Genomic DNA, 57,671 nt, shown 5'->3' with positions numbered 1-57,671 from the left:
AAAATCTGAACTTCTCAGCCGACTCCTGAAGGAAATCAATATTCCCCATGAGTTACTCAACGCTAGACCGGAAAATGTGGAACGGGAAGCGGAAATTGTCGCCCAAGCAGGACGCAGAGGTGCTGTAACGATCGCCACCAACATGGCGGGACGGGGTACAGATATCATTCTGGGTGGTAACTCTGAGTATATGGCGCGGTTGAAGCTGCGGGAATATTTTATGCCCCGTATCGTCAGCCCAGAGGATGAAGATGTTTTTAGTATGCAAAGGGCTTCTGGGCTACCTATGGGTGGTAGCGGAGGTGGCCAAGGCTTTGTTCCTGGTAAAAAGGTGAAGACTTGGCGGGCTTCTCCAGAAATTTTCCCCACCCAGCTATCGAAGGAAACAGAACAGCTGTTAAAAGATGCGGTGGAGGTAGCAGTAAAAGCTTATGGCGATCGCAGTTTACCAGAATTGGAAGCAGAAGATAAGGTAGCTGTAGCCGCGGAAAAAGCACCTACGGACGACCCTGTAATTCAAAAATTGCGGGAAGCTTACCAACGTATTAAGCATGAGTATGAAGAATTCACCAGCACTGAACATGATGATGTGGTCAGTAGAGGTGGACTGCACGTAATTGGTACAGAACGCCATGAATCGCGCCGGATTGATAACCAGTTACGCGGACGGGCGGGAAGACAAGGCGACCCAGGAACGACAAGATTCTTCCTCAGTTTAGAGGATAACCTATTGCGGATCTTTGGGGGCGATCGCGTTGCTGGTTTGATGAATGCGTTCCAAGTAGAAGAAGATATGCCTATTGAGTCGGGTATGTTAACCCGCAGTTTGGAAGGCGCACAGAAAAAGGTTGAGACTTATTACTACGACATCCGTAAACAGGTGTTTGAGTATGACGAAGTAATGAACAACCAACGTCGTGCTATCTATGCGGAACGTCGCCGGGTGTTGGAAGGTCAAGACTTGAAGGAACAGGTAATTAAATACGCAGAAAAAACGATGGATGACATCGTTGATTATTACATCAACCCTGATTTACCTTCGGAAGAATGGGAATTAGAAAAGTTGGTGGAAAAGGTGAAGGAGTTTGTTTACCTGTTGGCTGATATGCAAGCCAGTCAGTTGGAGGATATGGGAGTACCGGAAATTAAGGCTTTCCTCCATGAACAAGCGCGTATTGCCTATGATATGAAAGAGGCGCAAATTGACCAAATTCAACCGGGTTTGATGCGTCAAGCGGAACGGTTTTTTATTCTCCAACGCATAGATACTTTGTGGCGGGAACATCTGCAACAAATGGATGCGTTGCGTGAGTCTGTTGGTTTGCGTGGTTATGGTCAAAAAGACCCTCTGATTGAGTATAAGAGTGAGGGTTATGAGTTGTTCTTGGATATGATGGTGAATATCCGCCGTGATGTGGTTTATTCGCTGTTTATGTTCCAGCCTCAGCCACAACAAGCTGTGCAGACTTCAGAAATGGTTTAGGTTTTTTTCACGCAGAGACAAGGGAGGCGCAGAGAGTTTTTTCTGCGTCTTTTGTTTTTTGGGGAATGAACCGCGTTCGCGTAGCGTCCCGAAGGGATAGGCGCGAAGGACGCGAAGGAAGAGTTTTGATGGCCTTAGTGTAAACTATAAATTTAAGGCAAGAGAATTTTATATCTGATAATGTTAGCTTTTGCATTGCTAGATAAAAATATCAAATATGGACTATACTAAACTACATAGGTTATTAACTCAATCATCCTGGAAAGAAGCAGATATTGAAACTAGAAAAATAATGCTGCAAATTACTGGAGCTAATAACCGAAAAGAACTGCTAATAACTGCAAGTGATATTCAAAAATTTCCTTGTTCAGAATTAAAAATTCTAGATCAGCTTTGGACTGAATCTAGTAATATGCGTTTTGGATTTAGTATCATTGCTAATATCCATGCAGCCGTAAATCAAGACTATTTTCTACTAGCTGAACAGGTTGGTTGGTGTCGTGAAGACAATTGGATAAATTATGAACAAATCAATTTTACTAATGATGCTCCTGTTGGCCATTTACCTATAACTTGGCTTGTTCCTAGTACATTTTCTATGTACTGGTCTGCTCGTTTCGCTAGTGCTGGATGGCGGTTACTTCTAAATAGAGTAAGAGAGTGTGGTTGATGAATGATTTAAGTGCAAGAGGTGAGATAAGTTAGGATAGGAGGAAAGGGGGTATTTTATGATTTATCTTTCTGCTAGTGAGGTAAAACGGAATTTTGCAGAGTTTTTAGATCAAGCTCAAAAAGAACCTGTTACTATTCAGGGTCAAGATGAAGATTTGGTGGTTGTGCTTTCTGTTGTTGAGTATCAAAGACTTAAAGGTTTGTTGAAAAGGGAGTTTCAGGAGTTTTGTGATCAGGTGGGAAAAGAGGCTGAAGCTAAAGGAATGACTGAAGAAAAGTTGTCATTATTCAGCGAACATTTCAGCTAATATATCCAGCACTGCTTTTTGTTCTTCTTCACTAATTTGACCCAAAAGTTTAACTAATCGAGTTTTATCTATTGTGCGAATTTGATCAAGTACAATTTGTCCTTCTTTTCCTTGAAATTTACAGGTTACTCTTGTGGGGTATGGTTGCCCTTTGGTTGTCATTGGTGCAACAATTACGGTGGAAATATGGTGGTTGATTTCGTTGGGTGAAATTATTAAACAAGGGCGTGTTTTTTTAATTTCACTGCCAATGGCAGGGTCAAAATTAACTAGTAATACATCAAATCTGTTGACTACCATTGCCATTCATTGTCATCCCATTCTGTTGTGTTGATATCATCTAATAGAACATCATTTTGTTTTTCTGCCATTTCTATAAATGCTTTTTCCCAACCCATTCTTGCTTGTTCAACTGGGCGAATAATGAGATGATTTCCTTGAACTTCTATTTCTACTTCTGAGTTAATTCCGCTTTGTTCTAATAGGGTTTTGGGGATACGCAGTCCTTGGGAATTGCCGATTTTGACTATTCGAGTTTTGATTGCTGTACCCATTTTTTGTAATTGAGGATAGAATAGTATTTACATTGTAATTACAAGGATAGGAATAGTCAACTAGAAAGCTGGAAGCAAGGGTGTAAACTTCGGGGATGGGTTAAGATGTTTTTTTCACGCAGAGACGCGTAGGCGCTGATAGGTATTTTCTGACTCTTTGTTTTATGATGAGAAGGAAAGAAATTAACTTTGTTAATTTATTTGTAGGGATGCTGTATGCTCCAATCTCTTGTAAACTAATGAAAAAGGATTAGGTCAGGTTTCTATGCTGAAGTCTTTTCAAATACGTAACTTCAGACTTTTTGATCAAATAGAGGTTAAAAAATTAAGTAATATTAACCTTATTGTCGGTATGAATAATGCTGGTAAGAGTACATTTCTCGAAGCAGTAGAACTCTATGCCAGTAATGCTTCCCCTATGACTATACTTGAGCTTGTCGAATCAAGGCAAGGATCTTGGATTAGTGAAGCACAACAACATCCTCCAAATTTTCTTAGTAATCCCATACGGCATCTATTTTTTAGTCATAAATTACCCGACATAGGAGAACAAGGTATCATTGTTGGAGAAATTTCTTCAACCTCGAAAATTAACATCGGCGTTGCTGTATATCAGATTAAATCTGATGATGAAGGGACAATGAAAAGAATTCGCATTTCTGCGGAGCAACTATATGAAGACTTATCAAATATTGAAGTTATTCTCGTAGCAGAAGAAGGCGAAAAAACTCGAAGAATCTTGAGATTAGATAAGGATTTTAGAGAAATTAGACGTGGTTCTAGAGTTGTTTATGAACGACAAGATTCTGAATTAAAATACAAATGGCAATTTGTCTCAACAGAGAATATGCCTAACCGAAAATTAGCTGCTCTATGGGATTTGACAAGTTTAACCAGTTTGGAATCAGAGGTGATTTCTGCTCTTAAACTGATTGAACCTAAGATATCAGGAGTCGCTTTTGTAGAAGATATTAGTAAAGGCCGTAGTAGTGACAATCGTATTCCTCTAGTAAAAGTTGAAGGTATAGATGAACCATTACCTCTTAAAAGTATGGGTGATGGTTTAAATCGTTTATTTCATATCATGGTAGCTCTCGTGAATGCGAAAGATGGAATTTTGTTAATTGATGAATTTGAAAATGGCTTGCATTGGACAGTACAACCTAAAGTTTGGGAGATTCTTTTTCATTTTTCCGAAAAGCTCAATGTTCAAGTATTTGCAACCACACATAGTCGTGATTGTGTAAATGGTTTTGATAGTGCATGGAATAAGTATCCGTTACTTGGTGCTTTCTTTAGACTAGAAGTTAAAAATAATCTGATTAAAGTAAAAGAATATTCTTCGGAAACATTGGCAGATTCTATTGAAATGGAAGTTGAAACAAGATAAAGAGAAATAGTATGAAAGATATCTGTAAACAAGATACCGATAAAGTATTACTTTTGGAAGGTAAAAATGATTGTCATGTTGTTATGGCTTTGTGTAAAGCTCACCAAGTTCCTCAAACTTTTGGCATATATGAATGCGGTTCAGATAAAGAAGTCTTAAAGCGTTTAAATGCTTTGATATCCCGTCCTAATGCTCCTCAAGTCATCGGAGTAATGCTTGATGCTGATAGCCCTTCTCTAGAAGGAAGATGGGCAAGTATTAAAGGCAAATTAACTCATTATAGCTATAACTTACCTAAGATTCCTGATCAGCATGGAACAATAATTAAGGGTATTGAAGATGAACCTAAACTTGGATTTTGGTTGATGCCAAATAATCAAGATTCTGGTAAATTAGAGGATTTTTGTGCAGAATTAGCAGAACCTAAATCTTTAGAATTTGCGAAAGAATGTGTTACGAAAGCACAAATTAATAAATTAACAACTTTTCAATCATTGCATCTTAGTAAAGCAATTATTCACACATATCTAGCTTGGCAAGATGAACCAGGATATCCTATGGGACAGGCAATTACTAAACAAACTCTTCGTCCTCATACAAATATTGCTATAAAGTTTACTGACTGGTTAACACGGTTATTTAATTAAAAATTTTTCCTCATGTTCCTGAACAAGAGTATATGGTATTGCTACACCTAAGCAAGACATTGACTTAATTCTAGCAAGACTTGAAAGAGCAAAACAGCATTATAAACAAGTTTATCAGTAAGAGAAAAGGAAATAAACATGACAGAAAAGATTGAAATAACAAGCAGTAGCGGTAACGTATTTGCTGATTTAGATTTACCCAACCCAGATGAAATGCTTGCAAAAGCAGAACTAGCACGAAAAATCAGTAACGCTATCACCGCACGTCATATTACCCAAGCTGAAGCGGCTGAATTATTAGGAATTGACCAGCCAAAAGTTTCTGCTTTAATGAGAGGAAGACTTACAGGTTTTTCTCTGGAAAGAATGTTTAGATTTCTGAATACGTTGGGAATTGATGTGGAAATTACAGTCAAACCTAAATCTAGAGATGATGCACGGATAACTGTCGTTTAATTTGCGCTTCTGAAAATTCACAATACTAGGAATAAATATTATGAATGTATCTATTTCTGACCAAATTATTGAACAATTAAAAATAATGCCTCAAGACTTGCAATATCAAGTCCTGGAATTTGCCCGCAATTTGACAAATTCAAAAATCAAAGGTGTTCCCGGTAAAGAATTATTAAAATTTGCTGGTTCAATACCCAAAGAAGATTTACAGCTAATGAGTGAAGCAATAAAACAAGATTGTTAATATATTGACATCAAGTATTATTTTACAGCTTATGACTTCCATTAATTTACAATTATCATCTAATTTAATTAACGAAGGTGAGCAAGCCATTCGTCAAGAATTGGCTTGACAATTGTATGCTCAAAATATCTTTACTTTTGGTCAAGCGCGACGTTTAGCTAATTTGTCTGTTTGGGAATTTCAGCAGCTTTTAGGAAACAGAAAAATTCAACGTCATTATACTGAAGTTGATTTACTGGAAGATGTCAAAACTATTACTGAACCCTAACACATTAATCTAGCATTTCCTAGTTGGTAAAGTAAAAAATCATCTGCGTTTATCTGCGTCCATCTGCGTTTAATTATTACAGGTTGTACCTTATATGATGGTAATTGCTATATAAATGAAAAAACTATTATTCCTCTGTAGCCAAAATAGGCTTCGTAGTCCCACCGCTGAAGCTGTATTTTCAGAATATCCAGGACTGGAAGTAGACTCCGCAGGTTTAGACAGAACCGCTCAAAACCCAGTTTCCACAGAATCTATTACCTGGGCTGATATTATTTTTGTGATGGAAAAATCCCATAAAAGTAAGCTATCTAAGAACTTTCAACCCTTTCTCAAAGATAAAAAAGTCATCTGTTTAGATATCCCGGATGAATATGAATATATGCAAGCAGATTTAATAGAGTTGTTAAAACGTAAAGTTTTACCATTATTGGGAACATAATTAGGTATTTTTCCGGTTGTGACCACTAATTCCTTGACTATACTAACCCCCGGCTTTATGAGATCAATTTTAAAATCCAAAATCCTTGGAAGACTTTCTAAAGCTTGGGTTTGGGCTGATTTAGTTAAATTTCAAAAATTAAACATATATTAAGTATATTTTCCACAACTTTTGCACAATGTTTGTCTAAATTAAAACTATAAGGTTGCTTGGGATGCAAACCCTCCCAACTATTCATACACAAAGACTATCGTGTAGCATCTCTAGGAGAAAACAGCATTACTTTCTGTCTTCTTGCACTTAGAAGCATATCAATTACTTAGAAACACATAAAATAACTTAAAACCTATGAAATCTATTCACCCCCTGCAAGAATTAAAAATCTGTACACAATCAAGATACAACGGTCAGTTAAGTATTAAAAATGCCGAAGGAAAACAATGGGCTTTCTATTACCATCAAGGACAACTAGTATGGGCAACAGGAGGAACTCATCCATCTCGAAGATTGCGGAGAAATTTAATTAAAAATTGTCCTTCTGTTGATATTAATCAATTACTGTTAAACACTGAAGAAGATACATCTATAGAGTATTGGGATTATCGCTGTCTAGAAAAATTATGTCAAAGTGATAAAATTCAAGCTGAACAAATGAATAACATTGTGGAAAGCACAATTTCTGAACTTTTATTTGATTTAGCACAAAATGTAAATTCTGCATCTTTGATGTACGAACGTCAGCAAAATATCATCTTAGAAGCATCAGTTAATTCCACCACAAGCAACTTATTTTTTCAAAACATCCAGGACTTCTGGAATAATTGGACAAAAGCTGGATTAGCTGGTTTTTCTCCTGATTTAGCACCACTACTAATCAAACCAGAAGCACTAAGAAAGCAAGTAAGTCCAGGTGTTTACAAAAATTTTGAAGTATTAATTAACGGTAAAAATACTCTGTGGGATTTAGCTGTCAAAATGAAACAGAATGTTTTATCAATCACCCGTTCATTACTTCCTTATATTCATCAAGGCATAACTGCACTGATAGAAATACCTGACTTACCTTTACCATTTAAAAACGTCAAAAACTACGAGCTAATTAAAACAGCAACTTCTAACGTGAATGCTCCACTGATAGCTTGTGTAGATGACAGTCCTCAAGTATGTCAACTCCTGGAAAAAATCATTATTGCCAATGGGATGAGATTTCTCAAAATAGAAGATTCTCTACAAGCTTTACCAATTTTGATTGAAAATAAACCAGACTTGATTTTCTTAGACTTAATTATGCCCGGTCTCAATGGTTACGAACTTTGCTCGAATTTACGACGTACTTCTGCTTTTGCCAATACACCGCTAGCTATTTTAACAGCAAGTAATGGTGTTTTTGATAGAGCTAGAGCTAAAGCCTTTGGTGCCACAGATTTTATTACCAAGCCTGTATCTAGCAATAAAGTTTGGGGCGTAATAGATAAATATTTAAGAACAGCACCAAAAAATGTAAATTTATCTAATTCCTGTGTACTGCCTCTTCTCAACGAGCAAGAATTGTGTTCGTCTCATAAAGAGTAATGTTAGGACTCACTCTGATAATAACGAGGTAAGGATAAAGTAAATGTTGTGCCTAAGTTTTCTTGACTCTCCAGTGAAATATCTCCTTGATGAACTTCAACACATTTTTTCACAATCGCTAGTCCCAAACCTGTCCCCTTAATGTCACCCACATTATTGCAGCGATAAAAAGCTTCAAACAAATGTAATTGATTTTCTAACGGAATTCCCATTCCTTGATCACGTATTTGGAATATAGCAACATGATGCTGACATTCCAATTCCAAATCAATTTTTGATCCAGATGGAGAATATTTAATAGCGTTAGAAAGTAAGTTTGTCAAGATTCGCTGGAGTAATACTATATCCATTTCTGCCTGTGTGTTGCCAGAGCAACTAAAACAGATTTGATGTTGATTACCTAGACTGTATTGCAGAGTATCTATGAGTTCATGACAAAATTCTTCTAAGTTCACTGATACAGGGCGATATTGTATTTTTCCAGATTCTATACTACCAATGAGCAGTATTTCATCTAATAAACAGAGTAGATGATCAACAGCATCATTAATTTTAGAAACATAACGGTTAATTATTTCCGGTGAAGGAAGTTTACTACCACATTCAAGTAATCCTGCAAAACCTTGGATACTGGTGAGTGGATTCCGAAAATCATGAGAAATCATGGATACAAACTCTGATTTCAGACGATTGAGTTCTTGTTCTTGTTCTAAAGCCTTGATGGCTTGAGCTTTTGCTTGTTGCAGTTCTATTTGCATCCGTCGCAAGCTGATGTGATTTTCAACTCTAGCTAGCACTTCTTCTAATTGAAAAGGTTTGGTAATGTAGTCTATCCCTCCTATACGAAAAGCTTTGACTTTATCTATTGTTTCGCTGAGGGCGCTGAGGAAAATTACTGGAATGTCGTGAGTCTGCGGATCAAGTTTTAACCGCTCACAAACCTCATAGCCATTCATATTTGGCATATTGATATCTAACAGAATAATATCTGGATGCTCCATTTCCACAGCCCTCAGTGCGATCGCACCACTGTTAGCACAACGCACCTCATACCCTTGTTCCTCCAACATACTGGAGAGTAAATGCAAGTTATTGGGTGTATCATCAACAATTAAGATGTTAGCTTTATAGGAATATGTCTGCAAATTATTCATAAGTAAACTATAATTTAAAGTTGACTGACTGCTCTATAAATAAATATTCTGATCACATTAAATCCTCAACTCCTGATTATATAAAGGTTTACCATAGCTAACTGCTAATTTTTAGATCATCCAATCACTTATTTAATCATATTTTTTTCCATCTGATTTTTGATGGTACGGATGCGTTGGAGACGGTTACTAATTCTGATCAACAGTTCCTTCGGCACAATGGGCTTAGTTAAATAATCATCTGCACCTATCACAAATGCTTTTTGCAAGGTTTCTACATCCGTACAGCTAGTCAAGAATAGAATCGGCAGCCAATTCCAGTCATGATTTTCACGTACAGCCCGGCACAAATCTAAACCTTCAGTACCACTAGGCATATTAATATCCAGAATTAAAAACTCTGGTTGGTTATATGCCACAGCTTCCCAGAAATGATCTGGATTAGTCAAACAAGTTAACTGCACACCCAAAGGTTCAAGTAATGTTTGCAGGGTAAGCAAAATTTGTGGATCATCATCTACTGCTAAAACTTTGGCATTAATCGGCTCAGATTGGCTCAAGTCTTCTAATTTTCTACCAGTTAAATTAATTAACTCGTTAGTATTTGCTTCTAGGTGCTGACGTAAAGAAATCAGCAACGGCTCTATTTTTTTAGCTACTTCTTGTCGATAACTTAGCGAAAAATGCGATTCTAAGTGAAAATTAGATTCTAGTAGAACTTCTATTTGTCTAGCTAAAAAACTTCCTTGCTCAAATCCAAACATACCCAGAGATCCAGCAAGTTTATGGGCATTTTGGACACCATTTTTGAGAACTTCTGCATTAAATATACCGATGACAAGAGACGAAAAAACTTGTTCTAAAACGATTAAACGTTCAAAAGTTAAGTTTTTTGTCTGCTGCCAAATTTCTGCTATCGAAGCATCTAAATTTTCTTGTTTCTCGGCATTAACATGATTTTGATTTGTGGCATGATTGGATGTAGTGATAAAAGTAGGATTTATTCTGTATCCTTGTCCATAAACCGTTTCCAAAAAATCACCTGCACCAACTGCTTTTAAGTTGCGACGAATATTTTTAACATGGGATCTAACTGTCGATTCATTAGGTGGTTCAGCATCAAATGCCCATAGTTGATCAATAATATCTCTGCAACTGTAAATCCGTTTTTGGTTGCGGAGAAACAACTCCACTAATAGGTATTCTTTGCGACTGAATTGCATCAGATGTTCTTGATAAGTCACCTCATGTAAATTTGGATCAAGGTGTAAATTACCACATACCAGTGTAGGAGAAGAAGAGGTGCTTCCACGACGAATCAAGGCACGGACTCTAGCTGCTAATTCTTGGACATTAAACGGTTTGACAACATAATCATCTGCTCCGCTATCCAGCCCTTGTAGTTTATCTGTTGTGGTATCACGGGCAGTCAAAAGCATTACTAAAACAGGATTTTTTTGTTCTCTTAGACGACGACAAAAGCTGATGCCATCTAGTTTTGGCAACATCACATCCAACAAAATTAGATCATACTGAAAGCCTTCTACTAGTTCCCAGGCAGCCTCACCATCTCTGGCTATATCTACAACATAGTTTTGCTGTAGTAGCAGCTTTGTTAAAACTTCTACTATACCTTCATCGTCATCTACTAGCAGAATCCTCATAGGCTTTTATTTTTTTTTAATCTTTCCCTACTTTTAAGTTTTTTAACCTTTAGTCAAATTTTATAGCAATGAGATAGGATTTGATTATAAGTAATGTTACTGCATTTGTGGTTAAGCATCATCCTTATAGAGTATAGAGCAAACAATCTTTCTCTGCACCCCACACGCCATACCTCGTTTTCTGTCAGACAAGCTAAGTAGGTAGGAACAACTAAATAATAAATATATGAAGAAAAATCAACGAGACTCATATCCTCTTTTCTCCTGCCTCCTGAGTTATCCTAACGATAAATGTTCAAGCCCACTTACTTACACCAACAGCAAGGAAATTATCTATGACAACGAAAAAAGTATTAGTGATTGATGATGAAGATGATATCCGCGAGGTTGCTAAAATTAGCCTGGAAATTATGGCAGGATTAGATGTTATTTTAGCGCGCACAGCCATGGAAGGCATACACAAAGCCGAGACTGAACAGCCTGATGCAATTTTGCTGGATGTGATGTTACCAGATATGGATGGGGTGATGACATTTGAGAAACTCCAGGCTAATCCAAACACAAAGCATATTCCTGTAATTCTCCTCACAGCAAAAGTTCAAGTATCAGATCAACAGCGTTTTGCTAACTTGGGGATTAAAGCCATGATTGCCAAACCTTTTAAACCTGCCCAATTAGCTCAACAGTTGTTAGTATCTCTAGGATGGAATGATTTGAGTCTTCTCTAACTTTGACATTTCTCCACAAATTTTCCATAATTCAAACTTAAGATGACTAAATTATCAGCCTACTAAGTAACTGGACAATTCATTAATTTACTTTTAAGCGAGTATAGAAGTATTATGACTATTATTCAATCCATGCATATTCCATCCGATCATGTTCCTCTTCCCAATCTCTCAGATCAAATAGGTGGGGATATAAGTCACGAGTTGCGTACCCCTTTGACAGTAATTCAGGTAGCCTTGGACATTTTAAGCTCTGGGAAGTTAGGTAATCTTTCTCAACAGGAATTAAGAATGGTAAATATTGCTATCAGTAACGTAGACAGGCTAATGCGCCTTACCAATGCCATTGAGGGAGAACCAGAGGCTCAAACTACATTTTTATCTAGTGAAGCACTAGCTCAACTGCGATTAGAGCGGGATCTAAAAATGGCGCTAATTCGCAATGAGTTTACACTTTGCTACCAGCCGATTGTTTCTCTCAAGAAGTATGAAATCTTAGGATTTGAAGTTTTGTTGCGATGGCAACACCCAGAGTTAGGAACGATATCTCCTGAACAATTTATTCCTTTGGCAGAAAAAAGTAACTTAATTTGCGATATTGGTACATGGGTTTTGCAAACAGCTTGTCATCAATTGCGTACTTGGCAACACCAATTTCCAGATGATTATCATAATTTAACGATCAGTGTTAATGTTTCCAGTAGACAGTTAGCCAACTGTGATTTAATTGTACAAGTTGAGCAGATTTTGCAGGAAACAGGTTTAAAGTCTCGTAACTTAGTATTAGAAGTTACTGAGAGTGTGATGATGGAAAATGCTGTAACTGCGAAGAAAACGTTGGAGAAACTGCAAAGTCTGGGAGTACGGGTGTATATTGATGACTTTGGTACTGGTTATTCTTCCTTGAGCCGACTTTGTGAACTACCCTTGAATGTATTAAAGATTGATCGTTCTTTTGTGCAGAAGTTAAATTCTCCAAATGGCAAGCAAGTAGTTCAAGCTATTACTAATTTGGCACATACTTTAGGATTAGAAGTGATTGCAGAGGGAGTGGAAACAGTTGAGCAATTTTTAAAGCTACAATTGCTTGGTTGTAACCAGGGACAAGGATATTTTTTTGCTAAACCTTTAGAAAATTATGCAGTCGCAAAATTGCTAATGAATAACTGCTGCTAATGAATAACTGCTAGTAAAGCTGTGAGTTCAAAATTCACAATAGAGCCTACTACCGCAAGGCGGAAGTCAAAAGTCAAAAGTCAAAAGTAGTATGGAGTAAGCTTTTTAGCGATTGAGAATGGTATGTTTATTTACGCCAACCTGTACTACGGCACGCTGCGCGTTAACAGGGAACAGGGGCAAGAGGCAATATTTGGCAATAATGTTAAAAACTATGCCTCCTATCTTATACAGATGAAGCTTTTTGCGATTTTTTGCCTAGATTTTGCATAATATGTACCTAAGAGCCATTATTGAAAGCCTTATTCTGTAGACATTTCATTTAAAAGAAGGGCATAATTCTTTATAACCATAAAAACAACGCAAGAGCCTTTTGTTAGATAACAGTAGGTGCAAACAATCAAAATCATGCTCACCAGCCCTGAAAAAACAAGATGAGCCAGCAGCAAACCTCGCAATTCTTAGCAAATATCTTGGTGGTTGATGATAATCCCGTCAATCTCGTTATATTATCCAAGGTACTTTCCAAATATGGTTATAAAGTGCGATCTGCACCAGATGGTGAAATGGCATTAAGATCAGTTGAAGCTAAGTTGCCTGATCTCATTTTGCTGGATATTATGATGAGCGATATGAATGGCTATGAAGTTTGCCACAGGCTCAAAACAAATGAAAAAACCTCTCATATACCTGTAATTTTTATTAGTGCTTTAGAAGAGCCTTTAGATAAAGTAAAAGCATTTACTTTAGGTGGGGCTGATTATATTGCTAAACCATTTCAAACTCAAGAAGTAATTGCCAGGGTAGAAAATCAACTACGGATTCGTAGGTTACAAAATCAGTTAGTTGAACAGAATGAACAGTTACTGCAAAAAACCCAAGCATTGGCTGATTTTAGTTCTAGCCTCAAGCAGTTACATCGGATCAATATGACTGATTTTTATCATGTTGATGATCTGTTTTTAGATTATTTAGATACAGGTTGTAAAGTCCTGCGTTTTTCAGCAGGAGCAGTGGGTAAAATTAATCATCAAACTTATTCATTTTTAGCTGTTAAATCGGAGTTTGAGTCATTAGTTCCTGGATTAGAAATCAATCTTTCAGATGCTTATTGTGGAAAAGTAGTTGAGCAAGAAAAAACAGTTACATTCCAAAATGTAGGCACAATAGAAGAGATGTGTTGTCATCCACTCTACCGAAGCCTGAAAATAGAATCTTACATTGGCACTCCTATCTGGGTAGATGGAAAAATTTATGGTACACTTTGCTTTTTTTCAACGATTGCCAGATTTGATCAGTTTGAGAATCACGAACAAGAAATTATTGAATTGATGGCTCAAAGCATTGGTAAGTTTATCAGCGCCCAGCAAATAGAAACTAAACGCCAACAGGCAGAGGAAAAATTAAGAAAAAGTGAAGAACGCTGGCAACTAGCAATTCAAGCTAGTCAAGATGGGATTTATGATTTTAATTTACAAACATCTGAGGTTTTTTATTCTGCTCGCTGGAAGGAAATACTGGGCTATCAAGATCAAGAAATTTCTAATAATATTGAGGAATGGACGAAACGCATTCATCCAGATGATTTGAAGTTGGTGGTACAAACAAATTCTAATCATCTTAATCGGGAAATTCCTTTTCTGATGCAAGAATATCGCCTACAATGCAAAGATGGTAGTTATAAATGGATTTTAGAGCGTGGTCAGGCTCTGTGGGATGAAAATGGTAAACCGACGAGATTTATTTGTTCTCATACAGATATTAGCGATCGCAAACGTCAGGAAACAGCCTTACAACTAATTGTGGAAGGTACAGCTTCGACAACAGGAAATGAGTTTTTTCGTTCACTGGTGCGTTATTTAGCAGAAGTTTTACAAGTTCGCTACGCTTTTGTCACCAGATTTACAGATCCAACAAAAACCAAGGTTCGCACCTTAGCATACTGGCAAGGAGAAGACTTTGGTGAGGAATTTGAGTACAAGGTAGAAGGAACTCCTTGTGAACAGATATGTTCTGGAGACATCGTATATTATTCCCATAAGATTCAGTCCTGGTTTCCAGACCATGAACATTTGACCAAATTGGAAGTGGAAAGCTATTTAGCGATCGCTCTCAATGATTCAATGGGTAATATTCTGGGACATTTGAAAGTTTTGGACACCAAACCAATGGTGAAAACCCAGAACACAGAACTCATTTTAAGAATTTTTGCAGCTCGCGCAGGTGCAGAATTAGAGAGGCAATTATTTGAACACGCATTGCAAGAAAATATAGAACAGCAAAGAGCAACATTGCTGGTAGTGGAAAAGATGCGTCAGACCTTGGATATTGCCCAGATTTTCCGCACCACCACAGAAGAATTACAAGAGCTACTAAAATGCGATCGCGTTGTGATTTATCGCTTCTACCCTGACTGGAGTGGCGAATTTGTCGCTGAGTCTGTCACCAGTGGATGGATTAAACTCTGGCACGACCCCAATAATCCAGCGCCAAATCACCCCCAATTCCAAGAAAATATCAATCTCAGTCAGGAATGTACTGTTAAAAATTTTGATAGAAGACAAGTTGATAGAACAACCAAAACTGCTCAAATTGAGCAGAAAAACTATTTGCAAGATTCTTATTTTCAAAACACCAAAGGACGCAGTTACAATGACTTACCAAACTTTCGTGCTGTAGAAGACATATATACAGCCGGATTTACTGATTGTTATCAGCAACTTTTAGAAAAAATTCAAGCCAGATCTTATACTATTGTCCCAATTTTTAACTCTGGTAGACTATGGGGATTATTAGCAGTTTATCAAAACTCTGCTCCTCGACAATGGAAACAAAATGAAATTAATCTGGTTATAAATATTAGTAATCAGTTAGGAATTGCCCTCTATCAAGCAGAATTATTTACTCAAATTCAACAACAATCCCTAGAACTAGAAAAAGCAAGAGACGCAGCTGAATCAGCGAACCGGGCTAAAAGTGAATTTCTAGCCAATATGAGCCATGAATTAAGGACTCCCTTAAATGCTATCATGGGCTTTACTCAAGTTATGAGTCGTGATATTTCTCTCAATCAAAAACATCAATCACATCTCGATATTATTAACCGCAGTGGGCAACACCTTTTAGAACTCATTAATGATGTATTAGAAATGTCCAAGATCGAAGCAGGTAGAATCAAGCTAAATACAACTAGTTTTGATTTATATTATCTACTTATTAATCTGGAAGATTTATTGCGGTTAAAAGCTGATTGTAAAGAATTAACACTCATTTTTGATTGCGCCCAGGATGTACCCCAATACATCTCCACCGATGAAGTCAAATTACGCCAAGTTTTACTAAATCTGCTGGGAAATGCGATTAAATTTACCCAGAAAGGAAAAGTAACACTGCGTGTCAGAAAAATAAGCAACAAAGATTATAAAAATCCAATTTCTACATCCTTGTTATTTGAAGTAGAAGATACCGGAACAGGCATTGCAGCAGACGATATAAAACGATTATTTACCCCTTTTGTTCAAGCCAGAAACACTGATGCCCATGAAGGAACAGGACTAGGATTAACTATTAGTCAGAAATTTGTCAAATTAATGCAAGGTGAAATTACAGTTGAAAGCGTTGTCGGACAGGGAAGCACATTTCGATTCAATATCCAGGTAGATGGGGCTGAAAATGTGAATATTCCTAACCAACTGCCCAAAAATCGAGTCATTCACATTGCACCTGACGAACCAGCTTATCGGTTATTAATTGTAGAAAACCAGTGGGAGAGTCAACAACTTTTAGTAGAATTACTTGTACCATTAGGATTTGAAGTATACACAGCCGAAAATGGTCAAGAAGGTGTGGAATTATGGCAGCGATGCCAACCTCATTTAATATTCATGGATATACAAATGCCTGTCATGAATGGTTACGAAGCCACACAAAAGATTCGGGCTATGGAAATGAATAATTCAACTGATATTTTACAAACAACCAAAATAATTGCTTTAACTGCTAGTGCTTTTGAAGAACAGCGGACTTATATTCTATCTATAGGTTGTGATGATTTTATTCGTAAGCCTTTTAGAGAGGAATTTTTATTGAATAAGCTGGCTGAACATTTAGGAATCAAATACATATACGCAGAAACAGCAAAAGATATTGGTGCAAAAGAGGAACAATCTTCATCTTTTATTCTTTCTCCTGCATCTTTACAAGTTATGCCTGATGAATGGATTTCCCAATTAATTCAAGCTGCTAGTAGATGTAGCAAACGTCAAACAATTGACTTGATAGATAAAATTCCTGAACCACATGCAAATCTAGCGCAAGCATTAACGGAGTTGGTCAATAAATTTCTCTTTGAGAGGATTGTGCAGTTATGTTTGGAGTATTCTCCAAAACATATAAAATGAATAGGATAATACAGTAGAATTCAGGAATCAGGAATCAGGAGTCAGGAGTCAGGAGGAGGCAGTGCGGTGGACGGATTTCCCGACTTGTAGCAACTGCCGTCAACTGCCATTTAGAAGTGAAACTGGCTTTGTGTATAGGTTTCAATTTTGATGCTGTACTTCATTGATCTGCAATCTGCTGTAACTGATAACAGATAACTGGGAGTAAAGTATGGGTTCGGCTGGAATTAGAATTGTGTTGGTAGAACCAGCAGGACCGCTAAATTTAGGCTCAATCGCTAGGGTAATGAAAAATTTCGGTTTAGATAACTTAGTGTTAGTTAACCCGCAGTGCGATCGCTTATCCTTTGATGCCTTAAAAATGGCCGTTCATGCCAAAGAAATATTAGAATCTGCGGTGATAGTTCCGACATTACCAGCAGCATTGCAAGGATGTGTGCGGGCGATCGCCACCATTGGCCGTGATTACAGTGGAGACATACCCCTAGAATCCCCCCGCACCTCCCTACCCTGGTTATTAGAAGAAACAGAAAAGCCAGTAGCCTTAATTTTTGGCAGAGAAGATAGGGGCTTAAGCAATGAAGAATTAAATTATGCCCACAAATTGATTTTTATTCCCACCAATCCAGAATATCCATCTCTCAACTTAGCTACAGCCGTATCCATCTGTTGTTACGAACTATCACAATTAGCAGAAACATTTACAACTCCCAAGCCACCAACAACCGAAATCGCACCCGTGGATATGCTAGAACCCTACTATCAGGAATTAGAATCCTTACTATTATCCATAGGCTATCTTTATCCTCATACAGCAGCCAGTCGAATGGAAAAATTTCGCCATCTATATAATCGCGCTCACATTCAAACCACGGAAGTAGCCATGCTACGTGGGATGTTGCGACAAATAGAATGGGCGATTCGTCAAGAAGGTAATAGAGAATAGACAATAATTAATTTTCCCCTCTTCCCTGTCACCTGTCACCTGTTCCCTGTCACCTAACTAGCAACTTACGTCAAGATGAATTAGACTAAACTTAAAAAAGCTACTTAGTCCCACAAGGTGATCTGAGTTATCAAGGTGCATAATATAGTTAATTTTATATTTAATTTTGGGTCGAACATTTACGTGGGTAACAAGGAGTAGCAGTGTCAGAATCAAGTGACAACCTAATAGCTGTCTCAAGACGACAACCACAGCGTCGTCGCCGTCCACGCCAAGTCCAAAAGACAGCACAAAAGCCGGTCAAGAACCAACAACCGACTGAAACTAGAACAGAAACTGTGGCCTTAACACGCCTCAATAATCATATCAGTAACCCTGCTTTACCAGCTGGGGGGCAAAGACCACCCTCCAGAATAATGATGCCTGTAGCAGTTAAACCCATCCCTAAACCCAAGGCCAAGATGCCACAACAGGCGCTGGGGAAGGTCAAGACAGTGCGTGTCCAAAAGCAGGGAAAGCCAAAAATAAATAGGCGACCATCGCGCAAAACCCAGTTAAAGCCGATGGCGAGAACCATACTATATACACTACGTTTATTGATTGTTGGAGTTGGTATAGGTGCTATTGTCGGTACCCTGTTATCAGTATTAGATCCTGCTAATCGCATTTCTAAAACTGCTGCGCCCCCATCTGGAACTAATGTTACCCAATCTAATCCTAATAACCAAGCTTCTGCTGCTGGTTTATACTTATCCCAAGAAATAATTCCTTTAAAAACCACTGTACAAAATCTGGCAACACCGTACCCAAATCTGACTCCTGGGGTATTTATGGTGGATTTAGATACGGGTGCTTATGTAGATATTAATAGTAATGCTAGTTTTCCGGCGGCCAGTACAATTAAGATTCCCATTCTGATTGCGTTTTTTCAAGATGTGGATGCGGGAAAAATTCGCCTGGATGAAATGTTAACTCTGCAAAAAGAGATGATTGCAGAGGGTTCGGGTAGTTTACGCACCCAAACTGTAGGTAGTCAATATACGGCGCTGGATATTGCCACCAAGATGATTACTATCAGTGATAACACAGCAACAAATATGCTCGTGACTCGACTGGGAGGACAGGAGGTACTAAATGAGCGTTTTCGCAGTTGGGGATTAGCAACGACAATGATTCGTAACCCACTACCAGATTTAAAAGGCACAAATACGACTTCACCCAAAGAATTGGGCGATTTGATTGCTAAGGTAAATCAGGGGAATTTGGTGAGTATGCGATCGCGTGATTTAATGTTAGATATCATGCGTCGCACAGAACGAGACAATCTTTTACCATCTGGCTTGGGAGAAGGAGCTAGAGCTTATCATAAAACCGGTGATATTGGCTCCATGTTGGGAGATGCTGGTTTAATTGATATACCCACAGGTAAGCGTTATATAGCTGCTGTCATGGTACAACGTCCTAACAATGATCCTAATGCCGAAAAACTGATTAGTTCCATTTCTAGTGCTGCTTACCAACACTTTAGTCAAACTACTGTCACACCCCGCACTCCTACAAATAATCCACCAACAACTAGTTTTCAGCCCCCCGTTCAACCAGTTCAACCAGTTCAACCAGTTCCACCTCTTCAACCAGTTCAACCATTCATTCAACCCCAGTTGATGAATCCCATCGTCCCAAATGGCATGGTTAACAATGCCCCCATGGGTACTTATCAAGCCCCTGTAATGACACCACAATATTACCCACCACAATAAAAGTCAGGAGTCAGGAGTCAGGAGCAGAGGAAGAATTACCAATTACCAATTACCAATTACCAATTAATTATGACATCTACCCCGCCATCAATTCAATTTTTTGCAGGTATTTTTGAAGAACTGAGTAATGTGAGTTTACGACGGGAAACCCGCACAGGTAAACGCATTGTCTTGATGCAATTTGAACAATTAAAAGCTTTATCTGGTTTTAATAGTTTTACAAAACAGTCTTTAAATTCCCTATTATTAACTGATGAAGAAGGAGAAATTCGCGTTACTCCTACGGGAACAAAGTTTATTTTTGGTGGTGATGAAGGGGATGAACTAAGAAGGGTAGATTGTCAATTTGAAATTGAACAAGATAATCATTTTGATAGAGTTATGCGTTTTCTACACCGTTACGCTGAAGCCAATGGAATGGAATATGGAGAAAAGGATAGTTGATAGTTGATAGTTGATAGTTGATAAACTGTAATCTGTAACCTGACTCCTGACTCCTGACTCCTGACTCCTGACTCCTTATATTTTCTGATATCGCATTCCTGGGAGTTGGGAAACTAAACCCATCAATTCTAATTGTAATAAAGAACTAGAAACCAAACCAGCATCCATACCCGTTTTTTGGACAACAAAATCAAACGGTAAAGCATCAACACTTAAAGTATCTATTACCTGTTGTAATTCTGGTTCTAACTGAGGTTGATTAGGTTGAAGTAAAGGAGGAGATTTAACGATTGGTGTTTCTATATCTATTTGGGGAATTGCTCCCAACATCGTTAATAATTCACTCAATTGCTGATTTATTAAACCTGCACCTTGACTAATTAATTTTAAACAACCTTGAGATGGTTGATCATCAACTCTTCCCGGTAAAGCATAAACATCTCTACAAAATTCATTAGCATAAGTAGCTGTAATTAATGCACCAGATTTTATTCCTGCTTCCATTACTAATACTGCTCGACTTAAACCAGCAATAATGCGATTGCGACGGGGAAAATGGGTGCGGTTGGGTGCAGTTTTTGCCGGATATTCACTAATTACTATCCCAGATTTCAAAATCTGTTGATATAAATCTTTATTTTTATGGGGATAAATCACATCTACACCTGTTCCCACCACCGCTATTGTTCTTCCTCCCGCTTTCATTGCTGCTATATGACTTTCCGTATCTATTCCTTCGGCCATACCCGAAACAACGGTAAAACCATTTTTTGCTAAAGCGGTGCTAATTTGACGAGTCCATTTAATTCCATATTCTGTAGGTTGACGAGTTCCCACAATTCCTACTAATGGTTTTTGTGCTGAATTTTCTTGTAAATCAACTTCACCACGATAATATAAAATTGGTGGAGGACTGGGAATTTCTCGCAATAATTGGGGATATTCTGGGTCTGCTGGTGTCCAGAAATTGGGGTTTATTTGCTGGTGTTGAATAAGTAATTGTTCTGGATTTAATTTGCTTCTTTGTTGAACAACTTTTTCTAAGGTTTGAAATCCAAAACCTTCAACTTTTCGCAATTCCCCAGGACTAGCTTTCCAAGCAGTTTCTAAGTTACCAAAATGCTGGTGTAATCGTTGCAATAATATTGGACCAATTCCAGAAATTTGCGACCAAGCTAACCAATATGCTCTTTCTTGTATCAATTATTTTTCCTTTTTATTTATATATTTTTTTACTAACCGCAGAGACGCAGAGGGAAGCATTCAGCTATCAGGTTTTTAAAGCTTATGCCCAAACTCACTATTTGATAATCTACTGATCTGTCAAACATTCTGGCTCCTGACTCCTGACTCCTGAATTCTTACGGGAAGAGTTTATTGTTTGGCTAATCTTTGATTTTCCAAATAATCAAATACTGATTTATCACCAATATCTGCGGGGATGTTCTGTACTGTTTTTCGCAACGCAAAGATTAAAAAGAAAATTACCCAAATTCCTAATAAAATCTGTTCAGCTTGAGTTGATAAAATCCCTGCTAAATGTCCTAATAAAAGTAAGGGAACTAGGGGAGTTAAGATTTTAGTTTCTAACCGATTGAAGCAAAATCCTTCTTTAAAAAAGATTCCTGTTAAAGCAGCAAATGTAAAACCCACACCAAATAAAGTTAGCGGTTGGTTATAAATAGTGATTGCAAAAGGTTGACTATCAAAATGTCCAAAAATAAAAGCAGAAATACTCCCAATTATCCAGAAAAGCTGTAATATTTGGTGCAGTAATTTCATATATATGTGAATAGTGAATAAACTCACACCCAAGGCTAAACTAAAACAGGTGTACAGCGGAGTAATGGCTTGAATAGCAACAGGGTTATGAGGATAAAATAAGGCTAAACCGCTACCAATCGCAAAACTAATGGCGGCTATCATTAAACCTGTACGATAGATGATAACACCTGTGCGATCGCTCTTGGTAATTGTAAAATCGCCAAACTGTCCTTGATAGACTTCTGGTGCAGATAATATTTGTGTAGTCATAGAAATTAACTGAGAAGTGATTCCATCTACTAGTTTAATCACTAATGGAATTTGATCAACTTCTCAGAGCCAATATAACTACACTTGACAGTCTGAATATATAAGATACATCACATAGTCCCCTCCCCGCTTGTGGGAGTTGGGGGTGGAATTAAAAGTATCTCATTCAACCGAGAAACGCTATAACTAATATTTTACTTATAACTAATATTTACAAGTCTCTACCGAGAGATACAGCAGGAGTCAGGAGTAAAACTCCTTTGTTGTCTAGATTTCAATTGACATTCTGTACCTCATTGATCTGCAATCTGCTGTATTGATAAACTCAAAAGCAAACAACTGAGAAGATTTATGAATTTACCAAATAACAAAATTGTTGATACTTAAACTTCCCACTAATCCTGTCACCTCGATAATGGCATCTAGAGATGATTGATATCCATCAGTAGCATCATTAATAGCTACAAAGGTTCTGCTTGTACCAGATAAGGTAAACATTGCTGCATAATCAGCACTAAAGCTTACATCATTTAGGACTGAACTGATTTTAGTTGTATTGAGAGTGCTAACAGAACCTGAGTTCAAGAAACCTGATCTAGCGGAAGTAACGAAAGTGTCACCGCCCTGATTCGCATTAAAGTTGAAGATAATATCAAAGCCACTAAGCAGAGAATCTCCTAATTCATCATAAACAAACTGATTCACTCCGCCTTCACCCAACAATTTATCTTTTCCTCTTCCCCCAATGAGGATGTCGTCACCAAGTCCCCCTCTAAGGATATCGTTCCCACCCATCCCGTACAGGGTATCATTGCCAAGACCACCAATTATATTGTCATTTCCATTACCTGCAAATAGGAAATCGTTACCGCTTCCTCCATCAAGACTTTCATTAGCAGTATCGAGACTACTGCGGGCTACACCACTGTTAAGATAGTCATCACCATCTCCACCCTGGAGGTTATCTTGTCCTAAGCCACTATAAATAGTGTCGTTTCCCCTACCTCCAAAGAGTTTATTATTGAACTCATTGCCTGTAAGCGAATCATCAAAATCTGACCCATCAGCATTTTCAATCACAACGCCATTGGCGATAGTAAAACCACCAAAAATGCCTGTCGCAGCGGAGAGATAACCCCCTGCTCCTCCTTGAGTCACATCGAGAGTAGCGTCATTCAGATTGATTCTGACACCGGAGGATGCACCCACACCGCTAATTTTATCAATTCCCCCTGTATCCCAGATGCAAGAGTAAAAAGTGCCAGAAGCATTCACTTTGGGGAGAAAGTAAGTGTCATTATTCTGACGATAGGTGAGATTAGCCCCGTAAAGCCACTGGATGGCGGCGATATCAAAGGCCATCGGTGTTCCTTGATAACCGTATGCTAATGTATTTGGTTTTCCGCCACCATAGACTAATCCATCGTTGTAGGACATGGTTGTATATATGCCCTGATTTAAGCCATAGTCACCTGTAGAGCCAAAAGCACTGGTAACACCTGGATAAATTGGCGACCCACCACCATTGTCGTGAGGATGGGCTAAACCTAATCCATGTCCTAATTCATGAATCAAGGTAATAAAGCCATAGTCACCTTGCTTGTTTCCATTTATATCCCAACCATCTCCTTCCCGATTGAAATAGCCCATCCCCATTCCCTCTTCCCCTGGAGGGTTAAATATTCCTAGCGATCCAACACCCATGTCAGTGTTGCCCAAATTGTAAAAGCCCAAGGTAGCATTGCGATTATTGTTCCCAATATCGACAAACTTAATATTCGCTACATTTTCCCAAGTCTTTAGGGCTGCTACCATAGCTGCTTTTTCGCCAGCAGACCAGTTATAGGGGTTTTTGGCGTAGCCATCAAAAGAATCGTCAAAAACGGCGCTACCAACTCCCCAGAAAGAGTAGTCAATTGTTTTGGTTGGGCCTGTCACCCAATAATTTCCTCCCCAGAGGATGCCGTTAATGTAGACGTTAGAACCGGGAAATCCCTTATTACCAGAAGGTAGGATAGTCATATATGCACTGTTTGATTTAAACGAAGATGTTGCGAAAGCCCTAAGTGAATTCCACTTATTATAGTCTTCATTTAATTATTTTTCATACCCGGAATAATAACTAATAGATTAATAATAAATGTAAATTTAATACAATGTAGTCCACGCAGTTAAGTCTTTAACTAATCTTTCAATTTAAGTATAAAATTCAGTGGAAATACCAAAAAAAAAACAAATTTACTCTCTATTTTCACTATATCTACCTATTGTGAAACTGAGGTGCTTATCAAGCAGCAATAATTACTTCTAACTCATCCTGCCAATTGATCTGCAATTGTATCTCTGCATTACCGCTATTGATAGCAATTTCTACCCAACCGTGACTACCAACTAAAGCTAAAGCTTCCCCAATTTGCACATCACTGTAAGCTGCATATCCTGGTATGCTCAAATCTTTCATCTGCACACACCAGCTTTTATCTTTTACATAACTTGCAGGAATATTGCTGACTAAATTACCAAAGTGATCTATATATTGAATACAACCAACTACACCGTTTGTAGTTTCTCTGCATTCAGCAATATCCAATTTTACCAAAGTTTCAGGATTGATTTCCCTTCCTAGTTCTTGCAGATTAACACCACTGGCTAGATGTGCTGCTACTGGTGCAAAAATATCTCTACCATGAAAAGTGCTGCTAGGTTGGGATGTGCTCCAAAAGTTAAGATTTGTAAGTTCTACGGCTGCAAGAATCTGATTTTTGCTGGTTATGCCGCTAAAAATGCCGTTATCGGGTCCAACAAGATAGCCTTGTTCTAATTTTAGAGCGATCGCTCTCCTTTGACTACCTACCCCCGGATCTACTACGGCTAAATGTACCGTACCCTTGGGAAAATAATTATAGGCATTCATTAAGCAAAACCTAGCTGCGGCAATATTTTGCGGTGGAATCTGGTGCGTTAGGTCTATTAAGGTCAAATTAGGGTTAATTTGGGCAATTACTCCCTTCATCACCCCTACATAAACATCATGATCACCAAAATCACTCAATAAAGTCAGGATTTTTGATTGAATCATTTATTCATAAACCCAGGCTTGACTATTAATATAGATTATCTTATAATTTTCTGTAACAACAGCTACAAAATATATGTTATGTTATAGTTGCATGACATAAAAATAAACATAAAGGAGTTATGGCAATGAGTAGCAATAGACTACAATCAGTCCAAAAAGCAGACGAAGCACACAGACAGAATATTCAAAAAAGCGTAGAACACCGTTTAGAAGTAGCTAAAGCTAAAGGTGACGACAAGCTAGTTCGTCAGTTAGAAGCGGAACAGGCTTATTATAGCTAATATCAATTTTTTTTATTACTCATGGTTTTGTTGTGTGTATACCTGCGAAAGCAGGTTTTTTTGTAGAATCATAGAATCAAATCTCATCAAAAAAAATTAGGGCGAGAATCTTTCCCACCCCACAAAAGTTTGGATTTTAATTGCTATTTAGTCAGCATTGAGGATTTTGGGAACTTTGAAAAATTCACCTTCCTGTTCAGGTGCGCTGCGGAGGATAGCTTCTCTATCAGGATAGGGTAGTAATTTATCCTCTCTTGTCACATTACTAACATCAATTGCTCTAGTTGTAGGAAGTACATTAGTAACATCAAGTTCACTCAGTTGCTCGATATACTCCAAAATACTACCGAGTTGGGTAGTAAATTTCTCTTCTTCATCTGGTGTCAATTCTAACCGAGCAAGATTAGCGACTTTGTGGACTTGTTCACGATCTATCATTGTCAGGGAATAGGGAATATGTGAGAGGTGAGAGGTGACAGGTGACAGGTGACAGTTAAGAGATAATAGGGAATAGAGGATAATTATCTACCAATTACCAATTACCAATTACCAATCACCCATTACCAAATTAAAAGAATACGTCGATTTGCGATCGCCCGGTGGTTTTTAACCAGTTTTGAGCTTCAATGTAATTATTGGGAGCCATACGAATTGCTCTCACCCAATAATCTGCGGCTTGGTCAAAAAGTGCTTCTCCCGCGTCGTTATCTCCTTCTTCCTTGGCTTTTTCACCTTTGAAGTGATAAATTACAGCGATATTATTCAATGCTTGGGGTAGACGGGGATTTAACTCAACAGCTTGGTGATAAAATTCTAAAGCCTTATCATGATCACCATTACTAGCGTAAATCAGCCCCATGTTGTAGAGAATATAACTCCTGTCGTTAGTATCTTCCTCTAGAGTCAGGGCTTCTTCATAATAATCCAACGCTTCAGCATATTCACCTTCTGCCTGGGCTGACATCCCATCTCGATAATATACAAATGCTTCCTTAGCTTTTCTATTGGTTGGCAGGAGTTTGAGGATCAAGTCTGCCATAACGGTAAAGGACTTGTCAACAAAGTTATCGTTTTTCTGTGTTCTTGGCATATTTGCCCCTCTAATGACTCAAATCAAGCAGACTTTTTAGGAAGTAAATTCTTGGCAACTCTTTAGTTAATCTAACTGATTTCTGGTTGCTTCTCATCTTTCAACAGTTTTAAGCTTAAATCGAGACTCTGGCCTGTAGAGCTTCTCGTGCTTGTTCTCGGTCATCAAAGTGGATTTTTTCAGTACCCAGAATTTGATAATCTTCGTGGCCTTTACCTGCTAATAATACACCATCACCGGGTTTAGCTTCCAGGATAGCAGTCCGAATTGCCGTAGCGCGATCGCAAATTACCATTGGTTGTACTGTATCAGGAATACCTGCCAAAACATCCTCTAAAATCTTTTCTGGGTCTTCAGTGCGGGGATTATCCGATGTCACCACAGCTATATCAGCAAGTTCAGCGGCTATTTTACCCATTTTCGGACGTTTAGTGCGATCGCGATCGCCCCCACAACCAAACACACAAATCATTCTGCCTGGTATAAATGGACGAGCCGCTTTCAGTAAATTCTCTAAGCTATCAGGAGTGTGAGCATAATCCACAATCACGCTGATATCTTGGTTAGGAGCAATTTGCACCCGTTCCATCCTGCCCGGCACACCAGGAAAATCAGGTATCGCATTTGCTACAACTTGCAAATCTAAACCCAGATGTAAAACAGCACTAACAGCCGCCAAAAGATTTTCTAAATTATATTGTCCCACCAAAGGAGAACCAAAAGCCACATCACCCTGGGGAGTATGTAAAATGCCGCTGACACCATTTGGCTGATAATTTAAATCACTCATCCAAAAATCAGCATTATGATCATTAACGCTGTAAGTCCAAACCCGTTCACGACTCAACCCAGAAATTAAACGCTTACCATATTCATCATCAGCATTAATAATTGCCCTGCCTTGGAGATAATCAGGGCTAAATAACAACGCCTTCGCCCCAAAATAGTCTTCCATATCCTGGTGATAGTCAAGGTGGTCTTGGGTAAGATTAGTAAATACAGCCACCTCAAACGGACAACCAAAAACCCGATCCTGCGCTAAAGCATGGGAACTAACTTCCATCACCCCAAACTCACACCCAGCATCAACAGCTTGTGCTAAACGCTGCTGCAAATCCACCGCAAAAGGAGTGGTAAAAGCCGCAGTTTGGGAAAAACCAGGCCAACGAGTGTAAAGAGTTCCTAACAAAGCTGTAGGTAAATTAGCTGTAGTGAGAAAATATTCAATCAGGTGGGTAGTTGTAGTTTTACCATTCGTGCCGGTCACACCCACCATCTTCAGCTTTTGTCCAGGATAACCATAAAAAGCCGCAGAAATTTGAGCGCAAGCTTTATTCATGTTACTGGCACTAATCACCACAGATTCCGGTGTAGGCGGATTTTTTGCAGCTGCTTCCAAAGAAACAATAGCAGCGATCGCACCAGAAGCTAAAGCACTTGGCCAAAATTCTCCACCATCAACCCTTGTTCCCGGCATTCCAATAAACAAATCTCCAGCACCGCAAGCATGGGAGTTAGTTTTTATCCCCTCAACTTCCACATCCGCAGTCTTTGGAGATTCTACACCGTCTACAGCCGCTAATAATTCCCGTAATTTCATATACCGCACCTCGCCGCAAGCTTACCTTGCGCTTATTTTGCATTATTTTTTTCTGTATTGGGAATATATTTTAAAAGCATTTGTTCCAATTGCTTGACACTAGCACGAGGAGAAGGACGGGGTATAGGTTGTAAAGTCTCTGTTTCGTCCTCTGTTAGAAACAGTACCGGGATTTCATATTGATACGCTGCAAACCAATCATCACGGCTGGTAATATCCCGTATTTCTAAGTCGAAATTGAGGTTTTGGATTTGTTCTAGCTTTTCTTGTAAGCCTTCACAGAGATGGCAACCAGGTTTACTGTAGAGGATAATTTTTATTTTTGTACTCATATAAATTCGTTTCTGTGAAGAAAAATTATTTTTTGACAAGTCACATTATAGTCATATTGACGATTTTATACTAAATGTATAAAATATTCAACGAGTATATATATACAGGGGCATATACAGTATATGAATTCGCTAAATATAGACACTAATCAGGATAGTCCAACTAATCTTTTTGGGTTGAGTAGTTCTCCAAATCCTTTAAGTAATAATCCCCCAAGCGTTTTAACAGATTTGCAGGGATTGACTTCCCAACAACTTTTGCAATTAGCCGGTCAGAAACTAATAGAGGCATACGAAAATAATCTGGAAGCAACGTCTTCAATAGCTTATGCTGCTGGGAGTATTTTCAATCATAATTTCGTTATTAATGCTCAAATCGCCTTTGGAAAAGACTTTGATATTAACAAAGCACAAACTTGGGGTACTGAGGTATTAGGTGAAAATTATGGTGTTTTACCTCATGTACGATTTCTGTTTGATAGTAAAATGAATGGTGCTAATGCTGCTTATGGAGAAAGTACCAATACAATCTACATCAATAGGTCTTTTCTCAAGAAAAATATAGATAATTCAACTGCAATAGGTACGGCTCTGGTTGAAGAGATTGGACACTTTTTAGATGCTTATGCCAGTCCTGTAGATTCTCCTGGTGATGAAGGTGAGATATTAGCAGGACTGGTATCAGGCAAAATTTACAGCCCCACAGAACTGAGGCTATTGAAAGCGGAGGATGATTCTGATGTTTTCAAAATTGGTAGACAATATGTAGATGTTGAACTTTCTATAAACGCTGCACCCACATCATTACAATTCAACCTTAATAAAACCAATTTAAAAACAACCGAGACACTGAGCATTAATGGTGGTTGGGTATATGACACTAATGGTGCAACTGACCTTTCTTTTGTTGATTTCTGGATCGAGAAAAGTGATGGCACTTTCGTAGATGTAGCTGATGCCACCAGTTTCACACCTTGGAGTTCAAATAACCTATGGGGTGGTTTCAACTACAGCCTATCCTTGGGTGCGTTAAACCTCACTTCTGGTAATTATTCCCTCTGGGCAAAAGCTTACGATAAAGCTGGTGCTTCAACTGATTGGCTAGAAAAAGCTTTTAGTATCAACACTGCACCCACATCATTACAATTCAACCTTAATAGCAGTAGCGTCACAACAACAGGTACACTAAGCATTAATGGTGGTTGGGTATATGACACTAATGGTGCAACTGATCTTTCTCGTGTTGATTTCTGGCTCAAGAAAAGTGATGGCACTTTCGTAGATGTAGCTAATGTCACCAGTTTCACACCTTGGAGTTCAAATAACCTATGGGGTAGTTTCAACTACAGCCTATCCTTGGGTGCGTTAAATCTCACTGCTGGTAATTATTCCCTCTGGGCAAAAGCTTACGATAAAGCTGGTGCTTCTACTGATTGGCTAGAAAAAGCTTTTAGTATCACACAAAATAACATTAGCTTTAGTTCTTTTAACGTTTTTGACGCTGCGGGTGATAGCACTAATAACATAGTGTTCCAAGGTGGAGCAATTCGGTTGAATTATGGTTTGTCCAATGGGACATCTTTATCAAATGTTCGTCTAGAAGCTGTGAAGAGTGGCAGCATTTTTAATCTGGGAACTTGGAGCGGGGCTAGTTTATCTAATGCCTTAATTAACCTGAATAATTTCTCCAGCTTAACTGGAGGTGATTATCTATTCCGTGCAGTTGCTCGTTCTACCAGTGGTCAAGACTTTTTCTCTAGTTCTCAATCAATCAAAATTTTGTCTTGGAGTCAAGCTGGTAATACCACTTATGGAACTTTTGCAGCCAACACACTTAATTACTCTGGGGCTTTAGGTACAGGAACTGTTGTAGTAGGACGTGGTGGCACAGATACCTTGAATCTCTCTAGCATTGCCCGCGCTAACGTCACAAACATCAACGGTGTGAGTCTTGGGTCTTTTAATTCTTTATCTTCAACTAATCAAGCCATTTTTAGAGGTACAGCTTTTGACTATCTCACTTTAGCTGATGGTCGAGAAATTTACTTCCAAGGAATTGAAAATCTCCGCTTTAGTGACAACTCAACCTTAGAATTGCAAGTTCGTACTAATGATACTTATTACAAAGATCAGTGGAATTTGCGTGTATCGGATGTTGATAGCGCATGGCGTTTTACTAGAGGTTCTACTGGTGTGTTACTAGTTTCTCTAGATACAGGAATTTTAACAGCACCAGGTGCAACAGGTGGTATAACTGACATTTCTACTGGTCGTTTAATAACTGATGCCACAGATGATGATAACTTTAACGACTATGGTCATGGACATTCTGCTACAAGTGTCATGGCTTCTATCGCCAATAATAGTTCTGGTATTGCTGGTATCAACTGGAATAGCAGTGTCTACATGACAGATGTCTATAATGGTGTAAATCTACAGCAAGGAATTAAGGATGCAATTAGTTACGCACGAGCTAGAAATCTGCGCGTCGTCTTCCAAGGGGGAGTACAGGGAGAAGGTTGGTTGACTAGTGGTGGTACACAAGCACAACTAGAGCAACTCATCAAAGATAATTCTGATATAGCTATATTTGCTGTTGCCGCAGGTAATGGCGGTCCTGGGGGTAATATCAACGATCCAAATTACCTAACAAGTGTTAGTGGTGTAGCCAAACTACAAACTACCCACAGTAACGTTATGTCCGTAGGAGCATTACAGCGTACCAGTTCAGCAACTGTAAATGGTTTGAGTAATGCAGCTGGTGTCAATATAGCTAGCTACTCCAACCGCGGCTCAAATTTAACACTCATGGCTGCTACTGATTCTCCAGCAATGAATAAGTTTGGTAATATGAGTTATTTTGGGGGAACATCTTGTGCAAATCCCAATATGGCTGGTATCACCTCACTGGTTTGGAGTGTCAACTCTAATTTGAATGGTGGACAATTACGCCAGATTTTGATAGATACAGCGACGGATTTAGGAACTGCTGGTAAAGACAACACATTTGGTAATGGTGTGGTGAATGCAGATGCTGCTGTACGTCGAGCATTGGCACTAAGTAGGAACAATCAACTTGCCAGCCTTTATTCTGGGCGATCGCAGTTTGCATAAAATTATAGACTTAGGATCAAAGGGTTCATATTTTGAACCCTTGTTTCTCATCTTCAGGAACAAGAGCCTCACTTATTCATCTCTACTATTGAAGGAGAATTGCAAATCTCAAAGATTTTCAAGAGTGAAAAATTATGTTTTTGCATTGGCAAAAGAAGTATCTAACTTTTTTATTAGCAAGTTTCATACCTCTACTTCCTACCAAATCTGAAGGTCAAATTATGAAACCTTGTACTCCTAGTATTGAACCAGCAATTACTGTTACTGTTTTTAATGCACGAACAAAAGCACCAATAGAAGCAAATATTGTTGTTCAGGACGGTAAGTTTCAAGAGGTACTTGCAGTATATGGTGCAACAGCATCAGGACAAACTATATACGGAGGAGCTTTTGAGCGGCCTGGTATTTATACATTAAGAGTTTCACAACCAGGTTATAGAACTACTAGAATCGCCAGAATTAATGTCAGCAAAGATGAGTGTCATGTTTTGACACGCCACGTCAATATTAAGTTAGTTCCTGTTAAAAAACATCGCCCAAGGAATTAAGCTTAAACCTGGAATTTGCAAATTGAGGCAAGCAGGGGAGAGGAATTAACGGTTTTTAACCCCAATTTAAAATTACAAACTCCAACCTAAAGCAGATGCGACTTGACCAGCTAATTCGAGAGGATTAAAAGGTTTAGCGATCGCACTCTTCATTCCTAATTGGGCATAGCGACGACGGTCAGCAGCTTGGATTTTGGCAGTTAATAAAATCACCGGAATCTCTTTTGTAGCTGGGTTTGCTTGTAATTGTTCAAAAACAGCAAGTCCATCCATATCTGGCATCATCACGTCCAATAGAATAGCATCTGGTTGGTGTTTTTCAGCCTGTATTATCCCCTCTTTTCCAGAACTAGCAGTTAGAACTTCCCAAGCTGCAACAGTTTCCAAGCAAATCTTGGTTACTTCTTGAATATATTGTTCATTATCAACTACTAAAATCCGCTTTTTTTCCATAACTCTATCTTCTTATTTTTAAGTTTAAATTTTTAAGTTTTGGGGTAAGTAGTCAGCTATCAGCTTTTCAGGATAAAGCCAAAAATACCTATTTGATAAATGACCCATTTTTCAAACATTCTGACTCCTAACTCCTAAATTATTACGTTTTAATTGCTAAGTTTTATGAGTTATGGTTTTCAATAAAAACATCACTCTTTGTTCAAACTCATGAGTAGTTACTCGTCCTTTAGTCAAAAATTCTGTATGTCCTAATTTAAGTCTCTGCCGTTCCGAAGCGTCCAAATCCTTAGCGGAATAAACAACCACGGGAATACTACAAAGCTGATTGTGTTGTTTCAGCCAATCTACTACTGTAAAACCGTCACTTTCAGGCAAAATTAAATCCAGAATTAGTAAATCAGGATTAACTTTTTGACTGATATGAATAGCTTCTCTACCAGTTCTAGCAATAAAGGTTTCAATATCATGCCTCTCAAACAAAGTTGCTAACAAATCAGCTAAATCACTATCATCCTCAACAATTAAAATTTTGATTTTTCCATAAGGTTCAGTAATGACTTTACTTAAAGAATGTAATAGGGATATCTCCTCAACTGGCTTACTTAACCAATCTACAAAATCAGCGTTGGGTTGATGGCTGTGACTAGGTTGGTAAACACTACAAATCACAATGGGGATATTTTGTGTATCTTCTCGTTCCTTTAAAATTGCCATTGTTTCCCAACCATTCATTTCTGGCATCAGCAAATCCAGGACAATGACATCTGGTTGTTCAGCAATTGCTTGTGCGATCGCATCTTCACCTGTTCCTACAGGTATCACTCTATATCCACCTTTTTGTAATAATTTTTGTAACTCCAAACGAATGAATTCATCATCATCACAAACCAGAACTAAAGGACAATACTGTGGAGAAATCAATGGTCTTTCCACAGCACAGCTTTCCAATTCATCATCATAGCTAGGTTCTAAAATTGGCAGCGTAAAATAAAAATTACTACCCTTACCCAAGGTACTCTCTACCCAGATATTACCACTATGCTGCTGGATAATACTCTTGCAAATTGCCAAGCCTAACCCAGTGCCATCATGATTGCGAGAATCGGAAGAATCAACTTGTTGAAATCGCTCGAAAATACTATTCAATTTATCATCTGGTATCCCCCTGCCATTATCCCTCACCGTTAACAGCACTTGGTCATTTTGTTTTTCTCCTATTAGTGAAATTGTAGAACCAGAAGTAGAAAATTTAATCGCATTACTTAACAAATTGGTTATAGTTTGCACAATCCGGTCTGGATCAGCCCATAATTGCACAGATACACTAGAAATAGATAAAGTCACCCCAGCCTTATCTGCTAAAGGCTGCATAACATTCACGGCTGAAGCAATCAAATCCTGCAAATTACAGGTTTCTCGCTCCATTTTTACCTTACCCGACTCAATTCTTTCAATATCGAGAATATCATTAATTAACCTCACCAATCGCTCAGTGCTATCAGTAGCAATTTGCAGCAAGCGTTTACCTTGTTCTGAATCTGTCGGTAACAAACCACTTGCTAACATCCCTAAAGAACCATGAATTGAAGTTAAAGGAGTACGCAGTTCATGACTAACCACAGATACAAATTCATCTTTCATTCTTTCCACTTGCTTGCGGTCAGTTATATCACGTAAAATTACAGTATAAACACATTCATTCCCCATATCTAATTTAGAAATAGAAGCCTCAGCGGGAAATTCAGTTCCATCTTTATGCTGACCAAATATTTCTCTTCTTTCCCCCATTCTGCGAGCCGGACTAGGAGACTGACCAAAATCACTGATATGATGACGATGTTGTTCACTAAAACGCATCGGTAACAACAAATCCAAATTTTGTCCGAGAACTTCATCAGCAGAGTAACCAAAAATCTTTTCTGCACCTTGGTTAAATAAAGTAATCCGTTGATTACCATCAATAGAAATAATCGCATCATCAGCAATACTTAAAATTCCTTCAAATCGAGTTTGAGAAATTCTTAAAGCTTCCTGTGTGCGTCGCCGTTCATCTAGTTGTGACTGCAACTGATGATTAACAGTAATTAACTCGGCTGTACGTTCTGCAACTCTTAATTCTAGTTCTTCATTAGCTTGGTGCAAAGCTAACTCTGTTTGCTTGCGTTGGGTAATATCACGAGCAACAATTTGTGATGCTGGTTTACCTTGATAAGTAACAGCAGCAGCCACAATTTCTAAATCAATCAAACTGCAATCTAGCCGTAAAAACTGTTCTTCATGTAAAGGAATTGACTGTTTATTTGTTCTGAGGTTTTGCAATTGTTCTGCAACTCCGGTATATGAATTGGGAGCGACAAAATCAAGTAATGGTTTGCCTAATAATTCTACTGGTTTTTTAGCACCAAACAAATTCACTGCCGCACTGTTAACAAAAACTATATTTCCTTCAGTTTCCATCAAAATTGCTTCTGGAAAAAGTTCTACTAACTGTTGATAATTTTCCTGATTTTGTAGTGCTGTTTCTACTTGATTAATAACACTTACACTAGTTTGGTCATCAATCAAGATTAAGTCTGCGGGTTTGACTTCTAATAAAATCCCATCAGCATCTGTTAATTGTTGCGAACCAATGGTGTTTTTCTCAGCTACCACAACTAATGGTAATTTATTTGTAGTTGCAGATGAAGTAATATGTTCTTGATTCTTAGCTTCAATTTCTTGACGCAATAACTTCACCCAATTTTGCAGGTTTGTTGTTTCTGTTGGGTTTAAAGTCTTACCAGATTTCAATAACTTTTCAATTTTTCTAGCTAACTCAGAACCATGATCCAAACCAAAAGTACCTAAAGATCCAGCTAAGGTATGTGCTTCTCTAGTTGCTTGTAAACGCAATTCAGGATTTAAACCCTGTGCAGCTTGCTCCAATATACTTATTTGCTCATCTATCCGACCACGAAATCGCTGCCAAATATCTGCAATGGCTGTCAAAGTTTGTTGGGATTTTTGCTCGTCTACTCCCCTTGCGGTTTTACTTCCCCCAGTCCCTGTTTCCTCTACCCCATCATCTTCCTGGGGTTTGAGACGATAACCAATCCCATACACAGTTTCTATTAAATCACTGTTAGCTCCGACGGCTCTGAGCTTCATTCGCAAACCTTTAATATGGGTGCGAACGGCTTCTTCTCCTGGTGTGTCTTCATAGGACCAAAGATGCTCTAAAATCATCCCACAGCTAAATACCCGGCGATTATTTCTTAAAAATAGTTCTAATAGTGCGTACTCTTTTGGTGTGAGCGAGAGTAAATTTTGATTATAAGTGACTTCACAGCTACTGGGGTCTAATCGTAAATTTCCCCACTCTAATATAGGTTGTGAAGCTGCACCACCACGTCGTAATAATGCCCTTACACGCGCTACTAGTTCTTCCGGTTCAAATGGTTTAACTACGTAATCATCAGCACCTGCGTCTAAACCTATTGCTTTTTCGTGGCTGGTATCACATCCTGTTAATAATAAAATTGGTACAGGTTTACCACTGGAACGAATTTGCCTACATAAACTAATACCGTCAAGTTTGGGCAACATGACATCTAATAAAATTAAATCATAATCGTAAGTTGCGACTAAATCCCAAGCTGCATTACCATCAGTCGCTACTTCCACAGCATAATTTTGGTCTGTCAAAACAGAGGTGAGCGCATAAGCATTTAACTCGTCGTCCTCGACAATTAAAATTTTCATTTTAAAAGCTTCCCTGAATATAGTAGTTTTAAAAGTTGGATACAAGGTAATACTTGCTGGTTAATACCAACTAAATGTGAAGTTGCATAGACTTCAAAGGTGGAAACCCTTGTGAATTAAAAATCGTTTTGTGCAGCTTCATAAAAAAATGGTATAAGGGGAAAGGGCTGATGGAGAAAGGTAAAGAAAAAAACTTTAAGTTCTGACCTCAAAACCTTTTTCAACACCCGATTAGAAATTTTGCGTACTTAGCTAAGTAGTATTAGGATACAAGGCAAAATAATTCCATAATAAAATAAGCCATTATATATTTGTAACAATTTATATAAATTTTTAAATATACCTTAAGTATTAAATTTAGGATAAAAATTACATTTTCATAATCTGTTACAAACAATATCACCAATTAGCAATTATCAATTACCGGGTAAACACTGGATTATAATGGAATTTTCGCACAAACCCCAGTATAACTATTCGTGCCTTGTTTAGCTGCTTTCGGGTTTTCTAACCACATCAGCGATCCCGAATCAAATCAGATTTAGAACTTATGCAAGTGTTACACTCAAAATCTCTGATAGGGTGCGTCATACCTATAAATTGTTTAGTATCAACAAATTTTTAATATCGAAGCACCCTACTAATATGCCAGTTGCGTAAGTTCTGAAATTCCTAGATATCCTCACAAGTTCCTCAAATTCTTGATTTATAAGGATATTGTAGGTAGAACGCAATGGGAGTAATACTCAATCCAGAATATCTATAAGAACCTGACTCCTCGTGTATAAATATTGAATTGGTAAGCCTAAATAGAGGTGTTCCATGTTTAACAAAATTCTCGTAGCATTAGATCGCTCAGACATGAATCAGCAGGTTTTTGAGCAAGCTTTATCTTTAGCAAAGTTAACATCTGCTAACTTAATGTTACTTCACGTTTTATCACCAGAGGAAGATACTATTCCTGATGTAATGATTTTGCCTAATACGGATTACTATCCAGGTTGGGGTGATGAAAGTATGAAATTGTACTTAAAAAAAATGGAAATTCATAAAAATGAAGGTTTGCAAATGTTACAAAAACTCTGCGCTCAAGCCAACAATGCTAATATTAATACCGAGTTTATGCAAAAAGTTGGCAATCCTGGCAGTGTGATTTGTAATTTAGCCAAGGAATGGAATACCGATTTAATTATTATGGGACGACGTGGACTATCTGGTATAACAGAATTATTGATTGGTAGTGTGAGTAATTATGTGCTGCATCATGCACCTTGTTCTGTGCATATTATTCATCTACCCATAACAGTAAAAAGTGATCATTAATGTCAGGATTCCACACAGAAACTAACGCCAGAGTGTAGTCTATAAAGGGTTATAAATAATGAAAACTTCTGTTAAACCTCTGACAACTCATCCAAGTGGCGATAAGCGTTTGAAGCTGTTGGATGCAACTATTAAGCGTCATCAATATCAACAAGATGCACTAATTGAGATTCTCCATCGGGCTTCGGAACTATTTGGTTATTTAGAATTAGATTTATTGTTGTATATTGCCCATCAATTAAAATTACCACCTAGTCGGGTATATGGAGTTGCAACTTTCTATCATTTGTTTTCTCTTGCACCTAAAGGTAAACATAACTGTGTAGTGTGTACAGGTACGGCTTGTTATGTAAAAGGGGCGCAAGCAATTTTGAGTAGGTTAGAAAGTGCTACCAAAATTAGTGCGGGAGAAACTACTGCTGATGGGGAAATTTCTTTGATGACGGCTAGGTGTTTAGGGGCTTGTGGTATTGCACCGGCGGTAGTTTTTGATGGTGCAGTTTTAGGTAATCAAACTCCGGAATCAGTTTGCGAAAAAGTGGGAGAATGGCAGGAAAATGGAACTAAATGAATTATTAGAAATCGCTAGAACTGAACGTTCTCAAACTAAACCTATACAAATTCGTTGTTGTACTGCGGCTGGTTGTCTGTCTTCTAATTCGCAAGCGGTGAAAGATAATTTAGATGCTTCTGTGAAGGCTGCGGGTTTGGAGGAACGGGTACAGGTTGCTGGTGTGGGTTGTATGCGTCTGTGTTGCCAGGGTCCTTTGGTACAGGTGGATAGTCAGGAAAATCCCACGGAGGCAAAGTTGTATGAAAAAGTTAATCCAGAGGATGCGGTAAAAATTATTTCTGAAGTCAATGGGGAAGTAACAGATTTACAAAAAGGTGATTTGCATCAGCCATTTTTTACTGGTCAATTACCTATTGTTCTGGAGAATAGTGGGAAAATTGACCCGGAGAGGATTCAATCTTATATTGCTGCTGATGGTTATCAAGCACTGTACCAAGTGTTGCGAGAAATGAAACCCCCGGAAGTGGTAGAAAGCATTACTAAAAGCGGGTTACGGGGACGGGGTGGTGCTGGTTATCCCACGGGTTTAAAATGGGGAACGGTGGCTAAATCCAAGGGTGAGAAAAAGTTTGTCATCTGTAATGCGGATGAAGGTGATCCTGGGGCTTTTATGGATCGCAGTGTGTTAGAAAGTGATCCCCATCGGGTTTTGGAAGGAATGGCGATCGCCGCCTATGCGATCGGTGCAAGTCAAGGTTACATTTATGTTAGGGCAGAATATCCCGTTGCTATCAAACGCCTAGAAATCGCTATCCGTCAAGCACAACGTCTAGGACTCCTGGGTACAAACATCTTTGAATCACCCTTCGATTTTAAAGTCGAAATCCGCATCGGTGCCGGTGCTTATGTCTGCGGTGAAGAAACGGCTTTAATGGCTTCTATTGAAGGTAAACGCGGTGTCCCTCATCCCCGGCCACCTTACCCGGCTGAGTCTGGTTTATGGGGCTATCCAACGTTAATTAACAACGTGGAAACCTTTGCTAATATTTCGCCAATTATTCGTAAAGGCGCGGCTTGGTTTGCTAGTATCGGTACGGAAAAAAGCAAGGGAACTAAGGTTTTCGCACTAGCTGGCAAAATCCGCAACACTGGTTTAATTGAAGTACCAATGGGAACAACTTTACAAGAAATTGTCACGGAAATGGGAGGCGGTGTTCCTGACGGTGGTATTGCTAAAGCAGTACAAACAGGCGGACCCTCTGGGGGATGTATACCTGCGTCGGCTTTTGCTACACCTGTAGATTATGAATCCTTGACTGCGTTAGGTTCAATGATGGGTTCTGGCGGGATGATTGTCATGGATCAAACCACAAACATGGTAGATGTGGCGCGGTTCTTTATGGAATTTTGCATGGATGAATCCTGCGGTAAATGTATTCCCTGTCGAGTAGGAACGGTGCAGTTACACGATTTATTAACCAAGATTAGTAAGGGAGAAGCCTCCACAGCTGATTTAGAACTGTTAGAAGAACTCTGCGATATGGTGAAACACACTAGTTTATGTGGTTTAGGTCAATCAGCACCAAATCCTGTGTTTAGCACTTTGCGATATTTTCGAGATGAGTATTTAGCTTTGATTAGGTGACAGGGAACAGGTGACAGGTGACAGTAGTAAGAGTTTTTTTCCAATCACCAATTACCCATTACCAATTACCCATTACCAAATTATTATGACTGTAAAAACTTTGACGATCAATGGCGAATTAGTTAGCGCCCGTGAGGATGAAACTCTGTTAGAAGCAGCAAAAGAAGCGGGTATACATATTCCTACATTATGTCATTTAGATGGTGTGGGAGATGTGGGGGCTTGTCGTTTATGTTTGGTAGAAATTGCCGGAAGTAATAAATTGCAACCTGCTTGTGTGACAAAGGTTGCTGAAGGAATGGAGGTGAATACTCATAGCGATCGCTTGCAAAAATACCGTCGCACAATTATTGAAATGTTGTTTGCAGAAGGCAATCATATCTGTTCTGTTTGTGTTGCTAATGGTAACTGTGAACTACAAGATTTAGCAATAGAAATGGGTATGGATCATGTGAGATTAGAATATCAATTTCCTCAGCGGACTGTTGATACTTCTCATGACCGTTTTGGCATAGATCACAATCGTTGTGTACTTTGTACTCGCTGCGTTCGCGTTTGTGATGAAATCGAAGGCGCACATACTTGGGATATGGCAGGAAGAGGTTCAAAATCTCACGTAATTACCGATTTAAATCAACCTTGGGGAACTTCTCAAACTTGTACTTCTTGTGGGAAATGTGTTAACGCTTGTCCCACAGGTGCAATCTTCTACCAAGGTTCAAGCGTCGGTGAAATGAAACATGATCGCGGCAAAATTGACTTCTTAGTAAATGCCAGGGAGAAAAAACAATGGAATTTTTAACTGTTAATTCTTGGATTGATTATTGGCTAATTTTAGGAGGTAAATTTGATGTTACTTCTCATTGGAAAAATATGGCGCTTTTTATCAATAGGGATATTGATAATATTGACAACATTTATATTCCTGGGTTTAGGAAGTTTCACCTCCAAGAGTGCCATTGCTGTTGTCACACAAATAGAAGAAACATCAGGAGAAGTTCTTTATCGCTCACAAGTAAAATTAGATGATCAATCAGGAAAAGTTTGGCAAGTTGTTTTATTTAAACAAGTTTACCCTAATCAAACATCTAACATCAATCTCCGCTTAGTTGGTTTTCCAGGTTCTGCGGAATTAATTCACCCCCAACCATTAAGAATTACTTCCACTACAGGCAAAGTTTGGAATGCGGCTGATATCTTTTTAGATGAAGCACCAGCCCCCACAATTGGACAATATAATTTCACAGAAATATTATCCCAATTACCCCTAGAAACTTTAACTTTATCCATACCTTTACCTGGTACAAAATTCATTAATATCTCAGTTCCTGATCATGTTGTAAAAGAATGGCAATCAATATTAAGCATTCAGTAGTCAGCTATAGCAGGGAACAGGGAACAGGGTTGAAAGTCTTTTAGTGTATAGATTTTTGACGTTAATTGTGTATCTCATTCAAGTGCATACTGCTATAACATCTGTCAGCAAACACCAAAACTAATAAACAAAAGCTGATTACTGATTAATGATTACTATTAAGAGGAAAAAATGACAAAACTTAAATTAGCAACGGTATGGTTAGGTGGCTGTTCTGGCTGTCATATGTCTTTCCTAGATTTAGACGAATGGTTAATAGATTTAGCCGCCCAAGTTGATGTAGTGTACAGTCCTATTGCTGATATTAAAGAATATCCAGAAGGTGTAGATATAGTTTTAGTGGAAGGTGCGATCGCTAATGAAGAACATTTAGAATTAATTCACATTATTAGACAACGCACCAAAACAATTATTGCCTTTGGAGATTGTGCCGTAACTGGTAACGTCACTGCCATGCGTAACCCCACAGGAAATGCAGATGTCAGTCTCCAATTAGCTTACATTGAAGGTGCAGATGTGAACCAACAAATTCCCCATGCACCGGGTATAGTTCCACCCTTACTTGATAAAGTCATACCCGTTCATTATGTAGTACCAGTTGATATTTACTTACCTGGTTGTCCTCCTTCTGCCCCACGCATTCGCGCCGCACTAGAACCGTTATTAAAAGGAGAAATACCCCAAATGGAAGGACGAGAAATGATTAAATTTGGGTAATTGGTAATTGGTAATTGGAATTATTCCCTATTATCTCTTAACTGTCACCTGTCACCTGTCACCTGTCACCTATTCCCTTCTTAACTGTCACCTGAAATATTTAGAGGTAAATTATGTTAACAGCAGCAGATGTAATGACAAAAGATGTCGCCACAATTCGCAGTTCTGCAACCGTATCGGAAGCAGTAAAACTGATGAAAGCCAGAGATTGGCGTGCTTTAGTTGTAGATCGTCGTCATCCACAAGATGCCTATGGAATTATTACTGAAAGTGATGTTGTTTATAAAGTCATAGCTTATGGAAAAGATCCAAATAAAGTCCGTGTTTATGAAATCATGACTAAACCTTGTATTGTGGTCAATCCCGAACTTGGTTTAGAATATGTAGCGCGATTATTTGCTGATCATCATTTGCGTCGTGCGCCTGTAATTAGTGGTGATTTATTAGGAATTATTTCCCTCACTGATATTTTAGCTAGAAGTAGTTCTTTAGAAACACCCCGGACAATTCTATTAGAACAGGAATTACAAGATGAAATTAAAAAAGCCCGGTTGATTTGTGCAGAAAAAGGAATTAATTCCTCCGAATGTGCAGCGGCTTGGGATGTAGTCGAAGAAATCCAAGCCGAAATTGCTCACCAACGGGCTATGAAACCTCTGAAAACAGCTTTTGAAGATTACTGTGATGAATATCCAGAAGCCGCAGAAGCAAGGGTTTATGATTTGTAGTTTTAGGTGACAGGTGACAGAAGAAGCAGGGGGGACGGGGGCAGGGTGCAGGGGAGAAGATTTATCCCCCTTGCTCCCCGCTCCCCGCTCCTTTTCCTCTTTTCTGTTCCCTAGTCCCCAGTCCCCAGTCCCTAGTCCCCAGTCCCCAGTATTTATATGAAAAAAATTGTTATTGATCCCGTTACCCGCATTGAAGGACACGCGAAAATAAGCATCTATTTGGATGATGATGGTCAAGTTAATGATGCGCGTTTTCATGTGACAGAATTTCGTGGCTTTGAAAAATTCTGTGTAGGTCGTCCTTTCCCGGAAATGCCAGGAATTACAGCCAGAATTTGCGGTATTTGTCCAGTCAGTCATTTATTAGCATCTGCAAAAACAGGCGATCGCATTTTGGCTGTCACTATCCCCAAAACTGCCACCAAATTACGCCGTTTAATGAATTTGGGGCAAATTGTTCAATCTCATGCTTTAAGTTTCTTCCATCTTAGCGCCCCAGATTTTTTGTTAGGAATGGATAGCGAACCCGCTAACCGCAACGTTTTTGGGTTAATAGCCGCAGATCCAGAATTAGCGAGGGGTGGAATTCGTCTCCGTCAATTTGGACAAGAAATCATCGAATTATTAGGTGGTAAAAAAATCCATCCTTCTTGGGCTGTTCCTGGTGGAGTCAGCGATCCTTTAACGTCAGAGAACCGCACCCACATTCAAGAACGCATACCTGAAGCGAAAGCTACCGTAATTAGTGCGATCGCTTTATTTAAAACCCTGTTAAAAACCTACGAAAGAGAAGCAAAAACCTTTGGTAATTTCCCCAGTTTATTTATGGGGTTAGTAAGTCCTGAAGGTTTATGGGAAACCTACGACGGACACATTCGTTTTGTTGACAGTGCAGGTAACATAGTTGCTGATAAACTCGACGCTGCTAACTATCATGAATTTATCGGCGAAGCAGTGCAACCAGACTCTTACTTAAAATCACCTTACTATCGTCCTTTAGGTTATCCCGATACTGAAGATCATTGTCGTTTAGATAGTGGAATGTATCGCGTTGGACCATTAGCTAGATTAAATATTTGTAGCAGTATTGGTACAACTTTAGCTGACAAGGAATTAAAAGAATTTCGCAGTTATGGAAAAGGCACTGTTCAATCGTCTTTCTTTTATCACTATGCGCGTTTAATTGAAATTTTAGCCTGTATTGAACACATTGAAATTTTACTTGATGATCCAGATATTTTATCAACTCGTCTGCGTGCAGAAGCTGGAATTAATCAATTAGAAGCAGTTGGTGTTAGTGAAGCACCTAGAGGAACTTTATTCCATCATTATCAAGTTGATGAAAATGGCTTGATGCAAAAAGTAAATTTGATTATTGCTACAGGACAAAATAACTTAGCCATGAATCGCACAGTTGCCCAAATTGCCCGTCATTTTATTCAAGGTACAGAAATAAAAGAAGGAATGTTAAACCGTGTGGAAGCAGGAATTCGAGCTTTTGACCCTTGTTTAAGTTGTTCCACTCATGCCATGGGACAAATGCCTTTATTAATAGAATTAGTCGCCAAAAATGGAACTGTTGTTAATCAAATTTACCGGAATTAGAAATAAAGTAAGAATTCAGGAGTCAGAATGCTGATGACATGAAGAATAGAGAACAGTGAGATTTTATCAAAATCATCAAATTTGACTAAAAAAGCCTTTATTCTCCTGACTTGGAGTATTCACGTAAGTTGCTAGTTACAAATATTCAGGTTTATTTCTCGATTAGATCCCCCCTCACAGCCCTTAGAAAGGGGGGAAATTAATCAAAGTCCCCCTTTTTAAGGGGGATTTAGGGGGATCTAGAAGGCTTATAGTTATAACTAGCAACTTGGGTTATTCTCTATCCTGAATACTTACACACTTAGATAACAAAAGAGTTTTACTCCTGACTCCTGCTGTATCAAGGACGAAATTCTTGACTCATTTTTACACCTGCTTTGATCAGGTCAAAATCCGGAGGAAAATGGGTGTTATGGTCACAATCTGCTTTTTCTAAATGGGTTCCCTGTAAATTAGCTTCACGCAAATTAGCAGAAAACAACATTGCTCCTCGCAAATCGGCATTTTTTAAATTAGCTTGACTTAAATCAGCAAAACTCAAATCACAGCCCCGCAGATTAGTACCGATGAGATTAGCTTCGCTCAAATCAGCATAGCTGAAGTCAGCGCCTTTTAAATCAACACCTTGCAGATTAGCATTACCTAATTCTGCTTTTCCAAAGTCTCGTTTTCCCGCCCCATACTCCTCTAGAATCTTAGCAGCGGTGTTAATGGGCTGTTGAAAATTCGTTTCAGGCATAGAACAGCCTCACCTATTTATCTAAATTTTTTAACTGGGTTTATTGCACCAGGCACATTGATCATATAACCAATATTACCGACGATGAACAAATTTTTAACATAAATTTGTCCAAGGACAGCAAAAAAGCCAAGTTTCTGTATTTCTTCACAAGTTTCTCAAATTTCTGCGTTAATTTTAAATATGAAGAGGAAAGGGAACAGGCAACAGGCAACAGGCAACAGGCAACAGAAAGTGTTCATGAATCATTTAGGATTGCTACGTGCTAAATGTTTGTACTTGTTCATACGTGGTCAGACTGATAGTTTCAATGCCTAAGTCGCTGGGTATGAATTAAATTATCAACTGCTTATAGCTGACAAATACCATGATCTTCAATTAAAATAGCAAGCTGAAAATCAATAATTTTTTACTTCTCTCAGGGTGATAAAATATAATGTCTAAAACTGCAATGGTCATTGGTTATGGGAATGAACTACTTGGTGATGATGCTATTGGCAACCGGATAGCAAATGCTATTGAATCTTGGCATTTATTAACTGTGAAATCTCTTGCTGTTCACCAATTGACACCGGAATTGGCTGAAAATTTATCAAAAACTGATTTAGCAATTTTTGTAGATGCTTGTATTAATTCTGAACCTTTAGATATACAAGTACAATCATTATTACCAGATACTAGTAATGCTGTCAATGGACATATCGGTGATCCGCGATCGCTTCTGGCTCTTACCGAATCTCTCTATGGTCATTGTCCCCCAGCTTGGTTAGTCACTGTACCTGGATTTAACTTTGAAATCAGCGATCGCATCTCACCATCAGCAGAAAAAGGCATGGCGATCGCACTCATTAAAATTATTCAACTTCTTCCTAAATGTGACAAATTATGGATGCAATGTGAATAAACAACAGATGACAGTGGACAAGCAACAGTAAACAGTAAACAGACTGATAACTGAGGACAGGAGTTATTATGCAAAAATCTATTAAACCGACCAGTGACCGGGCTTATGATATCTTACAAACAGAGAGAATAAACCCCTTAGATGCTATTTTTGCACCTAAAACTGTAGCCGTAATTGGTGCAAGTGAAAAACTCGGAAGCGTCGGACGTACACTCCTTTGGAATTTAATTACCAATCCCTTCGGTGGTACTGTTTTTCCCATCAATCCTCAACGGCACAGTGTATTAGGAATTAAAGCCTATCCTACTATTTTTGATGTTCCTGAAAAAATTGATTTAGCGGTTATTGCTACTCCTGCATCTACAGTTCCCCAAATTATCTCAGATTGTGTTGATGCCGGCATCAAAGGCGCAATTATTATTTCCGCTGGTTTTAAAGAAGCCGGTGCAAAAGGCATTGCTTTAGAACAAGAAATCCTCCAAATAGCACACCGAGGAAAAATTAGAATTATTGGACCAAACTGTTTAGGAGTAATGAGTCCACTTTCAGGTTTAAATGCTACCTTTGCTAGTACAATGGCACGTCCGGGAAACGTCGGTTTCTTGAGTCAAAGCGGGGCATTATGTACAGCAATTCTAGATTGGAGTTTACAGGAAAACGTCGGTTTTAGCGCCTTCGTTTCCATTGGTTCAATGTTAGATATTGGCTGGGGAGATTTAATTTATTATCTCGGAGATGATCCCCATACAAAAAGTATTGTTATTTATATGGAATCTATTGGTGATGCCCGTTCTTTCCTCTCCGCAGCGCGAGAAGTAGCATTAACAAAACCCATAATTGTCATTAAAGCCGGTCGTACCGCAGCCGCAGCAAAAGCCGCAGCTTCCCACACAGGTGCATTAGCAGGAAGTGACGCTGTTTTAGATGCAGCTTTTCGGCGTTGTGGAGTATTACGAGTTAATAGTATTTCTGATTTATTTGATATGTCAGAAGTATTAGCAAAACAACCCCGTCCTCAAGGTTCAAAATTAACTATTTTAACTAATGCTGGTGGACCTGGAGTTTTAGCAACAGATACATTAATCGAAAGTGGGGGAGAACTGGCACAAATTTCTGAAGAAGTAATTAATTCTTTGAATGAAATATTACCACCCCAATGGAGTCACAATAACCCCATTGATATTTTAGGAGATGCTGATCCGCAGCGTTATACAAAAGCCTTAGAAATTGCCGCCAAAGATCCCAATAGCGATGGTTTATTAGTAATTTTAACACCCCAAGCTATGACCGATCCCACCCAAACTGCTGAACTTTTAAAACCCTACGCGCAAATGTCGAATAAACCGATTTTAGCGAGTTGGATGGGTGGTGCAGAGGTAACTGCTGGAGAACAAATTCTCAACAGTCAAGGTATACCTACATATCGTTATCCCGATACAGCAGCACGGGTATTTAGTTATATGTGGCGATATAGTTATAACTTGCGGGGTATTTATGAAACTCCGGTATTACCAAACTTAGAATGTAATCCTAGCTTGCGTAATTGTACTTTAGTAGAAACAATCATTCAAGAGGCAAGAACAGCAGGAAGAACTATTCTCACTGAATTTGAATCTAAGGAAATATTAGCGGCTTATGGTATTCCTGTTGTTGCTGGTAGCATTGCTAAAAGTGCAGAAGAAGCAGTGCAATGTGCAGAAAATCTTGGTTACCCTGTAGTTTTAAAATTGTATTCCCAAACCATTACTCATAAAACTGATGTGGGTGGTGTGCAGTTAAATTTGCGAAATGAGGAAGCTGTAAAACGCGCATATAATCTAATTGAATCCTCGGTGTTAGAAAAGGCAACACCAGAAGATTTTTTAGGTGTAACTGTACAACCAATGGTAAAAACCAGCGGTTACGAGTTGATTGTTGGTAGTAGTTTAGATCCGCAGTTTGGCCCAGTATTATTATTTGGGGCTGGGGGACAATTAGTGGAAGTTTTTCAAGATAGTGCGATCGCACTTCCTCCTCTGAATACAACCTTAGCACGCCGGATGATGGAACAAACCAAAATTTATAAAGCCCTCAAAGGTGTGCGCGGGAGAAAAAGTATAGATATGGCAGCTTTGGAGGAGTTATTGGTTGTCTTTAGTCAATTAGTTGCAGAACAACCAGGGATTAAAGAAATTGATATTAATCCTTTATTAGCTATTCCCCCTACTCCTGATCATCCTGGTGGTTTAATAGCTTTAGATGGAAGAATCGTTTTACATCCTGCTGATGTGGAAAATCATCAATTACCAAAATTAGCAATTCGTCCCTATCCTCACCAATATGTTAGCGATTGGCAATTAAAAGATAGCACACCAATTACTATCCGTCCTATCCGTCCTGAAGATGAACCATTGATAGTAAAATTTCATCAAACACTCTCAGAAGAAAGTGTTTATTTACGTTACTTTCATTTAATTAAATTAAGTCAACGTATAGCCCATGAACGATTAACAAGGATTTGCTTTATTGACTATGATCGAGAAATGGCATTAGTTACAGAGTATGAAAATCCAGAAACCAAAGAAATGGAGATTTTAGCAGTAGGAAGATTGAGTAAATTACATGGTAATGATGCTGCGGAATTTGCTATGCTGGTGAGCGATCGCTATCAATGTCAAGGCTTAGGTTCAGAATTACTCAAAAGATTAATAGAAGTTGCTAAAAATGAGAAAATCTGCTGTATCTATGCGGATATTTTGGCAGATAATTTAGGGATGCAGCGAGTGTGTGAAAAACTTGGTTTCAAAATCTCACCTACAGCGGATGCTACTGTTTTAAGGGCGGAAATTGAACTTATAGCAGGTGACAGGTGACAGAGTTGAAAGTCTGTTTGTGTCTAGTTTTATCATTAGTTCATGTCCTAACTACCTTGGCGGTTGGTTGACAACTTGACTTTCACAGGGGTGGGGTTTCTCCACCCTTGATAATTTCAGGTTACAATTTAATCATAGAGATAATTTTGAGTAAAACTTTATTAGACACAAAATTTGTTGGGTTTCGTACCTCAACCCAACCGACAAATCCAGACTTTTTTCGATTTGGACAAGGTATTGAATGGGAAGCACTTTAAAAAGTTATTGCTTTCCCATTTTAAAAATTAACACCAAGTTTGTAAAACCCGACCTTTAATTTCTTGACCAAACCAAGGAGTATTATTAGAAAGCGTATAAAGATTTTCTCTATTCACAATCCAAGTATGTTCAGGATCAAATAATGTTAATTCGGCTTTTTCACCGGGTTTAATAGCTTTCATTTCCTGTTGTAAACACGCTGCTGGTTGATTACTTAAAACCCGCCATAATTCTAAAGCTGTGAATTCACCAGTTTCCACCAGATTTTGCCACAATAAAGGTAATGCTAACTCTAAACCAATCGCCCCCGGTGGTGATTCCGCAAAAGCTTGGACTTTTTCTTCATAAGTGTAGGCTGCATGATCAATTGCGATCGCATCTATTACTCCCCCACGTACACCCCCACGCAAGGCCGTTACATCACTGGGATTACCTAAAGGCGGGTCTAAATGCAAGGATGTGTGATAACTCTTAACATCACTCGTATCTAGTAACAGGTGCATCCAAGTAGTGCTGGCTGTCACGGGTAAACCTTGAAACTTAGCAGTTGCAATCAGTTCCACACTCCGCGCCGTAGAAACCCGCATAATATGCACAGGAGTTCTAATAGCGGCGACTAATTCCAACAAAGATGCGATCGCACTAGTTTCCGCACTAGCTGGAACAGGGGGTAAACCAATCCGCAAAGCCTCCGCACCTTCCCGCATCATACCATTAGCTGATAAAGAGCGATCGCAAGGCCAAAACGCCACAGGTTTACCAAAAGGTTGCAGATATTCCAAAACCCGTCTGACTATAGCCAAATTTTCCCAAGATTTACCATCCGTAAAACCCACAACCCCAGATGTAGCTAAATCACCAAACTCCGTTAATTGCTTACCAGCTAAATCTAGAGTTATCGCACCCCAAATTTGCAGACGGGGAGAAGAAGAATGTAAACTTTCCTCTAATTTAATTTGCTTCTGTAACTGTGCTACCAAAGCCGGATTATCAATCACTGGAAGTGTATCAGGTAAAACAGTCACTCTAGTAAAACCACCAGCAGCCGCAGCTTGTAAAAAAGAAACCAAAGTTTCTCTGTCTTCAAAACCCGGTTCACCGGAATGGCTATATAAATCAACTAAACCATTACCCAGAACCAAACCCCGACAGTCTTTAATAGAAATATCAGCACTAATATCAGAAATTTGCGGTGCAATTGCTTGAATATAACCATCAACAATTAACACATCAGCTATTTGGTCAGTTCCCGAAACTGGGTCGATGACCCGTACTTGTTGCAGCAATTCCTTTGTCATTGTATCTATCGGCTATTACGTATAAATGCGTCAGTTTTTTGTCTATTTTTATTTCTTTATTACGCAAACTTTAGATTTCAGATTAATAGAAAAATCCAAAATCTAAAATTCCATCACCGACAGCCGATAGCATAGAGTGGCGTAAACCTACACCAATATCCTACAATGCTCCTGCTGCCGTTTTATCTAATACACCCCCACTCAAATGACCAGTAATGTTCATCGCTTGCAGCACTGGTAAACCACTAGCTCCTAAAGGATAATCAATAACACTAACTGCACCATTACCCTGACGGAAATTCCAGAAATTTTCTGGAGATAAACCCAAGATATGGCAGAGTAAAGTTTTATTAGTAGCATCGTGAGCCACTACCAACCCAATTTGCCGTTGATTTACCTCAGCCGATTGTAATATTGACTGCCAAGCAGCTACACTACGTTCCCAAACTTGTTGTAAATTTTCTCCTTCCGGCATTTGTACTTGAGCGGGTACAGTCCGCCAGCGTTCCAACTCTCCAGGAAACTCTTGTTCTATTTCTGACTCAAACTTGCCTTCCCAAAGTCCATGACTGATTTCCCGTAAACCATCCAGCAATTCCAACTTTATATGAGGATGTTTCTGAAGAATAATTTCCGCTGTTTCTTTTGGACGCGCCATAGTGCTGCTAAAAGCAAAATCAAGCGCCACATCTTGGAGAAATTCGCCAGCTTTTCCGGCTTGGCTTCTACCATTATCATTTAGAGGAACGTCAATTTGGCCTTGAAACTTGCCTTGACGATTCCATTCTGTTTCCCCGTGACGTACCAATAATAATCTAAATCCTTTGTGATTTGGTCGCAAACTCGGCAAAGTATCACCCAAATGTTGGGTCTGATTCATTGATTCTAGCTGAACCGTATCACCCAAACCACCCGCAAAATTCAAAACGCTAATTGCACAATTAGACTGTTGTAGTCCGTGATAACCACTGGGAGGAATACCCAAAGCCGTACTAATCAGAGCGCGGTTAATACCATTATGTCCAACAATGAGAATAGTTTCCCCTTGATGACGAGATAAAATTTCTTGCCAAAACTGCTTGGCTTGTTCATATAAAGCCAGAACCGGGAAAAGTTCTTGTGTTCCCTGTGCGTCATTGACAATCATCCGTAATTCATGGGGACGTTGTTTCCAAATACTATAGTCATCAGGAAACTTCTCTTTTACATCAGCAGATAACATTCCTGCCCACAAAGGTAAGTCTACTTCCACCAGTTGTTCAGAAACCTGAATCTCAGCAGACTTTTCCACCAACTCACCGCGAATAATTTCCGCTGTCGTCTTCGCTCGGTTGAGGGGACTGCTATAAATCGCCTTAAATGCTATATTACTCAGGGCTTGACCCGCTTTACCCGCATCGCTCCGACCTTTATCCGTTAACGTTGACGCATCAGTGCGTCCTTGAATACGTCTTTCAATGTTATATGTACTTTGCCCATGACGCACAATGATGACACGAGTCATTAAAAAACCTCTTCTCTCTAAAGGACTAATTTTACTGCAAATCAGCTGATAGATTACTAACTCAAGTTGCTAGTTATGGCAGGAGTCAGGAGTCAGGAGTCAGGAGTCAGAAGTAAAACTGGCTTTGTGTATAGGTTTTAATTTAGATTCTGTACCTCATTGATCTGCAATCTGCTGTATCTAATTGCGGCTGGTAATGGGTAAGGGGTAATTGGTGATTGGTAATTGGTAATTGGGAATGGGTAATTATGAAATCTTTATTTTCATCCTGTCATCCTTTAATCCTGGACATCCTGATTCTGACAATAAACAGCCATAATCTAGCATTTGAACCTAGTCAGTATAAAATAATCTTTATCAATCTTCTTTTCTCCTATCCTTGACATTGGAATTATGACACAGGATGAGTTATTGGCACTGATGATAGATCGCGCTGCGGCTGAGGGTTGGCGACAGTTAGACTTGTCGAGGAAAGAGTTGACCCAGGTACTAGAGGCGCTGGCTAAATTAACCAATCTCACCAGGCTTAACCTCAGTAACAACCAAATCACCGAGATACCAGAGGCGCTGGCTAAATTAACCAATCTCACCAGGCTTGACCTCAGTGGCAACCAAATCACCGAGATACCAGAGGCGCTGGCTAAACTAACCAATCTCACCTGGCTTGACCTCAGTGGCAACCAAATCACCAAGATACCAGAGGCGCTGGCTAAACTAACCAATCTCACCTGGCTTAACCTCAGTAACAACCAAATCAACAAGATACCAGAGGCGCTGGCAAAATTAACTAATCTCTCCTGGCTTAACCTCAGTAACAACCAAATCAACGAGATACCAGAAGCGATCACCAAATTAACCAATCTCACCTGGCTTTACCTCAATTCCAACCAAATCACCCAGATACCAGAAGCGATTGCTAAATTAACCGATCTCACCCTGCTTGACCTCAGCGGCAACCAAATCACCCAGATACGAGAGGCGATCGCTCATTTAACCAATCTCACCCAGATTGACCTCAGAAACAACCAAATCACCCAGATACCAGAGGCGATCGCTTATTTAACCAATCTCACCCAGATTGACCTCAGAAACAACCAAATCACCCAGATACCTTTAGAAATTCTTAATACAAATGATGCAAAAGAGATTTTTAATTACTTGAGGCAAATTCGCACCAGTGAAACTCGACCATTACATGAAGCTAAACTCTTACTCATCGGCCAGGGTAGCGTTGGTAAAACATCTCTAATCGAGCGATTAATCCGCAATCAATATGATAAAAATCAGTCCCAAACAGACGGACTGAATGTGGAAACTTGGAATGTGCCGGTAGATAGCAAAGACATCCGCCTCAATGTTTGGGATTTTGGCGGACAGGAAATTTATCACGCCACCCATCAGTTTTTTCTGACTAAGCGTAGCCTCTATCTTCTAGTCTGTAATTGTCGCACCAGCGAAGAAGAAAACCGCATCGAATATTGGCTAAAACTAATTGAAAGCTTTGGTGGCCAGTCTCCCGTGATTATCGTTGGCAACAAAAAAGACGAACAACCCCTAGACATTAACCGCAAAGCATTACGGGAAAAATATCCTAATATTCAAGCCATTATTGAAACTTCCTGTTTAAACAATATCGGTATTGATGAACTTCGCACCGCCATTTTCCAGCAAATCGCCAACCTCAAAGAAGTTTACGACCTTCTACCCCTCTCATGGTTTGAGGTTAAACAACAACTCGAATCCATGCCCCAAGACTTCATCAGCTACAGTAACTATATTGGCATCTGCTACAAAAACAATATTCCTGAAGAACAAAACCAAGATCAACTCATCGATCTCCTCCATCGACTTGGCTTAGTTCTCAACTTCCGTGAGCATCCCTTCCTCAAAGATACCAACGTCCTCAAACCCAACTGGGTGACAGAAGGTATTTATGCACTCCTGAGCGATGAACACCTCAAAACTCAAACCAAAGGCATTTTCACCCACGCTGATATCAGACGCATTCTCAACCCAGAACGCTACCCTACCCAGCGCCACGACTATCTGATCAATCTGATGAAGAAATTTGAACTTTGCTTTCAACTAGAATGTCAACCACCAAAATTCCTGATTGCGGGACTTCTGCCCAAAGACCAACCAGAGGAAACAGAACTAGAAGGGGAAACTCTTGAATTTCAATACCATTACAAAGTTCTCCCCGAAAGCATCATCTCCCGCTTCATTGTTAACACCCACGAAAAAATCCATAACCAAATCTATTGGCGCAGTGGCGTAATGCTTGCCTATGAAGAACCCAATGAAGTCTACAACATCGCTCGCATCAAAGCTGACCCCGAAGACAAAAAAATCTTTATCACTATTAGCGGCCGTAAAGAAACCCGCCGCTTATTTCTCGGCATCCTCCGCGAGTTCTTCCAAAAAATCCATAAAAGTCTCCCCAATCTCGAAATCACCGAATGGGTTCCCGTACCTGGCCATCCTAAACATCCACCCCTAGATTATCAAGAACTTCTTGGACTTGAGAAAATGGGCTTTCTTGAATATCCTATTGGTAAACTTTCAACAATAATTAATATCCGTCAACTACTCGATGGATATGAAGATATAAGAACTCGACAAAGACAACAAATAGACAAAAATAGAGAAAACGAAATTATTGAAGTAACCCCCATTGAGAAACCTATTATGTCAGAAAGCATCAGAAACCAAATATTTGTTAGCTACAGTCATCAAGATGCAAAATGGTTAACAGAACTGCAAAAACAACTAAAACCCTATATTCGCGCAGAAGGTTTGATCGTTTGGGATGACACCAAAATTAAACCTGGCGCACTATGGAAAGCCGAAATTGAGAAAGCACTAGCCACAGCTAAGGTTGCTATCCTGTTAGTCAGCCCTGACTTTCTAGCCTCTGATTTCATCGACAAACATGAGCTACCCCCCTTACTCGACGCAGCTAAAAAAGAGGGATTAACAATTTTCTGGATTCCAATTAGAGCAAGCGCATACAAAGTAACCGAAATTGAAAAATACCAAGCTGCTCACCCTCCAAATAGACCCCTGAAAAGTCTAAGTACGGCAGAATGTGACGAAGCTTGGGTGAAAATTTGCGAAGAAGTTGCAGAGGCAATGAAATAGAATCTATGTCAACATTAACCAAATTCAACTTAATTGTTATGGAAATAGGGAACAAATTAGATATAGAACTAATTAAGCATTAGTCCTTAATGTGGTGTTTGGCGTGGAGTTTTTTGTCAGGGAGTATCAATTACCATCACTCAAATCTAACTGCAACTGTAAGCCATCATTTTCATTTAGATTTTGATATGCGGGTTGTAGAAATATAGGACTAGAAGGAATTGTTATTGACTCACTCAGAGGTAATTGTTCAGAAATTGTATTTTCTTTAGATTGATTCTTGGACATTTGCTCAAAAAACTTACCAAAATCATTTTCGGCGTTGCGATCATTAATATTCACTAAAGAATCACCGCTTAAAGTCAAATTCTCAGCTTGAGGACGTGCGATAGCTTGTCCATAAACGGCGTTATTTATGCCCAAAAAAGTAGCTATAATTGTTAAGGTAACAGAAAGTTTAGCTTTCATAGGTTCTGTTTTTTTAATAAACATATTCTTACAATTGATAATTATAAATCTAACCTTGGATATATTTGTGTTACCAACTACATAAATTAATAATTATGCTTGTTTTTAGTTAAGTTATTTAAAAATTAAAGTTTTCCTTTATAAAAACCCTAAAAAGTATAAAAAAAGGTAATATTTTTTAATTGAATTCTTAAGAAAAAATTAAAATATTTCATAAATAAAAAAATATTTTATGGTGGGCAACGCCCACCTGTTCCTATTATTTCGTAATTCGTAATGATGGATTTTCCCCCCTACTCTCTCTTTCCTATCACCTGTCACCTGTCACCTATTCTCAATCATTAACACTCACAAGTTGGTGAAGTTGAGATACAGAAATATCTAAAAAGTACGCCAATACTTCACGCCGCCAAGCATCATAAATTGTTGGTAAATCATTAATATCCGTACCAATAGCTTTATGTGTTAATTGCCAATGTTCTTTCAGGTAGGGATTTCTCCTTTTTTGCCCTTCTTCGTCTAATTCTAATACCTGTGCAGCTAAATCTACTTTTTGGGCTGGTGAAGCTTGGTCGTACTTGCGTTGCCACCAGTTTACCACACCGACACGGTGAAAAGCTTCTTCCGGTTGAATTCTAGTTGCAGAAAACTTAGCTGATTCAGGATCACTGATTTTACTGGTACGACTATTAACTAATAAAGATGCCACAATATGCATTTCATAATGTAGCTCAAAAGCTAAAAAACCTTGCCAATTACGAATTGGTAAATCTCCCATATAATCCCAATGTTTTTGCACTTGTCGTTGGATATCTTCAATGGGATCACGTCCTGCGATAATTTGCGCTCGACGACGGGTATTTTCAGCGTGTGCGCCATCATCACCAATTTGTCGGCTTAAAAATAATTGCAGTTCTGGGTCAGGAATTTGACCAATTATATTTGCACAAACTTGAACAATAAATAAATCATGAGCCGCACCTGCAACACGAAAACGGTAGAAGTTTTCAATTTCTTCTGCTGTTTCTGGAGGTTTGGTTTCATGTAAACGCTTTTTCGGTAAATGGGGTGCGTGCTGATTAGTTATTTTCTCAAAGATTTCTAATTCTAATTCATTATTCCAAATAGAACGAGTTACAGTTGAGGTCATATTTTTACTGTAAATTGTGTTTGTTTATTTTATTTTAATACCTAGATCCGCCCTTTTTAAAAAAGTATTGAAGAGTAATTTAAAAAATATTTATTTTTACCAATCACCAATTACCAAATTTAATTATTCCATCACTGCTAACACTGCTTTTGGTAATAACTTTTCTTTAAACCAAACAATTCGCGCTGGGACATCATTTAATTTTACACCTGCTTTTTCTAAATTCAATCTTTCAGAAATTGCCAAAATCAAATTATCACAATTTGCACGACGTACCTGAGAAAACTTTTTCTGTAAATATTCTGTACGCCAATAACCAACGATTTCTAATAAAAAAGTCCTACCATCAGGATGCACAAGGCGAAAATCAGGAATCATGACACTACCAGGAATGGGAATTAAATCAACTTCCCGTTCTAATATCCACCCGCTTTTTAAACTATCCCATTTATCAGCAAAAGACTGTTCTAACATACTATCATAAGGCTTGCCTTTAGGATAGTGAGAGACTAAACCACATTCAGAATTTAGTGTAAACCTACCAGTTTTCCATTCATTTGTATAAAAATCTCGTGTTTGTAAAGTTGCGGCTAAACTCCATTTCGTCACATGAAGTAAAGCCGGAATCATTTTAGCTATGGATAAACCATAACGGGTACTAGGAGTAAACAAACTTGTCGGACCATCAATGCTAATAGTAAAACCGTGGTCAGCATCACCTTCAATATAAGCCATTAATTGAAACAACTTCAAATAACGAAATAACAACTTATATTCTCCTGGTACATTGCGGTGAGCATTTAAAACCAACTGACTAGCTTTATAAAACACACCTTGCACTTGAGACAAATTATAGCGATGTAATAA

50 protein-coding genes (2 of these 50 cut by a window edge) are annotated in these 57,671 nt (G+C 38.7%); 30 read left to right on the top strand and 20 right to left on the bottom strand.

Annotation, left to right across the window (positions count from 1 at the left end; all coding sequences use genetic code 11):
- The 3 genes from secA to ACLLO5_RS00525 form a co-directional block, all read left to right on the top strand.
- Positions 1 to 1,483, top strand: the 3' portion of a protein-coding gene (gene secA / locus ACLLO5_RS00535; RefSeq protein WP_413173553.1) for a preprotein translocase subunit SecA. Its footprint begins 1,310 nt before the window's first position; the window shows 1,483 of its 2,793 coding nt (coding positions 1,311–2,793); its start codon lies off the left edge, out of view; it ends in the stop codon at positions 1,481 to 1,483.
- Positions 1,484 to 1,700: 217 nt separating this feature from the next.
- Positions 1,701 to 2,153, top strand: coding sequence for a GUN4 domain-containing protein (locus ACLLO5_RS00530; RefSeq protein WP_413173552.1), 453 nt, complete (start codon positions 1,701 to 1,703; stop codon positions 2,151 to 2,153).
- A 58-nt stretch (positions 2,154 to 2,211) separates the two neighbouring features.
- Positions 2,212 to 2,463 carry a type II toxin-antitoxin system Phd/YefM family antitoxin gene (locus ACLLO5_RS00525; protein WP_413173551.1) on the top strand — a complete coding sequence of 84 codons (252 nt, stop codon included), beginning with the start codon at positions 2,212 to 2,214 and terminating at the stop codon, positions 2,461 to 2,463.
- Here ACLLO5_RS00525 and ACLLO5_RS00520 read toward each other — a convergent pair.
- On the bottom strand, positions 2,440 to 2,769 hold the full coding sequence (locus ACLLO5_RS00520; RefSeq protein WP_413173550.1) for a type II toxin-antitoxin system PemK/MazF family toxin: 330 nt from the start codon (positions 2,767 to 2,769) through the stop codon (positions 2,440 to 2,442). The two genes, ACLLO5_RS00525 and ACLLO5_RS00520, sit on opposite strands and share 24 nt — an antisense overlap.
- Entirely contained in the window at positions 2,757 to 3,017 is a 261-nt protein-coding gene (locus ACLLO5_RS00515) for an AbrB/MazE/SpoVT family DNA-binding domain-containing protein (protein ID WP_413173549.1), read from the bottom strand. Before ACLLO5_RS00515 ends, ACLLO5_RS00520 begins: the two co-directional genes overlap by 13 nt.
- A 265-nt stretch (positions 3,018 to 3,282) precedes the next feature.
- Between ACLLO5_RS00515 and ACLLO5_RS00510 the strand changes: the two genes are divergently transcribed.
- The 7 genes from ACLLO5_RS00510 to ACLLO5_RS00480 all read left to right on the top strand — a co-directional run bounded on the left by ACLLO5_RS00510 (position 3,283) and on the right by ACLLO5_RS00480 (position 8,036).
- Positions 3,283 to 4,407, top strand: a complete 1,125-nt coding sequence (locus tag ACLLO5_RS00510; RefSeq protein ID WP_413173548.1) for an AAA family ATPase — start codon at positions 3,283 to 3,285, stop codon at positions 4,405 to 4,407.
- Positions 4,408 to 4,418: 11 nt separating this feature from the next.
- A complete protein-coding gene (locus tag ACLLO5_RS00505; protein ID WP_413173547.1) occupies positions 4,419 to 5,054 on the top strand; it encodes a DUF3226 domain-containing protein in 636 nt (211 codons plus the stop codon).
- 138 nt (positions 5,055 to 5,192) lie between these two features.
- A complete protein-coding gene (locus tag ACLLO5_RS00500; RefSeq protein ID WP_413173546.1) occupies positions 5,193 to 5,510 on the top strand; it encodes a helix-turn-helix domain-containing protein in 318 nt (105 codons plus the stop codon).
- 40 nt (positions 5,511 to 5,550) lie between these two features.
- A complete protein-coding gene (locus ACLLO5_RS00495; RefSeq protein WP_413173545.1) occupies positions 5,551 to 5,754 on the top strand; it encodes a hypothetical protein in 204 nt (67 codons plus the stop codon).
- A gap of 112 nt (positions 5,755 to 5,866) precedes the next feature.
- Positions 5,867 to 6,022, top strand: a complete 156-nt coding sequence (locus tag ACLLO5_RS00490) for a UPF0175 family protein (RefSeq protein ID WP_413173544.1) — start codon at positions 5,867 to 5,869, stop codon at positions 6,020 to 6,022.
- Positions 6,023 to 6,137: 115 nt separating this feature from the next.
- Positions 6,138 to 6,464 carry a low molecular weight protein tyrosine phosphatase family protein gene (locus ACLLO5_RS00485; protein WP_413173543.1) on the top strand — a complete coding sequence of 109 codons (327 nt, stop codon included), beginning with the start codon at positions 6,138 to 6,140 and terminating at the stop codon, positions 6,462 to 6,464.
- A 348-nt stretch (positions 6,465 to 6,812) separates the two neighbouring features.
- Complete coding sequence (locus ACLLO5_RS00480) at positions 6,813 to 8,036, top strand: response regulator (RefSeq protein WP_413173542.1); 1,224 nt, start codon at positions 6,813 to 6,815, stop codon at positions 8,034 to 8,036.
- Between the two features lie 2 nt (positions 8,037 to 8,038).
- Here the strand turns inward: ACLLO5_RS00480 and ACLLO5_RS00475 are convergent, their stop codons facing one another.
- On the bottom strand, positions 8,039 to 9,190 hold the full coding sequence (locus ACLLO5_RS00475) for a response regulator (RefSeq protein WP_413173541.1): 1,152 nt from the start codon (positions 9,188 to 9,190) through the stop codon (positions 8,039 to 8,041).
- A 128-nt stretch (positions 9,191 to 9,318) separates the two neighbouring features.
- Positions 9,319 to 10,854 carry a response regulator gene (locus ACLLO5_RS00470; protein ID WP_413173540.1) on the bottom strand — a complete coding sequence of 512 codons (1,536 nt, stop codon included), beginning with the start codon at positions 10,852 to 10,854 and terminating at the stop codon, positions 9,319 to 9,321.
- 335 nt (positions 10,855 to 11,189) lie between these two features.
- Here ACLLO5_RS00470 and ACLLO5_RS00465 point away from each other — a divergent pair, with 335 nt between their 5' ends.
- From ACLLO5_RS00465 to psb28, 6 genes are all read left to right on the top strand, one after another.
- Positions 11,190 to 11,582, top strand: coding sequence for a response regulator (locus ACLLO5_RS00465; protein ID WP_413173539.1), 393 nt, complete (start codon positions 11,190 to 11,192; stop codon positions 11,580 to 11,582).
- Positions 11,583 to 11,696: 114 nt separating this feature from the next.
- Positions 11,697 to 12,758 carry an EAL domain-containing protein gene (locus ACLLO5_RS00460; protein WP_413173538.1) on the top strand — a complete coding sequence of 354 codons (1,062 nt, stop codon included), beginning with the start codon at positions 11,697 to 11,699 and terminating at the stop codon, positions 12,756 to 12,758.
- A gap of 434 nt (positions 12,759 to 13,192) precedes the next feature.
- Entirely contained in the window at positions 13,193 to 17,158 is a 3,966-nt protein-coding gene (locus ACLLO5_RS00455) for a response regulator (RefSeq protein ID WP_413173537.1), read from the top strand.
- A 211-nt stretch (positions 17,159 to 17,369) separates the two neighbouring features.
- Positions 17,370 to 18,104, top strand: coding sequence for an RNA methyltransferase (locus ACLLO5_RS00450; protein ID WP_413173536.1), 735 nt, complete (start codon positions 17,370 to 17,372; stop codon positions 18,102 to 18,104).
- 203 nt (positions 18,105 to 18,307) lie between these two features.
- Positions 18,308 to 19,864, top strand: a complete 1,557-nt coding sequence (locus ACLLO5_RS00445; RefSeq protein WP_413173535.1) for a serine hydrolase — start codon at positions 18,308 to 18,310, stop codon at positions 19,862 to 19,864.
- A 69-nt stretch (positions 19,865 to 19,933) separates the two neighbouring features.
- Positions 19,934 to 20,308 (top strand): photosystem II reaction center protein Psb28, encoded by a 375-nt coding sequence (gene psb28 / locus ACLLO5_RS00440; RefSeq protein ID WP_413173534.1) that lies wholly within the window; start codon positions 19,934 to 19,936, stop codon positions 20,306 to 20,308.
- A gap of 75 nt (positions 20,309 to 20,383) precedes the next feature.
- On the opposite strand, the gene dprA is transcribed toward psb28, so the two are convergent.
- From dprA to ACLLO5_RS00420, 4 genes are all read right to left on the bottom strand, one after another.
- Positions 20,384 to 21,511 carry a DNA-processing protein DprA gene (dprA, locus tag ACLLO5_RS00435; protein WP_413173533.1) on the bottom strand — a complete coding sequence of 376 codons (1,128 nt, stop codon included), beginning with the start codon at positions 21,509 to 21,511 and terminating at the stop codon, positions 20,384 to 20,386.
- 171 nt (positions 21,512 to 21,682) lie between these two features.
- Complete coding sequence (locus tag ACLLO5_RS00430) at positions 21,683 to 22,342, bottom strand: DUF2301 domain-containing membrane protein (protein ID WP_413173532.1); 660 nt, start codon at positions 22,340 to 22,342, stop codon at positions 21,683 to 21,685.
- 357 nt (positions 22,343 to 22,699) lie between these two features.
- Positions 22,700 to 24,364 carry a bluetail domain-containing putative surface protein gene (locus ACLLO5_RS00425; protein ID WP_413173530.1) on the bottom strand — a complete coding sequence of 555 codons (1,665 nt, stop codon included), beginning with the start codon at positions 24,362 to 24,364 and terminating at the stop codon, positions 22,700 to 22,702.
- Positions 24,365 to 24,629: 265 nt separating this feature from the next.
- On the bottom strand, positions 24,630 to 25,421 hold the full coding sequence (locus tag ACLLO5_RS00420) for an S-adenosyl-l-methionine hydroxide adenosyltransferase family protein (RefSeq protein WP_413173528.1): 792 nt from the start codon (positions 25,419 to 25,421) through the stop codon (positions 24,630 to 24,632).
- Between the two features lie 125 nt (positions 25,422 to 25,546).
- Here ACLLO5_RS00420 and ACLLO5_RS00415 point away from each other — a divergent pair, with 125 nt between their 5' ends.
- Positions 25,547 to 25,702 carry a hypothetical protein gene (locus tag ACLLO5_RS00415; RefSeq protein WP_413173527.1) on the top strand — a complete coding sequence of 52 codons (156 nt, stop codon included), beginning with the start codon at positions 25,547 to 25,549 and terminating at the stop codon, positions 25,700 to 25,702.
- A gap of 147 nt (positions 25,703 to 25,849) precedes the next feature.
- Here the strand turns inward: ACLLO5_RS00415 and gatC are convergent, their stop codons facing one another.
- The 4 genes from gatC to ACLLO5_RS00395 all read right to left on the bottom strand — a co-directional run bounded on the left by gatC (position 25,850) and on the right by ACLLO5_RS00395 (position 28,712).
- Positions 25,850 to 26,140 carry an Asp-tRNA(Asn)/Glu-tRNA(Gln) amidotransferase subunit GatC gene (gatC, locus tag ACLLO5_RS00410; RefSeq protein WP_413173526.1) on the bottom strand — a complete coding sequence of 97 codons (291 nt, stop codon included), beginning with the start codon at positions 26,138 to 26,140 and terminating at the stop codon, positions 25,850 to 25,852.
- Between the two features lie 130 nt (positions 26,141 to 26,270).
- Complete coding sequence (locus ACLLO5_RS00405; protein WP_413173525.1) at positions 26,271 to 26,792, bottom strand: photosystem I assembly protein Ycf3; 522 nt, start codon at positions 26,790 to 26,792, stop codon at positions 26,271 to 26,273.
- Between the two features lie 115 nt (positions 26,793 to 26,907).
- A complete protein-coding gene (locus ACLLO5_RS00400; protein ID WP_413173524.1) occupies positions 26,908 to 28,392 on the bottom strand; it encodes a UDP-N-acetylmuramoyl-L-alanyl-D-glutamate--2,6-diaminopimelate ligase in 1,485 nt (494 codons plus the stop codon).
- Positions 28,393 to 28,424: 32 nt separating this feature from the next.
- Entirely contained in the window at positions 28,425 to 28,712 is a 288-nt protein-coding gene (locus ACLLO5_RS00395) for a glutaredoxin family protein (RefSeq protein ID WP_413176204.1), read from the bottom strand.
- A gap of 135 nt (positions 28,713 to 28,847) precedes the next feature.
- Between ACLLO5_RS00395 and ACLLO5_RS00390 the strand changes: the two genes are divergently transcribed.
- Both ACLLO5_RS00390 and ACLLO5_RS00385 read left to right on the top strand, forming a co-directional pair.
- Positions 28,848 to 31,838: a S8 family serine peptidase gene (locus ACLLO5_RS00390; protein ID WP_413173523.1), complete on the top strand. Its 2,991-nt coding sequence runs from the start codon at positions 28,848 to 28,850 to the stop codon at positions 31,836 to 31,838.
- A gap of 221 nt (positions 31,839 to 32,059) precedes the next feature.
- Complete coding sequence (locus tag ACLLO5_RS00385; protein ID WP_413173522.1) at positions 32,060 to 32,386, top strand: carboxypeptidase-like regulatory domain-containing protein; 327 nt, start codon at positions 32,060 to 32,062, stop codon at positions 32,384 to 32,386.
- Positions 32,387 to 32,458: 72 nt separating this feature from the next.
- Here ACLLO5_RS00385 and ACLLO5_RS00380 read toward each other — a convergent pair whose 3' ends face one another.
- On the bottom strand, positions 32,459 to 32,839 hold the full coding sequence (locus ACLLO5_RS00380; protein WP_413173521.1) for a response regulator: 381 nt from the start codon (positions 32,837 to 32,839) through the stop codon (positions 32,459 to 32,461).
- 156 nt (positions 32,840 to 32,995) lie between these two features.
- Positions 32,996 to 36,583 carry a response regulator gene (locus ACLLO5_RS00375; RefSeq protein WP_413173520.1) on the bottom strand — a complete coding sequence of 1,196 codons (3,588 nt, stop codon included), beginning with the start codon at positions 36,581 to 36,583 and terminating at the stop codon, positions 32,996 to 32,998.
- Between the two features lie 822 nt (positions 36,584 to 37,405).
- On the opposite strand from ACLLO5_RS00375, the gene ACLLO5_RS00370 reads away from it, so the two are divergent.
- The 8 genes from ACLLO5_RS00370 to ACLLO5_RS00335 all read left to right on the top strand — a co-directional run bounded on the left by ACLLO5_RS00370 (position 37,406) and on the right by ACLLO5_RS00335 (position 44,490).
- Entirely contained in the window at positions 37,406 to 37,906 is a 501-nt protein-coding gene (locus ACLLO5_RS00370) for a universal stress protein (protein WP_413173519.1), read from the top strand.
- Between the two features lie 58 nt (positions 37,907 to 37,964).
- Positions 37,965 to 38,477 (top strand): bidirectional hydrogenase complex protein HoxE, encoded by a 513-nt coding sequence (gene hoxE, locus ACLLO5_RS00365; protein WP_413173518.1) that lies wholly within the window; start codon positions 37,965 to 37,967, stop codon positions 38,475 to 38,477.
- A complete protein-coding gene (locus ACLLO5_RS00360) occupies positions 38,464 to 40,065 on the top strand; it encodes an NADH-ubiquinone oxidoreductase-F iron-sulfur binding region domain-containing protein (protein WP_413173517.1) in 1,602 nt (533 codons plus the stop codon). The genes hoxE and ACLLO5_RS00360 overlap by 14 nt, the downstream gene beginning before the upstream one ends.
- 85 nt (positions 40,066 to 40,150) lie before the next feature.
- Entirely contained in the window at positions 40,151 to 40,867 is a 717-nt protein-coding gene (gene hoxU / locus ACLLO5_RS00355; RefSeq protein WP_413173516.1) for a bidirectional hydrogenase complex protein HoxU, read from the top strand.
- Between the two features lie 105 nt (positions 40,868 to 40,972).
- Positions 40,973 to 41,440 (top strand): DUF3122 domain-containing protein, encoded by a 468-nt coding sequence (locus ACLLO5_RS00350; protein WP_413173515.1) that lies wholly within the window; start codon positions 40,973 to 40,975, stop codon positions 41,438 to 41,440.
- Between the two features lie 171 nt (positions 41,441 to 41,611).
- Positions 41,612 to 42,157 carry an oxidoreductase gene (locus ACLLO5_RS00345; RefSeq protein WP_413173514.1) on the top strand — a complete coding sequence of 182 codons (546 nt, stop codon included), beginning with the start codon at positions 41,612 to 41,614 and terminating at the stop codon, positions 42,155 to 42,157.
- Positions 42,158 to 42,270: 113 nt separating this feature from the next.
- The gene (locus ACLLO5_RS00340; protein ID WP_413173513.1) at positions 42,271 to 42,885 is read left to right on the top strand and encodes a CP12 domain-containing protein; all 615 of its coding nucleotides are present in this window, start codon (positions 42,271 to 42,273) and stop codon (positions 42,883 to 42,885) included.
- Positions 42,886 to 43,041: 156 nt separating this feature from the next.
- Positions 43,042 to 44,490, top strand: coding sequence for a Ni/Fe hydrogenase subunit alpha (locus tag ACLLO5_RS00335; RefSeq protein WP_413173512.1), 1,449 nt, complete (start codon positions 43,042 to 43,044; stop codon positions 44,488 to 44,490).
- A gap of 340 nt (positions 44,491 to 44,830) precedes the next feature.
- Here the strand turns inward: ACLLO5_RS00335 and ACLLO5_RS00330 are convergent, their stop codons facing one another.
- On the bottom strand, positions 44,831 to 45,229 hold the full coding sequence (locus ACLLO5_RS00330) for a pentapeptide repeat-containing protein (protein ID WP_413173511.1): 399 nt from the start codon (positions 45,227 to 45,229) through the stop codon (positions 44,831 to 44,833).
- Positions 45,230 to 45,665: 436 nt separating this feature from the next.
- Between ACLLO5_RS00330 and ACLLO5_RS00325 the strand changes: the two genes are divergently transcribed.
- Both ACLLO5_RS00325 and acs read left to right on the top strand, forming a co-directional pair.
- Positions 45,666 to 46,133 (top strand): hydrogenase maturation protease, encoded by a 468-nt coding sequence (locus ACLLO5_RS00325; RefSeq protein ID WP_413173510.1) that lies wholly within the window; start codon positions 45,666 to 45,668, stop codon positions 46,131 to 46,133.
- Between the two features lie 68 nt (positions 46,134 to 46,201).
- A complete protein-coding gene (gene acs, locus ACLLO5_RS00320) occupies positions 46,202 to 48,985 on the top strand; it encodes an acetate--CoA ligase alpha subunit (RefSeq protein WP_413173509.1) in 2,784 nt (927 codons plus the stop codon).
- 284 nt (positions 48,986 to 49,269) lie between these two features.
- On the opposite strand, the gene ACLLO5_RS00315 is transcribed toward acs, so the two are convergent.
- Both ACLLO5_RS00315 and ACLLO5_RS00310 read right to left on the bottom strand, forming a co-directional pair.
- Complete coding sequence (locus ACLLO5_RS00315; RefSeq protein ID WP_413173508.1) at positions 49,270 to 50,541, bottom strand: dihydroorotase; 1,272 nt, start codon at positions 50,539 to 50,541, stop codon at positions 49,270 to 49,272.
- A 160-nt stretch (positions 50,542 to 50,701) separates the two neighbouring features.
- Complete coding sequence (locus ACLLO5_RS00310; protein ID WP_413173507.1) at positions 50,702 to 52,045, bottom strand: histidine phosphatase family protein; 1,344 nt, start codon at positions 52,043 to 52,045, stop codon at positions 50,702 to 50,704.
- Positions 52,046 to 52,438: 393 nt separating this feature from the next.
- Between ACLLO5_RS00310 and ACLLO5_RS00305 the strand changes: the two genes are divergently transcribed.
- The gene (locus tag ACLLO5_RS00305; protein ID WP_413173506.1) at positions 52,439 to 55,186 is read left to right on the top strand and encodes a COR domain-containing protein; all 2,748 of its coding nucleotides are present in this window, start codon (positions 52,439 to 52,441) and stop codon (positions 55,184 to 55,186) included.
- A 126-nt stretch (positions 55,187 to 55,312) separates the two neighbouring features.
- Here ACLLO5_RS00305 and ACLLO5_RS00300 read toward each other — a convergent pair whose 3' ends face one another.
- From ACLLO5_RS00300 to ACLLO5_RS00290, 3 genes are all read right to left on the bottom strand, one after another.
- A complete protein-coding gene (locus tag ACLLO5_RS00300) occupies positions 55,313 to 55,678 on the bottom strand; it encodes a hypothetical protein (RefSeq protein WP_413173505.1) in 366 nt (121 codons plus the stop codon).
- Positions 55,679 to 55,988: 310 nt separating this feature from the next.
- On the bottom strand, positions 55,989 to 56,804 hold the full coding sequence (locus tag ACLLO5_RS00295) for a hypothetical protein (RefSeq protein ID WP_413173504.1): 816 nt from the start codon (positions 56,802 to 56,804) through the stop codon (positions 55,989 to 55,991).
- A 123-nt stretch (positions 56,805 to 56,927) separates the two neighbouring features.
- Positions 56,928 to 57,671: the 3' portion of a DUF790 family protein gene (locus tag ACLLO5_RS00290; protein ID WP_413173502.1), read on the bottom strand. The gene runs 471 nt beyond the window's last position; 744 of the gene's 1,215 nt are visible here — the last part of the coding sequence; the start codon falls outside the window, past its right edge — the gene reads right to left on this strand; the stop codon is at positions 56,928 to 56,930.

It is taken from the genome of Anabaena azotica SJ-1, from assembly GCF_047275885.1.
GTDB lineage: Bacteria > Cyanobacteriota > Cyanobacteriia > Cyanobacteriales > Nostocaceae > Trichormus_B > Trichormus_B azotica_A.
This window is presented reverse-complemented; position numbering and strand designations above follow the sequence as displayed.

Excerpts from the sequence above, each read along its gene's own strand:
- ACLLO5_RS00530 (WP_413173552.1), top strand. The coding sequence starts at position 1,701 with ATGGACTATACTAAACTACATAGGTTATTAACTCAATCATCCTGGAAA.
- ACLLO5_RS00525 (WP_413173551.1), top strand. The coding sequence starts at position 2,212 with ATGATTTATCTTTCTGCTAGTGAGGTAAAACGGAATTTTGCAGAGTTT.
- ACLLO5_RS00520 (WP_413173550.1), bottom strand. The coding sequence starts at position 2,769 with ATGGCAATGGTAGTCAACAGATTTGATGTATTACTAGTTAATTTTGAC.
- ACLLO5_RS00515 (WP_413173549.1), bottom strand. The coding sequence starts at position 3,017 with ATGGGTACAGCAATCAAAACTCGAATAGTCAAAATCGGCAATTCCCAA.
- ACLLO5_RS00510 (WP_413173548.1), top strand. The coding sequence starts at position 3,283 with ATGCTGAAGTCTTTTCAAATACGTAACTTCAGACTTTTTGATCAAATA.
- ACLLO5_RS00505 (WP_413173547.1), top strand. The coding sequence starts at position 4,419 with ATGAAAGATATCTGTAAACAAGATACCGATAAAGTATTACTTTTGGAA.
- ACLLO5_RS00500 (WP_413173546.1), top strand. The coding sequence starts at position 5,193 with ATGACAGAAAAGATTGAAATAACAAGCAGTAGCGGTAACGTATTTGCT.
- ACLLO5_RS00495 (WP_413173545.1), top strand. The coding sequence starts at position 5,551 with ATGAATGTATCTATTTCTGACCAAATTATTGAACAATTAAAAATAATG.
- ACLLO5_RS00485 (WP_413173543.1), top strand. The coding sequence starts at position 6,138 with ATGAAAAAACTATTATTCCTCTGTAGCCAAAATAGGCTTCGTAGTCCC.
- ACLLO5_RS00480 (WP_413173542.1), top strand. The coding sequence starts at position 6,813 with ATGAAATCTATTCACCCCCTGCAAGAATTAAAAATCTGTACACAATCA.
- ACLLO5_RS00475 (WP_413173541.1), bottom strand. The coding sequence starts at position 9,190 with ATGAATAATTTGCAGACATATTCCTATAAAGCTAACATCTTAATTGTT.
- ACLLO5_RS00470 (WP_413173540.1), bottom strand. The coding sequence starts at position 10,854 with ATGAGGATTCTGCTAGTAGATGACGATGAAGGTATAGTAGAAGTTTTA.
- ACLLO5_RS00465 (WP_413173539.1), top strand. The coding sequence starts at position 11,190 with ATGACAACGAAAAAAGTATTAGTGATTGATGATGAAGATGATATCCGC.
- ACLLO5_RS00460 (WP_413173538.1), top strand. The coding sequence starts at position 11,697 with ATGACTATTATTCAATCCATGCATATTCCATCCGATCATGTTCCTCTT.
- ACLLO5_RS00455 (WP_413173537.1), top strand. The coding sequence starts at position 13,193 with ATGAGCCAGCAGCAAACCTCGCAATTCTTAGCAAATATCTTGGTGGTT.
- ACLLO5_RS00450 (WP_413173536.1), top strand. The coding sequence starts at position 17,370 with ATGGGTTCGGCTGGAATTAGAATTGTGTTGGTAGAACCAGCAGGACCG.
- psb28 (WP_413173534.1), top strand. The coding sequence starts at position 19,934 with ATGACATCTACCCCGCCATCAATTCAATTTTTTGCAGGTATTTTTGAA.
- ACLLO5_RS00430 (WP_413173532.1), bottom strand. The coding sequence starts at position 22,342 with ATGACTACACAAATATTATCTGCACCAGAAGTCTATCAAGGACAGTTT.
- ACLLO5_RS00425 (WP_413173530.1), bottom strand. The coding sequence starts at position 24,364 with ATGACTATCCTACCTTCTGGTAATAAGGGATTTCCCGGTTCTAACGTC.
- ACLLO5_RS00420 (WP_413173528.1), bottom strand. The coding sequence starts at position 25,421 with ATGATTCAATCAAAAATCCTGACTTTATTGAGTGATTTTGGTGATCAT.
- ACLLO5_RS00415 (WP_413173527.1), top strand. The coding sequence starts at position 25,547 with ATGAGTAGCAATAGACTACAATCAGTCCAAAAAGCAGACGAAGCACAC.
- gatC (WP_413173526.1), bottom strand. The coding sequence starts at position 26,140 with ATGATAGATCGTGAACAAGTCCACAAAGTCGCTAATCTTGCTCGGTTA.
- ACLLO5_RS00405 (WP_413173525.1), bottom strand. The coding sequence starts at position 26,792 with ATGCCAAGAACACAGAAAAACGATAACTTTGTTGACAAGTCCTTTACC.
- ACLLO5_RS00400 (WP_413173524.1), bottom strand. The coding sequence starts at position 28,392 with ATGAAATTACGGGAATTATTAGCGGCTGTAGACGGTGTAGAATCTCCA.
- ACLLO5_RS00390 (WP_413173523.1), top strand. The coding sequence starts at position 28,848 with ATGAATTCGCTAAATATAGACACTAATCAGGATAGTCCAACTAATCTT.
- ACLLO5_RS00385 (WP_413173522.1), top strand. The coding sequence starts at position 32,060 with ATGAAACCTTGTACTCCTAGTATTGAACCAGCAATTACTGTTACTGTT.
- ACLLO5_RS00380 (WP_413173521.1), bottom strand. The coding sequence starts at position 32,839 with ATGGAAAAAAAGCGGATTTTAGTAGTTGATAATGAACAATATATTCAA.
- ACLLO5_RS00375 (WP_413173520.1), bottom strand. The coding sequence starts at position 36,583 with ATGAAAATTTTAATTGTCGAGGACGACGAGTTAAATGCTTATGCGCTC.
- ACLLO5_RS00370 (WP_413173519.1), top strand. The coding sequence starts at position 37,406 with ATGTTTAACAAAATTCTCGTAGCATTAGATCGCTCAGACATGAATCAG.
- hoxE (WP_413173518.1), top strand. The coding sequence starts at position 37,965 with ATGAAAACTTCTGTTAAACCTCTGACAACTCATCCAAGTGGCGATAAG.
- ACLLO5_RS00360 (WP_413173517.1), top strand. The coding sequence starts at position 38,464 with ATGGAACTAAATGAATTATTAGAAATCGCTAGAACTGAACGTTCTCAA.
- hoxU (WP_413173516.1), top strand. The coding sequence starts at position 40,151 with ATGACTGTAAAAACTTTGACGATCAATGGCGAATTAGTTAGCGCCCGT.
- ACLLO5_RS00345 (WP_413173514.1), top strand. The coding sequence starts at position 41,612 with ATGACAAAACTTAAATTAGCAACGGTATGGTTAGGTGGCTGTTCTGGC.
- ACLLO5_RS00340 (WP_413173513.1), top strand. The coding sequence starts at position 42,271 with ATGTTAACAGCAGCAGATGTAATGACAAAAGATGTCGCCACAATTCGC.
- ACLLO5_RS00335 (WP_413173512.1), top strand. The coding sequence starts at position 43,042 with ATGAAAAAAATTGTTATTGATCCCGTTACCCGCATTGAAGGACACGCG.
- ACLLO5_RS00330 (WP_413173511.1), bottom strand. The coding sequence starts at position 45,229 with ATGCCTGAAACGAATTTTCAACAGCCCATTAACACCGCTGCTAAGATT.
- ACLLO5_RS00325 (WP_413173510.1), top strand. The coding sequence starts at position 45,666 with ATGTCTAAAACTGCAATGGTCATTGGTTATGGGAATGAACTACTTGGT.
- acs (WP_413173509.1), top strand. The coding sequence starts at position 46,202 with ATGCAAAAATCTATTAAACCGACCAGTGACCGGGCTTATGATATCTTA.
- ACLLO5_RS00315 (WP_413173508.1), bottom strand. The coding sequence starts at position 50,541 with ATGACAAAGGAATTGCTGCAACAAGTACGGGTCATCGACCCAGTTTCG.
- ACLLO5_RS00310 (WP_413173507.1), bottom strand. The coding sequence starts at position 52,045 with ATGACTCGTGTCATCATTGTGCGTCATGGGCAAAGTACATATAACATT.
- ACLLO5_RS00305 (WP_413173506.1), top strand. The coding sequence starts at position 52,439 with ATGACACAGGATGAGTTATTGGCACTGATGATAGATCGCGCTGCGGCT.
- ACLLO5_RS00300 (WP_413173505.1), bottom strand. The coding sequence starts at position 55,678 with ATGTTTATTAAAAAAACAGAACCTATGAAAGCTAAACTTTCTGTTACC.
- ACLLO5_RS00295 (WP_413173504.1), bottom strand. The coding sequence starts at position 56,804 with ATGACCTCAACTGTAACTCGTTCTATTTGGAATAATGAATTAGAATTA.